Annotated in this window: 48 protein-coding genes, 1 tRNA gene and 2 riboswitches; of the genes, 30 read left to right on the top strand and 19 right to left on the bottom strand. The window is 46.9% G+C overall.

Features of this window, described 5'->3' with window-relative positions; genetic code table 11:
* The 6 genes from FC20_RS03100 to FC20_RS03075 all read left to right on the top strand — a co-directional run.
* A partial coding sequence (locus tag FC20_RS03100) for a peptide ABC transporter substrate-binding protein (RefSeq protein WP_056945311.1) occupies nucleotides 1–1,521 on the top strand: 1,521 nt, incomplete at its 5' end.
* A 200-nt stretch (nucleotides 1,522–1,721) separates the two neighbouring features.
* Nucleotides 1,722–3,365 carry a peptide ABC transporter substrate-binding protein gene (locus FC20_RS03095; RefSeq protein WP_008463472.1) on the top strand — a complete coding sequence of 548 codons (1,644 nt, stop codon included), beginning with the start codon at nucleotides 1,722–1,724 and terminating at the stop codon, nucleotides 3,363–3,365.
* A gap of 434 nt (nucleotides 3,366–3,799) precedes the next feature.
* On the top strand, nucleotides 3,800–4,720 hold the full coding sequence (opp3b, locus tag FC20_RS03090) for an oligopeptide ABC transporter permease (protein WP_008463474.1): 921 nt from the start codon (nucleotides 3,800–3,802) through the stop codon (nucleotides 4,718–4,720).
* A 23-nt stretch (nucleotides 4,721–4,743) separates the two neighbouring features.
* Nucleotides 4,744–5,775, top strand: a complete 1,032-nt coding sequence (locus FC20_RS03085; RefSeq protein WP_008463476.1) for an ABC transporter permease — start codon at nucleotides 4,744–4,746, stop codon at nucleotides 5,773–5,775.
* Nucleotides 5,776–5,786: 11 nt separating this feature from the next.
* Entirely contained in the window at nucleotides 5,787–6,830 is a 1,044-nt protein-coding gene (locus FC20_RS03080) for an ABC transporter ATP-binding protein (protein WP_008463477.1), read from the top strand.
* A 14-nt stretch (nucleotides 6,831–6,844) separates the two neighbouring features.
* Nucleotides 6,845–7,798: an ABC transporter ATP-binding protein gene (locus tag FC20_RS03075; RefSeq protein ID WP_008463479.1), complete on the top strand. Its 954-nt coding sequence runs from the start codon at nucleotides 6,845–6,847 to the stop codon at nucleotides 7,796–7,798.
* Nucleotides 7,799–7,943: 145 nt separating this feature from the next.
* Here FC20_RS03075 and FC20_RS03070 read toward each other — a convergent pair whose 3' ends face one another.
* The 7 genes from FC20_RS03070 to FC20_RS03035 all read right to left on the bottom strand — a co-directional run bounded on the left by FC20_RS03070 (nucleotide 7,944) and on the right by FC20_RS03035 (nucleotide 14,171).
* A complete protein-coding gene (locus tag FC20_RS03070) occupies nucleotides 7,944–9,257 on the bottom strand; it encodes a C1 family peptidase (RefSeq protein ID WP_008463482.1) in 1,314 nt (437 codons plus the stop codon).
* Between the two features lie 65 nt (nucleotides 9,258–9,322).
* Nucleotides 9,323–10,633, bottom strand: coding sequence for a C1 family peptidase (locus tag FC20_RS03065; RefSeq protein WP_008463484.1), 1,311 nt, complete (start codon nucleotides 10,631–10,633; stop codon nucleotides 9,323–9,325).
* 142 nt (nucleotides 10,634–10,775) lie between these two features.
* Nucleotides 10,776–11,537 (bottom strand): LytR/AlgR family response regulator transcription factor, encoded by a 762-nt coding sequence (locus tag FC20_RS03060; RefSeq protein WP_008463486.1) that lies wholly within the window; start codon nucleotides 11,535–11,537, stop codon nucleotides 10,776–10,778.
* A gap of 2 nt (nucleotides 11,538–11,539) precedes the next feature.
* Nucleotides 11,540–12,295 (bottom strand): GHKL domain-containing protein, encoded by a 756-nt coding sequence (locus tag FC20_RS03055; RefSeq protein WP_008463487.1) that lies wholly within the window; start codon nucleotides 12,293–12,295, stop codon nucleotides 11,540–11,542.
* 579 nt (nucleotides 12,296–12,874) lie between these two features.
* A complete protein-coding gene (locus FC20_RS03045; RefSeq protein WP_039944440.1) occupies nucleotides 12,875–13,069 on the bottom strand; it encodes a hypothetical protein in 195 nt (64 codons plus the stop codon).
* A gap of 73 nt (nucleotides 13,070–13,142) precedes the next feature.
* Nucleotides 13,143–13,364 carry a hypothetical protein gene (locus FC20_RS03040; RefSeq protein ID WP_008463489.1) on the bottom strand — a complete coding sequence of 74 codons (222 nt, stop codon included), beginning with the start codon at nucleotides 13,362–13,364 and terminating at the stop codon, nucleotides 13,143–13,145.
* A 381-nt stretch (nucleotides 13,365–13,745) separates the two neighbouring features.
* Nucleotides 13,746–14,171: an Hsp20/alpha crystallin family protein gene (locus FC20_RS03035; protein WP_008463491.1), complete on the bottom strand. Its 426-nt coding sequence runs from the start codon at nucleotides 14,169–14,171 to the stop codon at nucleotides 13,746–13,748.
* A gap of 240 nt (nucleotides 14,172–14,411) precedes the next feature.
* Between FC20_RS03035 and greA the strand changes: the two genes are divergently transcribed.
* On the top strand, nucleotides 14,412–14,876 hold the full coding sequence (gene greA / locus FC20_RS03030; protein ID WP_008463493.1) for a transcription elongation factor GreA: 465 nt from the start codon (nucleotides 14,412–14,414) through the stop codon (nucleotides 14,874–14,876).
* A 42-nt stretch (nucleotides 14,877–14,918) separates the two neighbouring features.
* Here greA and FC20_RS03025 read toward each other — a convergent pair whose 3' ends face one another.
* Entirely contained in the window at nucleotides 14,919–15,389 is a 471-nt protein-coding gene (locus FC20_RS03025; RefSeq protein WP_008463495.1) for a hypothetical protein, read from the bottom strand.
* Between the two features lie 136 nt (nucleotides 15,390–15,525).
* Nucleotides 15,526–16,815, bottom strand: a complete 1,290-nt coding sequence (locus FC20_RS03020; protein ID WP_008463497.1) for an adenylosuccinate synthase — start codon at nucleotides 16,813–16,815, stop codon at nucleotides 15,526–15,528.
* Between the two features lie 182 nt (nucleotides 16,816–16,997).
* Between FC20_RS03020 and FC20_RS03015 the strand changes: the two genes are divergently transcribed.
* From FC20_RS03015 to FC20_RS03005, 3 genes are all read left to right on the top strand, one after another.
* Nucleotides 16,998–17,990, top strand: a complete 993-nt coding sequence (locus FC20_RS03015; RefSeq protein ID WP_008463499.1) for a GMP reductase — start codon at nucleotides 16,998–17,000, stop codon at nucleotides 17,988–17,990.
* A 174-nt stretch (nucleotides 17,991–18,164) separates the two neighbouring features.
* The gene (locus FC20_RS03010; RefSeq protein WP_008463501.1) at nucleotides 18,165–19,445 is read left to right on the top strand and encodes a Y-family DNA polymerase; all 1,281 of its coding nucleotides are present in this window, start codon (nucleotides 18,165–18,167) and stop codon (nucleotides 19,443–19,445) included.
* Nucleotides 19,442–19,795, top strand: a complete 354-nt coding sequence (locus tag FC20_RS03005) for a hypothetical protein (protein ID WP_008463504.1) — start codon at nucleotides 19,442–19,444, stop codon at nucleotides 19,793–19,795. The genes FC20_RS03010 and FC20_RS03005 overlap by 4 nt, the downstream gene beginning before the upstream one ends.
* Before the next feature lie 66 nt (nucleotides 19,796–19,861).
* Here FC20_RS03005 and FC20_RS03000 read toward each other — a convergent pair whose 3' ends face one another.
* Nucleotides 19,862–21,151 carry a nucleobase:cation symporter-2 family protein gene (locus tag FC20_RS03000; protein ID WP_008463507.1) on the bottom strand — a complete coding sequence of 430 codons (1,290 nt, stop codon included), beginning with the start codon at nucleotides 21,149–21,151 and terminating at the stop codon, nucleotides 19,862–19,864.
* 27 nt (nucleotides 21,152–21,178) lie between these two features.
* Nucleotides 21,179–21,748, bottom strand: a complete 570-nt coding sequence (locus FC20_RS02995) for a xanthine phosphoribosyltransferase (protein WP_008463509.1) — start codon at nucleotides 21,746–21,748, stop codon at nucleotides 21,179–21,181.
* A gap of 101 nt (nucleotides 21,749–21,849) precedes the next feature.
* A riboswitch (purine riboswitch) is annotated at nucleotides 21,850–21,947 on the bottom strand.
* A gap of 187 nt (nucleotides 21,948–22,134) precedes the next feature.
* Between FC20_RS02995 and guaB the strand changes: the two genes are divergently transcribed.
* The 5 genes from guaB (at nucleotide 22,135) to FC20_RS10820 (ending at nucleotide 26,662) form a co-directional block, all read left to right on the top strand.
* The gene (gene guaB / locus FC20_RS02990) at nucleotides 22,135–23,292 is read left to right on the top strand and encodes an IMP dehydrogenase (protein ID WP_008463512.1); all 1,158 of its coding nucleotides are present in this window, start codon (nucleotides 22,135–22,137) and stop codon (nucleotides 23,290–23,292) included.
* Nucleotides 23,292–24,845, top strand: coding sequence for a glutamine-hydrolyzing GMP synthase (guaA, locus tag FC20_RS02985; RefSeq protein WP_008463514.1), 1,554 nt, complete (start codon nucleotides 23,292–23,294; stop codon nucleotides 24,843–24,845). Before guaB ends, guaA begins: the two co-directional genes overlap by 1 nt.
* A gap of 105 nt (nucleotides 24,846–24,950) precedes the next feature.
* Nucleotides 24,951–25,172 carry a hypothetical protein gene (locus FC20_RS10830; RefSeq protein ID WP_236697629.1) on the top strand — a complete coding sequence of 74 codons (222 nt, stop codon included), beginning with the start codon at nucleotides 24,951–24,953 and terminating at the stop codon, nucleotides 25,170–25,172.
* 583 nt (nucleotides 25,173–25,755) lie between these two features.
* The gene (locus tag FC20_RS10825; RefSeq protein ID WP_008463518.1) at nucleotides 25,756–26,037 is read left to right on the top strand and encodes a hypothetical protein; all 282 of its coding nucleotides are present in this window, start codon (nucleotides 25,756–25,758) and stop codon (nucleotides 26,035–26,037) included.
* Between the two features lie 130 nt (nucleotides 26,038–26,167).
* On the top strand, nucleotides 26,168–26,662 hold the full coding sequence (locus FC20_RS10820) for a CAP domain-containing protein (RefSeq protein WP_008463520.1): 495 nt from the start codon (nucleotides 26,168–26,170) through the stop codon (nucleotides 26,660–26,662).
* Nucleotides 26,663–26,709: 47 nt separating this feature from the next.
* Here FC20_RS10820 and FC20_RS02965 read toward each other — a convergent pair whose 3' ends face one another.
* Complete coding sequence (locus FC20_RS02965) at nucleotides 26,710–27,969, bottom strand: carboxylate--amine ligase (protein WP_056945310.1); 1,260 nt, start codon at nucleotides 27,967–27,969, stop codon at nucleotides 26,710–26,712.
* A gap of 96 nt (nucleotides 27,970–28,065) precedes the next feature.
* A complete protein-coding gene (locus FC20_RS02960) occupies nucleotides 28,066–29,451 on the bottom strand; it encodes an amino acid permease (RefSeq protein ID WP_008462093.1) in 1,386 nt (461 codons plus the stop codon).
* 79 nt (nucleotides 29,452–29,530) lie between these two features.
* Here FC20_RS02960 and mmuM point away from each other — a divergent pair, with 79 nt between their 5' ends.
* The 6 genes from mmuM (at nucleotide 29,531) to FC20_RS02930 (ending at nucleotide 34,424) form a co-directional block, all read left to right on the top strand.
* Nucleotides 29,531–30,469 carry a homocysteine S-methyltransferase gene (gene mmuM / locus FC20_RS02955; protein ID WP_008462095.1) on the top strand — a complete coding sequence of 313 codons (939 nt, stop codon included), beginning with the start codon at nucleotides 29,531–29,533 and terminating at the stop codon, nucleotides 30,467–30,469.
* Between the two features lie 23 nt (nucleotides 30,470–30,492).
* A complete protein-coding gene (locus tag FC20_RS02950; protein ID WP_008462097.1) occupies nucleotides 30,493–30,957 on the top strand; it encodes a YbaK/EbsC family protein in 465 nt (154 codons plus the stop codon).
* A gap of 288 nt (nucleotides 30,958–31,245) precedes the next feature.
* Nucleotides 31,246–31,707 carry a MarR family winged helix-turn-helix transcriptional regulator gene (locus tag FC20_RS02945; RefSeq protein ID WP_008462099.1) on the top strand — a complete coding sequence of 154 codons (462 nt, stop codon included), beginning with the start codon at nucleotides 31,246–31,248 and terminating at the stop codon, nucleotides 31,705–31,707.
* Nucleotides 31,707–32,714, top strand: coding sequence for an asparaginase (locus FC20_RS02940; RefSeq protein WP_008462101.1), 1,008 nt, complete (start codon nucleotides 31,707–31,709; stop codon nucleotides 32,712–32,714). The genes FC20_RS02945 and FC20_RS02940 overlap by 1 nt, the downstream gene beginning before the upstream one ends.
* 48 nt (nucleotides 32,715–32,762) lie before the next feature.
* Entirely contained in the window at nucleotides 32,763–33,227 is a 465-nt protein-coding gene (mscL, locus tag FC20_RS02935) for a large conductance mechanosensitive channel protein MscL (protein WP_008462102.1), read from the top strand.
* A gap of 138 nt (nucleotides 33,228–33,365) precedes the next feature.
* Nucleotides 33,366–34,424 carry a Fic family protein gene (locus FC20_RS02930; protein WP_008462105.1) on the top strand — a complete coding sequence of 353 codons (1,059 nt, stop codon included), beginning with the start codon at nucleotides 33,366–33,368 and terminating at the stop codon, nucleotides 34,422–34,424.
* 295 nt (nucleotides 34,425–34,719) lie between these two features.
* Here the strand turns inward: FC20_RS02930 and FC20_RS02920 are convergent, their stop codons facing one another.
* The 4 genes from FC20_RS02920 to FC20_RS02905 all read right to left on the bottom strand — a co-directional run bounded on the left by FC20_RS02920 (nucleotide 34,720) and on the right by FC20_RS02905 (nucleotide 38,332).
* On the bottom strand, nucleotides 34,720–35,121 hold the full coding sequence (locus FC20_RS02920; RefSeq protein ID WP_008462109.1) for a hypothetical protein: 402 nt from the start codon (nucleotides 35,119–35,121) through the stop codon (nucleotides 34,720–34,722).
* A gap of 332 nt (nucleotides 35,122–35,453) precedes the next feature.
* Entirely contained in the window at nucleotides 35,454–36,896 is a 1,443-nt protein-coding gene (locus tag FC20_RS02915; RefSeq protein ID WP_009557973.1) for a nicotinate phosphoribosyltransferase, read from the bottom strand.
* 44 nt (nucleotides 36,897–36,940) lie between these two features.
* On the bottom strand, nucleotides 36,941–37,495 hold the full coding sequence (locus FC20_RS02910; RefSeq protein WP_008462118.1) for a cysteine hydrolase family protein: 555 nt from the start codon (nucleotides 37,493–37,495) through the stop codon (nucleotides 36,941–36,943).
* Between the two features lie 72 nt (nucleotides 37,496–37,567).
* Entirely contained in the window at nucleotides 37,568–38,332 is a 765-nt protein-coding gene (locus FC20_RS02905) for an NUDIX hydrolase (protein ID WP_008462120.1), read from the bottom strand.
* Between the two features lie 240 nt (nucleotides 38,333–38,572).
* On the opposite strand from FC20_RS02905, the gene FC20_RS02900 reads away from it, so the two are divergent.
* Nucleotides 38,573–39,241: a CPBP family intramembrane glutamic endopeptidase gene (locus FC20_RS02900; protein WP_008462122.1), complete on the top strand. Its 669-nt coding sequence runs from the start codon at nucleotides 38,573–38,575 to the stop codon at nucleotides 39,239–39,241.
* A 57-nt stretch (nucleotides 39,242–39,298) separates the two neighbouring features.
* Here the strand turns inward: FC20_RS02900 and FC20_RS02895 are convergent, their stop codons facing one another.
* Together FC20_RS02895 and FC20_RS02890 are read right to left on the bottom strand one after the other, a co-directional pair.
* Entirely contained in the window at nucleotides 39,299–39,568 is a 270-nt protein-coding gene (locus FC20_RS02895; protein WP_236697627.1) for a bacteriocin immunity protein, read from the bottom strand.
* 172 nt (nucleotides 39,569–39,740) lie between these two features.
* Nucleotides 39,741–39,811: transfer RNA gene (locus FC20_RS02890), tRNA-Gly, on the bottom strand.
* Between the two features lie 183 nt (nucleotides 39,812–39,994).
* On the opposite strand from FC20_RS02890, the gene trpS reads away from it, so the two are divergent.
* The 8 genes from trpS to rsmA all read left to right on the top strand — a co-directional run bounded on the left by trpS (nucleotide 39,995) and on the right by rsmA (nucleotide 49,412).
* Complete coding sequence (gene trpS, locus FC20_RS02885; RefSeq protein ID WP_008462126.1) at nucleotides 39,995–41,020, top strand: tryptophan--tRNA ligase; 1,026 nt, start codon at nucleotides 39,995–39,997, stop codon at nucleotides 41,018–41,020.
* A gap of 3 nt (nucleotides 41,021–41,023) precedes the next feature.
* Nucleotides 41,024–41,506 carry a deoxycytidylate deaminase gene (locus FC20_RS02880; protein WP_008462127.1) on the top strand — a complete coding sequence of 161 codons (483 nt, stop codon included), beginning with the start codon at nucleotides 41,024–41,026 and terminating at the stop codon, nucleotides 41,504–41,506.
* Nucleotides 41,487–42,098: a methanol dehydrogenase gene (locus FC20_RS02875; RefSeq protein WP_008462129.1), complete on the top strand. Its 612-nt coding sequence runs from the start codon at nucleotides 41,487–41,489 to the stop codon at nucleotides 42,096–42,098. The genes FC20_RS02880 and FC20_RS02875 overlap by 20 nt, the downstream gene beginning before the upstream one ends.
* A gap of 87 nt (nucleotides 42,099–42,185) precedes the next feature.
* Nucleotides 42,186–42,349: riboswitch (M-box (ykoK) riboswitch) on the top strand.
* Nucleotides 42,350–42,434: 85 nt separating this feature from the next.
* Entirely contained in the window at nucleotides 42,435–45,125 is a 2,691-nt protein-coding gene (mgtA, locus tag FC20_RS02870) for a magnesium-translocating P-type ATPase (protein ID WP_008462131.1), read from the top strand.
* A gap of 116 nt (nucleotides 45,126–45,241) precedes the next feature.
* Complete coding sequence (metG, locus tag FC20_RS02865) at nucleotides 45,242–47,224, top strand: methionine--tRNA ligase (RefSeq protein ID WP_008462133.1); 1,983 nt, start codon at nucleotides 45,242–45,244, stop codon at nucleotides 47,222–47,224.
* Nucleotides 47,224–48,003: a TatD family hydrolase gene (locus FC20_RS02860; RefSeq protein ID WP_008462135.1), complete on the top strand. Its 780-nt coding sequence runs from the start codon at nucleotides 47,224–47,226 to the stop codon at nucleotides 48,001–48,003. The genes metG and FC20_RS02860 overlap by 1 nt, the downstream gene beginning before the upstream one ends.
* A complete protein-coding gene (gene rnmV / locus FC20_RS02855) occupies nucleotides 47,987–48,556 on the top strand; it encodes a ribonuclease M5 (RefSeq protein ID WP_008462137.1) in 570 nt (189 codons plus the stop codon). The genes FC20_RS02860 and rnmV overlap by 17 nt, the downstream gene beginning before the upstream one ends.
* Nucleotides 48,531–49,412: a 16S rRNA (adenine(1518)-N(6)/adenine(1519)-N(6))-dimethyltransferase RsmA gene (gene rsmA / locus FC20_RS02850; RefSeq protein ID WP_008462139.1), complete on the top strand. Its 882-nt coding sequence runs from the start codon at nucleotides 48,531–48,533 to the stop codon at nucleotides 49,410–49,412. Before rnmV ends, rsmA begins: the two co-directional genes overlap by 26 nt.
* Nucleotides 49,413–49,467: the final 55 nt, after the last annotated feature.

The raw sequence follows: 49,467 nt of genomic DNA, 5'->3' as shown, positions 1-49,467 counted from the left end.
CCATGCCGAATTGACCATGCCGAATTGACCACCATGGATCCATCCAAGGCCACTGACCGTTATGACGCTGACCAATTCAACAACGTCATGGAAGGTTTGATCAGGTTGAGCAACAATGCCAAGGCTACGCCTGGTATGGCAACTTCCTGGAAGGAAAGCAAGGACGGCAAGACCTGGACTTTCAACCTGCGTAAGGGTGCTAAGTGGTCAAACGGCGACGAGGTAACTGCTAACGACTTCGTTTACTCCTGGAGAAGAACCGTTAACCCTAAGACTGCTTCAGAATATGCCTACCTCTTCAGCGGCGTGAAGAACGCTGACCAAATCGTTGCCGGCAAGAAGGCCGTTAACACTTTGGGCGTTAAGGCTGACGGCAAGTACAAGCTGACGGTTACCTTGGAAAGAAGAATCCCATACTTCAAGTTGCTTATGGGCTTCTACATCTTCTTCCCACAAAACCAAAAGTTTGTTGAAAAGTGCGGCTCTAAGTACGGTACGGCAGCTAAGTACGTTCTGTCTAACGGTCCATTCAAGATGACCGGCTGGACTGGCTCCAACTTGACTTGGAAGCTGGTTAAGAACAACACCTACTGGGACAAGAAGAACGTTAAGCTGGACCAAGTCTCAATGAGCGTTCAAAAGACCCAATCAACTAGCTACAACCTCTACCAAAGCGGCAAGCTTGACGAAACCAACCTGGATGCTCAACAAAGCAAGCAATTGAAGGGCACTACTGGCTGGACTGTTAGAAAGTTTGCTTCAACCAAGTACCTGCAATACAACATTGCTAAGGACAAGAACTTGGCAAACGCTAACCTGCGTAAGGCAATCTCTCTTGCCATCAACAAGAAGCAATTGGCAACTACGGTTGGTGCCGCTAACCAAGCAGCCGTTTCCTTCACCGCAGCCGGCATCACTGACTCAAGCACTGGCAAGGACTTCTCAAGCGAAGTTAAGACCTCAGCTACTCAAGCCGTTCAAGGCTACGACAAGGCTAAGGCTAAGGAATACTACAAGAAGGCTTTGAAGGAACTTGGCAAGAAGTCAATCACTATCCAGCTGCTTGGTGACGACACTGACGACGCTAAGAAGGTAACTGAATTCATCCAAAGTGCTTTGGAATCAACTCTGGGCATGAAGGTTGAAGTTACTAACGTTCCATTCAAGACCCGTCTGTCCCGCGTTACAGCTTTGAAGTTCGACGTGGTCGCAACTGGCTGGACTGCTGACTTCTCAGACCCAATCTCCTTCCTTGACCTGCTTTCAAAGGGCAACGCCTACAACTACGGTAAGTGGGAATCAACGACTTACAACAAGAACGTTTCCCTGTCTAAGACTACTGGCTCAACCGCTGCTCGCTGGAAGGCTATGGTTAAGGCTGACCAAGCTTTAGTTGAAGACCAAGGCGTTACTCCGCTGTACTACACTAACGAAGCAACTCTGGTTAAGACTAAGGTTAAGGGCGTTGTCTTCAACGGTGCCGGTGCTCCTTACAACTTCAAGGAAGCTTACATCAAGTAATTTGCTGAAGATTTTTAACAGACCTCCTTTATACACGAAGAAAGCGAAGATTCAGTCTTCGCTTTTTTTATGCACAAAAGCAATTATGAATGAAGGGCTTTAATTTGAAAAAATCTCCCGGGAGGGCTATAATGAGAAAATAATTAATTTCACTGTTTGAGTAAGAATTTCGGGTTGAACAAACAAGAAAGTAGGAAAAAATGAAGAACTTGAAGAAGATCTCAGCTGCAGCGATTGTGGCTGGAGCCTTGTTTACGGTGGCTTGCTCTAAGTCAGAAACCAAGAAGGCTGTCGAGAATTCCTCTAGCGAATATGAAAAGTCCATCAACTGGATGACCACGTCTGAACTGGAAAGCTTGGACCCAGCCAAGGCCGACGACACGGCCAGTGAAGAACAGATTGCCAACACCTATGAAGGCTTGTACCGCTTGGGCAAGAACTCTAAAACTGTTCCTGGCGTTGCCTATAAGAGTGAAACTTCAAAAGATGGCCTGACTTGGACTTTTTATTTGAGAAAAAATGCCAAGTGGTCAAATGGCGACCCCGTAACGGCTAACGACTTTGTTTACGCCTGGAGAAGGCAGGTGGATCCTAAGACTGCTTCTAGCCAAGTCAACAACTACGAAGGCATCAAGAACGCCATTGCCATCTCTGAAGGCAAGAAGAAGGTCAAGACTTTGGGCGTTAAGGCCGATGGTGATTACAAGCTAGTGGTGACTTTTGAAAAGAAGATTCCATACTTTAAGGTTGTGACCGCTATCAGCTTGAAGCCGCTAGACAGCAAGGTTGTTGAAAAGTATGGCAAGAAATACGGCACCAAGTCAGCTTACGCCGTTTATAACGGGCCGTTTACGTCAAGCGGCTGGACTGGGTCCAGCTTGACCTGGAAATTGGTCAAGAACAAGTACTACTGGGACAAGAAGGCAGTTAGACTGTCAGCGGTCAACTACAGCGTGCAAAAGACCCCATCCACGGACTACAACCTCTACCAAACAGGCAAGCTGGATGCAGCTCTGCTCGATACCCAAGCTGCTAAGAGCATGAAGAATAAGCGCGGCTACCGGGTTCTGACCTTGGGCAACACGACTTACCTGTCATACAACTACAAGAAAAAGAAGATCTTTAGAAATGCCAACCTGCGCCGGGCCATTTCCATGGCCATCAACCGCAAGCAGCTCTTGTCCACGATTGGGACCTACAATACCCAAGCTAAGACCTTCTCAGCTACTAATGTCGTTTTAGACGGGCAGAACTTTGTACAGGAAGCGGAAAAGAACAACAGCTCCGTCAACAAGTACGTTGAATACAACTTGTCTGAAGCCAAGAAGTACTTCAAGAAGGCCTTGAAGGAATTAAAGGTGAAGAAGATTTCCTTTACTTTGATGGCTGATGATGACGACAGCTACAAGAAGCAGACTGAATTTATCCAAAGTGCCTTGACCGAAGCCTTTGGCAGCCAGATCAGCGTTTCTGTCAACAACCTGCCAAAGACGACTAGAGTTTCTAGACAAATCGCCGGCAACTACGACGTGGTACTGGGCGGTTTAACCAGTGACTTCCCAGATCCATACCACTTCTTAGCCTACATGCAGTCAGGTCAGACCTACAACTTCGGTAAATGGTCAAATAAGGCCTATGACAAGGCGGTAAAGGCCTCCTTGACCATGAATAAGGCCAAGCGGAAGAAGGAACTCTTAAAGGCGGAAAACATCATTGTCGACCAAGAAGCAATCAGTCCGCTCTACCACATGGGGCAAGCTTGGATGATCCGGCCAACCATCAAGAACCTAGTCTATAACGGTGAATATCCAGACTTCAAGACCACTTATGCAACTAAAAATTAAGATTCTACCGTGATATAATAGAAAATTGAGGTGCTTTCATAACATCCAATTTTCTATTTTTTGTTTAACCAAAAAATAGAAAGAGAAAAAACAAAGTTAGAGTCAAAAGATAAGGAAGGAGCAGAGAAAAAACGGCAAAATTCTAAAGTGAAAATTACTAAAATAAGCTATTTCCCCTGAAAAAATTGTTTTTCTAGCTAAAAACTTATTTAAAAAATAATAATTTAAACTTTGGATAGGCTAAAAAGAGAAAAAAGGCAAATTAAAGTTAGGTGGAAAATTAGCGAAAAAAGGCTCAAATAGTTGGAAATACTTGACTTAAAAGGGTACAGTTTTATATTATCGTATGGTAATTTCCTGATTTTCTGGTATAATAAGAAAAACATTAAAAACAAAGACTTGATTAAAAAGCAAGGATTAAGGGAGCGAAATTTATGGCAAGATACATACTTAAACGTATATTTTACGGAATTTTGACGCTTTTCCTAGTAGCAACCATCACCTTCTTCTTAATGAAGATGATGCCTGGTTCTCCATATGCTAACGAAGCAAAGATGACGGCTACGCAAAAAGCGATCATGAACAAGCAATACGGCTTGGACAAGCCGTATATAGTTCAGTACCTGACTTACTTGGCTGGGGCAGCTCACGGTGACTTTGGGATTTCCTTCCAATACAGTAACCAACCGGTTTCCGCACTGATCGGTGCCCGTCTTGGCGCATCTGCTCAATTGGGGTTGCAAGCCTTGATTGTTGGGGTTATCTTAGGGATTATCCTAGGCTCCTTTGCGGCCATGAACCAAGGGACTTGGATTGACTCCACTTCAACGGTTTTGGCCATCATTGGTAAGTCAGTGCCTAACTTCGTCTTGGCCGTTTTGCTTCAATACTACATCGGTTTGAAGCTCGGCTGGTTCCCAATCGCTGGCTGGGGTGAGGCATCACAAACTGTTTTGCCAACCTTAGCCCTTTGCGTCGGGCCGCTAGCCGAAACTGCCCGGTTTGTCAGAACGGAAATGGTTGATACCTTAAGTTCTGACTACGTTGAATTAGGTAAAGCCAAGGGGCTCAGCCGGGTTGAAGTTATCAGAAAGCACACCTTGCGGAACTCAATGATTCCATTGGTTACCCTGATCGGGCCATACGCAGTTGCCCTGATGACTGGTTCAATGGTTATCGAAAACATCTTCAACATTCCCGGGATCGGTGAACAGTTTACCAAGTCAATCTTGACCAACGACTACCCAACCATCATGGGGGTAAGTATGGTTTACAGCTTCGGCTTGGTTGCCATTTTGCTGATTACTGACCTTGTTTACAGTTTGATCGACCCAAGAATCAGATTGACTGACTAATCAGAAAGTGAGGTTTTAAATCAATGGATCAAGACGCAAGTAATGTAAAAATCACTGCTGAATCTTTTGAACACGTTCAAAAGGGTGATACCCAAAGCGCCGAGCACATTTCTGGCCCATCACTTTCTTTCATGCAAAATGTTTGGATCAGATTTAAGCAAAACAAGGCTGCGGTTATCTCAGCAATTATCGTTATTGTAATGTTCGTAATTGCCTTTGGCTCAACCTTCTGGATCAACAACTCCAGTTTGGTTAAGTCAGCACCGCAATACGCTAACTTGCCTGCCAAGTGGAAGGGCTTTGACTGGCTCAATGGCTTGAACGGTAAGATCAAGCAAAACGGCGTTTGGACTGATGCTTATGCATCAGTGCCAGCCGGCAAGTACTTTGTAGCTGGTACCGACTACCTCGGCCGGTCCTTGGCTCAAAGAATTATCTACGGTACTAAGATCTCCTTGATCGTTGCCGTGGTGGCTGCCTTCTTCGACTTGGCCATCGGGGTTACCTACGGGATCATCTCCGGCTGGAGGGGCGGCATGGTCGACAACATCATGCAACGGATCATCGAAATCATCTCCTCAGTTCCAACCCTGGTTATCGTGGTTTTAATGCTGGTTGTTTTGAAGCCTGGTATTACTTCAATCATCTTGGCTCTGGCCATCTCCTCATGGACGACTATGGCCCGGCAGATCCGTGCCGAGACCTTGTCTTTGAAGAACGAAGAATACGTTTTGGCTGCACGGTCATTAGGTGAATCAACCTTCAAGATTGCCTTGAAGCACTTGATTCCAAACCTTTCAAGTATCATCATCATTCAAACTATGTACACTATCCCAAGTGCCATCTTCTTCGAAGCCTTCCTGAGCTTCATTGGTATTGGTATTTCTGCACCAGAAACTTCATTGGGTGTTCTGCTGAACGAAGGTCAAAAGAACTTCCAATTCCTGCCATACCAAATGTGGTACCCAGCAACGGTTCTGTGTATCTTGATGATTGCCTTTAACTTACTTGGTGACGGTCTGCGTGACGCCTTCGACCCTAAGGGCCAAAGATAAGGGGGAGACATATGGCAAATAGAATTTTAGACGTTAAGAACTTAAAGATTGACTTCCACACTTACGCTGGTGAAGTTAAGGCCATTCGTGATGTGTCCTTCCACCTGGATGAAGGTGAAACCTTAGCCATCGTTGGTGAATCTGGTTCAGGTAAGTCAGTTACTACTAGAAGCATCATCGGTCTTTTGGCTAAGAACTCCCAAATCATGGGCGGCCAAATCCTTTTCCACGGCAAGGACTTGCTGAAGATTTCTGAAAAGGAATGGCAACAAATTCGTGGTAACCAAATCGCCATGATCTTCCAGGACCCAATGACTTCCCTTGACCCAACCATGAAGATCGGTCAGCAAATCGCTGAACCATTGATCAAGCACAAGGGCGCTTCTAAGAAGGAAGCCTGGGCTAAGGCCTTGGATATGATGAAGGCCGTTGGGATTCCAAACGCTGAAGAAAGAATCAACGAATACCCACACCAATTCTCTGGTGGGATGCGGCAGCGGATCGTTATCGCCATTGCCTTGATCTGTGAACCAGAAATCCTTTTGGCCGACGAACCAACTACTGCCTTGGACGTTACTGTTCAAGCCGAAATCTTGGACCTCATGAAGGACCTCCAAAAGCGGGTTAAGACTTCAATCATCTTCATCACTCACGACTTGGGCGTTGTGGCCGGCATGGCTGACCGGGTTAACGTTATGTACGCTGGTGAATTCTTGGAAAAGGGTACGGTTGACGACATCTTCTACAACCCACAACACCCATACACTTGGGGCTTGATCAACTCCATGCCAACCTTGACCAGTGAAAAGCTTGAATCAATTCCAGGTACGCCTCCAGACCTCTTGGACCCACCAAAGGGTGACCCATTTGCGCCAAGAAACAAGTACGCAATGAAGATCGACACCCAAATGAAGCCACCATTCTTCAAGGTTTCAGAAACTCACGAGGCTGCTACTTGGCTTTTGCACCCAGACGCACCAAAGGTTACGCCACCTGCAGAAATCGTTCGTCGCTGGGAACACTACAAAGAATTGCAAGCAGCTGACAAGGATTAAAGGAGACGCAGAATATGGCAGAAGAAAGAAAAAAGATTTTAGAGGTCAAGCACCTGAAGCAATACTTCAAGAATGGCCGTAACATCACCAAGGGTGTTGACGACGTCAGCTTCGACATCTACGAAGGTGAAGTCTTCGGCTTGGTTGGTGAATCTGGTTCAGGTAAGACGACCACGGGCCGGTCAATCTTGCAGCTTTACAAGCCAACTGCGGGCGAAGTCCTCTTTGAAGGCAAGGACGTTACTAAGCTTCATGGCCGGGAAGAAAACTTGGCTTTCCGCCGGGACGCCCAAATGATCTTCCAGGACCCTTACGCTTCCTTGAACCCTAGAATGACTGTTGAAGACATCATTGCTGAAGGCTTGGACATCCACGGCTTGGTTAAGACCAAGGAAGAACGCCGCAAGCGGGTTGAAGACCTTTTGGAAACTGTTGGTTTGAACAGAAACCACGCTTCACGGTTCCCACACGAATTCTCTGGTGGTCAGCGTCAGCGTATCGGGATTGCCCGGGCCTTGGCCGTTGAACCAAAGTTCATCGTTGCCGACGAACCAATTTCCGCTTTGGACGTTTCCATTCAAGCCCAGGTCGTTAACTTGATGATCGACTTGAAGAAGGAAAGAAACTTGACTTACCTCTTCATCGCCCACGACTTGTCCATGGTTAAGTTTATCTCTGACCGGATCGGGGTTATGCACTACGGTAAGCTGCTTGAAGTTGGGGCAGCTGACGAAGTTTACGACCACCCACTTCACGACTACACCAAGAGTTTGATTTCTGCGGTGCCACAACCGGACCCAGAAATCGAACGCAACCGTCACCGGATCGACTACGAATATGGCAAGTTCGAAGGCGACGGCAAGGACGACCAACGGTCAATGCACGAAATTCGCCCAGGTCACTTTGTTAAGTGTACTGATGACGAAGTTGAGTACTACGAAAAGGTCGCTCAAAGCTACGAAAAGTAAAATAGCAAAAGAAAAACGCCTCATTGAGGCGTTTTTTATTATGCTTTATTGTCTTTACGGGGTGAAGTCTAGTCTTGGTGCAAGACGTAGACTAATAAACCCAGCAGGGCCAGGGAAATGATTCCGGCAAAAATTAAAGTAAACATTAGGCTAAGGAGTCCCATGGCTCGAGTTCAACTGGCGTTGAGGCTAACAATGATTGTTGGTCCTTGGTCAAGTACTGCTTGTGGACCACGACTTCGTAGACGTATTCCTTGAACCAGTCTTGGCTCATGACGTAGTAGCCCTTTGATCCGGACTTGTCGCCCCAGGAATTTTCTACTTTCCATTGGCGGATTTCACCTTGGTCTTCGTCCACCCCGACTAAGGTCATAGCGTGGGAAACTTCGCCCACGCCCGTAGCCAGCCGTTCAGCCTTGGTTAGGCTGGTATCGACGTCAAAGAGCTCGTCCAGCTTGTACAGGTCCGTGTCCAGGTAGCCGGTCTTCCGGTCCATTTGCCGGAGAACGTCGTTGCCAAACCATACGGCTTCGCCATCCTTTAACTGGCTGACAGCAGCCCGTTCCAGGTATTCCATCGGCACGTTCAAGAAGAGGATTGGGGAACCGCCTTCCACGTTGTCTTCAGCGCCCAGGTGATAGAGCTTGCCATATTCATGGTCAGGGGCGTTGGTCAAGACCACGTAGTCGTCTAAGTCCACGTCAAAGTACTTGTTGAAGAAGGCAACTGGGGTTAAGTCCTTGTCCAGGTGGTAGCCCTTGTCATCGTCTCTAAATTCCAAATCAAAGGTCTTAGGCGGCTCGCCAACAGCGATGGCGGTCATCCGGTAGACTTCGTTTAAGAACTGCTTACGGGCCTTTTCTAGGCCTTCAGTGTCGCCAGCTTGGGCCAGCTTTCTGAGCACTAAAGCATCTTTTCTTTCTTTGTCGGCCAGGGCCTGGGCAAAGCCGGCAGTGGCAGAGGTGTTGAAGCTTTCAGGCATAGCGTAGCTTGGGACCACGCCGTACTTTTTCACCAAGGAAATAGCCATGTGCCACTGGCCACCGTCATGACCAGCAAAGTCAAAGTAGCTGCGGACTTCCCGGTCATCAAGTGGCTTGTCAGCCGTTTCGATGACCTTTTCGTAAAAGAGGTTGGCTCTTTCCAGCTTGTCCCAGAAGAAGTTGTAGCTTTGGGACAGGGTGAAGTTCTTAGCCTTGTTCTTTTGGCCAAAGTTGTGGCGCAAGACGTTCAAGGTTGAGAAGAGCCAGCAGCGGCCAGACTGCTTTTGGTTGGTAACATTGTCGGTGTCCAGCTCGGTTGAGAAGACCCGGGTCAAGCGGCGGGCAACGCCTTCGTTATAAGAAGCTTCTAAAACGCCGCTGCGGCCAGCAGCTCTGGCGATCACTTGGTTCTTGGGGTTGGCATTAAAATCTTGGCTGAACTCAGCCAGTTCTTGCAGAGTTAATTCATGACTCATTAATTTTTCTCCTTCTTTTAAAAGATAAGCCTATCTTAGCTGAATCTTCGAAAAAGTCAATCTAACTAGATCAAGGAGTCCCATGGGTCCAGTTCGATTGGGGCGGTATCCAGCAGGGCCAAGATATCCTTTGGCACGTACTGCTTTTGGACAGCGACTTCGTAGGTGTATTCTCTGAACCAGTCAGCGCTCATGGTGAAGTAGCCCTTGTTGCCGGACTTGTCACCCCAGGAGTTTTCTACCTTCCACTTGCGGATGTGACCGCCATCAATGTCGGCGCCGACAATGGCCATGTCGTGAGAAGATTCGCCGATCCCGGTCCGCAGGCGGTCAGCCTTGGACAAGTGGGTGTCAATGCCAAGCAAAGCGTCGTATTGGTAAAGCTTTAGGTCCATCATCCCGGTCTTCCGGTCCATTTGCCGGAGGACGTCATTGCCAAACCAGACTGCTTCGCCGCCCTTTAACTGCTCAACCGTGGCCCGTTCCAGGTATTCCATCGGCACATTGATGAAGAGGTTCGGGTAGCCGCCTTGGATGTTGTCTTCAAAGCCCAGGTGGAGGACCCGGTTTAGCGGGTGGTCAGGGGCGTTGGCCAAGACAACGTAGTCATCTAAGTCGGTGTCACAGTATTTTTGGTAAAAGGCAAGGGGAGTGAGGTCCTTGTCTAGGTGGTAATTTTGGTCATCGTCCCGAAATTCCAGGTCAAAGGTCTTAGGAGGCTCTCCCAGGGCCGTAGCCATGATTTGGTAGATATCGCCAAGGAAACGCACCCGGGCAGCTTCTAGGGCCTCCTGGTCGTCTTTTTGGGCTAATTCGCGCAAGGCTAGGGCATCTTTACGTTCCTTGTCAGCCAGGATTTGGTCTAAGACGGCGGAGTGTTCGCTGTTGAAGCTTTCCGGCATGGCGTAAGTTGGGACGACGCCGTACTTTTTAATCAGGGAGGCGGCCATGTGCCACTGGCCACCGTCGGTTTGGCACCAGTCAAAGTAGCCGCGCACTGTCCGGTCGTCTAAGGGGCGGTCAGCGGTCTTGATGATCCGGTCGTAGAAGTAGTTGGCCCGTTCAATCTTATCCCAGAAGAAGTTGTAGCTTTGGGAAAAAGTGAAGTTCTTAGCCTTGTTCTTCTTGCCAAAGTTGTGGCGGACAACATTTAAGGTTGAAAAGAGCCAGCAGCGGCCGGACTGCTTCTGGTTGGTGACATTGTCAGTGTCCAGCTCTAAAGAAAAGGTGTGGTTGTGCTCAGCGGCAGAGTTGTAGGCCGCTTCTTGGAGGCCCGACCGGCTAACTGCCCGGCTGATGACCTGGTTTTTGGGGTCGGCGTTAAATTGCCGGCTAAATTGGTCCAGCAATTCGGAATTTAATTCGTGCTTAGTCATATATTTTCCTTTCTATTTCTTAGTCAATCTTCTTCAATCTTACGGGAAATATTGTGTATTTTCAATGATTGCTAAAATAGTAAAAACGCACTTCAAGACTTGGAGTGCGTTCATTTATACTTAATAGAATTAAATAGACTGATCATTTTGAAAAATATTTTCTAAGCATATGACTGTTTTTTCGTGAATAGTATTGAATATCACCGTTAGGGAAGGTGATTTTGTGCGACTGATAATCAATTTCAGCTTTTTTGGGATTAATTAAGCATGATTGACTGATTTGCAAGAGATAAGGTGCCGTTTCTGCAATTTTGCTGATACTACCGATAAACTGACTAATTCCGTTGGTATGAACAAGTTCTAATTTATGGGAGTTGCCGGTAGTTGAAATATAGTAAATATTATCTGCAGCAATTTTCTTTACTTCATATCCAGCTTTATAAGTAAAGAAGTTTGCAGATTCTGAGCTTGAGTTTTCCAAATAATTAATGGCTGATTTTAAGGTGTCTGAAATACGCGTAGTTAACTCTGCTACATTAGAGCTTTTTACTATATAATCGATAGGCCCCAATCGTCTTTGATAAGTGATGATAGAAAGGTCAGCATGACTTGTAACGAAAATAATCTGAGCTTTTGGATCGTTTTGCTTAATGTATTCTGCTAAGTCAAATCCGTTATCTTTACCAATATTTTTACCAAGCTCAACATCTAGGAAATAGATTCCACCGGTAGGTATTGTCTTCTGTAAAATATTGATAGCACTTTTGTATGTTGTCGCTTGCCCAAATACGTTAAAAGTTACCGAATCGTTATCAGATAATCGAAAAGCAGCGATTAATAGCATGTGCTTAAGCTGAACAATTGTATCTTGATTGTCATCACAAATAAATACTTGATACTTCATAGCTAGTCTGTTACCTCATCTATTGGCAGGATGGTTAGATTGAAAATAAACCAAGTATCCTTGATATGATAGTCAATTATGACATTGTCGTATTTTTGAGAAAATTGCTTAACGTTTGCTAATCCGAGGCCAGGATGTTGCTTTTTAGTCGTATATCCTTTTTCAGTTAACTGACTCAAAGTAATATCAGAATTAGGAATTCGATTTCTGATCATAAACTCAAAGTCGTCATGATCTTGATAATACATGGCTTCAATTCGTAAGTCTTGTTTCTGAAGGAAATTGGAGTTAAAATAATCCGTTTCTGCCTCAATTGCGTTGTCAAAAGTAATACCAATCACTCTCACCAAATCAAGTAAATCGATATTTTGGGGAATTTCATAAATTTCGGATTCACATCCAAAGCTATATAAAATTCCTAAATTGTACATTTGTGTCAGTTTGCTAAATACTATACTTTTAAGTTCCTTTATATGAATATGATTTAAGTCTTTGTACTTTCGTAATGCTTCTTCGTTAAAATGACTATTTGTATATTCACTTAATTTGTCAATAACGCCTTTGACATTGCCTTCTTGAGCGTCAATTTTTAAGCTATTAAGAATGTTTTGATAATCATGCTTAAACCTGCGAAGATCATCCTCGTTTTGATCTAGATAAGATGAGTATTCTTCTAGTTCCTGCTTTTCCTGGAGCAGTTCTTTTTGTTGAGTATGGGAAAGCAACTTCTTTTGTATTTCGACTAAAGAAATATACATGATCAAAATAAAAATCGATTGCAAAAACAATAAAGCTAAAGATACAATGATGACCTCGGTTGGTTTGGTATCGCTTAAAACATACGCGTTAAGAACCGTCGAACTAATATATATATACGCCAAAACACCAATAAAAACTTTTTTATTGGTGCTAGTTAGATTAGTAATGATTTTGGGAATAATTTTAAGGAGTAGTAGGTAACTAATAATAATAATCGCAATATTAGTAAAGAAATCTAAATTACTAGAGTCCAAAATGGGAAAGAGAAAAGAATTAAGTTAGAAAGGATGATAGTAATGGAGTCAAAAATTCCTAGGAGAAGCGCAGCACCTAGAATTAGAAATTTATCTTTTGTGTTTCTTAAACCAAGTAGTGTGAAGAAAAGAATTTCTACAATTGTAATCGAAATATTGACGACTACATTAGACGGGATTAATACGGAGGCTATAAAGCAAAAAATATAAAAAGCAGTGACAAGAATTTTCTGGGATGACGTAAACTTGACCATAGATGTTTTTGTAAAAATAGATAAGTCTACAATCAAACTTAGTATAATATTGGCAAGTATGCTAAATAATTCAAATGTATTGCTCATTGATATTTACTCGTTGCTTTCTAAAAGCTTTAACTAAATTCTTGTATAATTGACTGCTTTTCTTATCAGTATTAAAGCCCCATATGTTAATAAAGTTGGTGGTAATATAAGCAGAAAGCTGAGATTGTGTAGTACCGCCTTTAATTTTTAGAAGCTCTGTTTTATCTAAATTTTTCATAAAAAGATTCCTGACTCTAATAAAAAATAGCGTTACCTAGGTAGTTACCTAAATAATACTATTAATGATTAATTTATAGCATTGAAATTACAGAAACAATAATTAAAATAGCACCAACTAGTGACAAGATGCCTGCTCCAATATATCCACCCCATAGAGCAAATCCCCACCATTGATCATTAGAATAATTGCCACTATTTGTTTTTAACTCAAGATACTTCTTAGTTTGTTTAAAAGCAAAGGCACCACCTACAATAAGTAGCAAGCCAACTACTAACAAAATTACATATTCCATAACCGTGTTCTCCTATTTACAATAGAAAATCTATTTCACTATCTAGTAACTCTTTATACTCTGGATTATCAATATTTTCAACAAGATTTTTGGCGCTAGAATACTCGCCAATGTTAATTAGTAATTTTATTAAAGCGAATTTTAAGGTAGACCAGTAACTTTTCCATAGTTAAACCCTCCCGGTCACAAATTGAATTTGGATGATCTTCTGATCACAATCGTTATTATAATGCGATTAATTGAGAAGAAACCAAATTTGCCTAAGCGGTCAATTTTGATGCTTAAATGGCATCTTTTCACAATTTCACAAGTTTTATACTGAAATTTTTGGCAAAAAAAGAAGCCCATGAGGGCTTCTCTGACTCTACGGACCTAGCAAAATTACTCGATCGTGATGCTGTCTTCGTCTTCAACTGGACTAGCCTTTGGCAAGGTGATGGTCAAAACGCCATTGTCCAATTTAGCGGAGATGTTCTTCTTATCTACGTTTGGCAAGCTAAAGCTTCTTGATACGGAGCCTTCGCTGCGTTCTTGGCGAACCAAGTTCTTCTTCTTGTCACTGTCGTCTTTGAAGGTGCTGCGGTGGCCAGAAATGGTCAAAATGCCATCGCTGTATGCCAGGTGGATGTCATCCTTGTTCATCCCTGGTACGTCAACCTTTACAGTGTATTCTTTGTCATCTTCAACAACGTCTGATTGCAAAATGTTCCTAAAGGCGTGGCTGTCCAAGAAGTCCTTGGAGTTGTCAAGCCAGCCCCCCATGTGGTCGAACAAGTCGTTGTAACGGTTCATCAAATCATTAGCCATAATTTAAAACTTCCCTTCAACAAATTATTCAATTGCTTTTTTTACAAACAGAGAGGGGAGAAAGGATTGCTGCTTTGTTATCGCTTTCCTTTCTCTACACCTAATATTATAGTCCCTTTTTTAAAAAAGTGTGCAATTAGCACTCGACTTTTTCGACTGCTAACAAACTTTTTACAAAAACAGCTTAACAAGCTATACTATAGGCATTGAATTTCACTGGAAGAAGCAAAGGGGATCAAGATGGTATACTTTCAAAAAATGACCAAGGAAGGCTACAAGCAGATTGAAGACGAGATCGCTGCGCTAAAGGCCGATCGGCCAAGACGGGTGCAGAACTTAAAGGAGGCCAGGGCCCTGGGCGACTTGTCGGAAAATACAGAATATTCAACGGCCAAAAGGGAATTGCGGCACTTGGACAGCCGGGTACGCTATCTCAACAAGCAGCTCAAGTATGCAGAAATTATTGAGATCAAGAATGACGGCAAGGTCAACCTGGGAAAAAATGTTACCATCCGCTATGAAGACGATGGGGAAGAGGAAAGCTACAAGATCGTGGGCCGGATGGAAGAGGCTGTAGGCGATGGCAAGCTGCCCTTTGACAGTCCTTTGGGCCACGCCCTGATGCACCACAAGGTCGGGGATGTGGTAACGGTTGAAGCGCCGATGGGAGACTACCAAGTCACCATCCTCAGTGTGGATAATTAAAGTGGAAAACCGTCTAGCTCTAAGCTAGACGGTTTTTGCGTGTTATTTTTTGTTGAGCTTGTAGAATTCTTCAATTGAAAAGCCAAAAGAGAAAATGGCGATTATGGCCAATTCAATGGTTGGATCATAATTGCCTGTGCTTCTATTCCAAAAGGCGATAGCCCCAACTGCAAAGCCAGCAAATAAAGAATCAGAAAACGCAATAATGCTCAAACTTCCCTTTCCAGTTAAAATATTCCACAATCTCTCTCTAAATTTATTAGTAGTCAACTTGACTTTTACCTTGTTTAACTTGTAGAGCTTGTATGTGCCATAGATACCATAGAACAAGAGGATAAGTCCGCAGATAATAGCTTCGGCTATGGGGCTGTTATGATAACCGCCCTTGAGCCCTAAGGCAACAGTCGCTGCCGCAAAACCAGCTATGAAGGTAGTAGAAAAGGTAAAGATACTTAGAGCGATTTTACCATTTAGTACATCCTTTACGGATTGAAAAAGATTTTTGCTTTTCATGATAAAAACATCTCCTCCAAATAATATTATTTACGCCTCTATGGTAGCACTTTCTTCAAGTAAAACAAGATAAAACATTTTTTGCCAAAATAAAGAACCCCGTCAAAGACGAGGTTCTTAGTAGGTATCAATTTTTTTACAAAGTCCATGGGTCTTGCAAAACGATGGTTTGCTCCCGGTCAGGACCAACAGAAACAGTCACAACTGGTACGCCAGTTAATTCGCTGATTCTCTTAACAAAGTTTTGCGCGTTTTCTGGAAGATCTTCCCACTTCTTAGCAGAAGTAATGTCTTCTTCCCAAGCTGGCAATTCTTCGTAGATTGGTTGGCAAGCTTCAACTTCCTTCAAGTTGGCTGGGTAGTAGTCGATTTGTTCACCATTCAAGTCGTAAGCGACGCAGACCTTGATCTTGTCAAAGCCGCTGAAGACGTCCAGCAGGTTCAAGCTCAAAGCATTGATGCCGGCTACACGCTTAGCGTGACGCAGGGCAACTGAGTCAAACCAGCCAACCCGGCGTGGACGGCCAGTAACCGTACCGTATTCGTGGGCGATGTCTCTGATCTTGTCGCCAGTTTCGTTATTCAATTCAGTTGGGAATGGACCAGCACCAACTCTAGTGGTGTAAGCTTTGCAGATCCCCAAGACCGTCTTGATTCGGTTAGCACCGATCCCGCTGCCGGAAGCAATCCCGCCGGAAACGGAGTTAGAGGAGCTGACAAATGGGTAGGTACCTTGGTCAATGTCCAACATGATCCCTTGGGCACCTTCAAAGAGGACCTTTTCGTCCTTGTCCAAGGCGTCGTTAACGTAAAGGGAAGTGTCGCAAACGTATTTAGCGATGCGCTTGCCGTATTCAACGTACTTGTTGTAGATTTCGTCAAAGTCCATAGCTGGCTTGCCGTAAACCTTGGTGAACAGCGCGTTCTTGCTTTCCAAGTTGAAGCGCAATTTTTCTGCAAAAGTTTCTGGGTCGATCAAGTCGCAAACCCGGATACCGATTCTTGAAGCCTTGTCCATGTAAGTTGGCCCGATCCCGTTCTTGGTCGTGCCGACCTTCAGGCTGCCCTTAGCTTCTTCTTCATAAGTGTCTTGCATTACGTGGTAAGGCATGATCACATGCGCGCGGTTTGAGATCTTTAAGTTGCTGGTGTCAATGCCGCTCTTTTCCAGGTTGTCTAATTCGCCTAAAAGGACTTCTGGGTTGATAACGACCCCGTTGCCGATTACGGCGCCTAACTTAGCTGCGAAGATCCCGGAAGGGATGAGCCGCATCTTGAATTCCTTGCCATCAAAGTCGATGGTGTGGCCAGCGTTGTTACCACCGTTGGCGCGGACTGATAAGTCAGCGGTCGTTCCTAAAAAGTCAGTAATCTTACCCTTGCCTTCGTCGCCCCATTGGCTGCCGACAACTGCGATTGATGTCATTTTTTCACCTCAAAAAATATTTCGTTAAACTTACGTATGAAAGATTAGCATTTACGAGCCAATTAGTCAATAAAAATCCGAATAATATTTTTTAAACGTTCGTGAATTGTCCGAATAAGTCTTGACTTTTTATAAAAATGTAAGTAAAGTATCAAAGGTAATTTAGAAAAGGAGCTGGAAAAGTGAGTAATTATTTCAGTATGGAAGCCTTTGACTATGATGATATTCAACTGGTTCCCAACAAAGCAATTGTAAAATCCCGTAAGGAATGCGATACTAGCGTTAAGTTTGGAAACCGAACTTTTAAGATTCCAGTCGTTCCAGCCAACATGGCCAGCGTAATCGATGAAAACTTAGCTGTTTGGCTGGCAGAAAATGGCTACTACTATGTGATGCACCGCTTTGCCCCAGAAAAGCGGGCTGGTTTTATCAAGATGATGCACGAAAAGGGCCTTTTTGCCTCAATTTCCGTTGGCATCAAGGATGACGAATACAACTTTATCGACAGTCTGGTTAAGGAAAACTTGATCCCAGAATACACCACTATCGATGTGGCCCACGGTCATTCCGTTTACGTGATCAAGATGATTAAGTACATCAAGGAAAAGATGCCAGATACCTTTTTGACGGTCGGCAACGTGGCTACCCCAGAAGCTGTCCGGGAACTGGAAAATGCCGGTGCTGACGCTACCAAGGTGGGCGTTGGCCCAGGCAAGGCCTGCATCACCAAGCTCAAGACCGGTTTTGGTACGGGCGGCTGGCAGTTAGCAGCTTTAAGAATGTGCAGCAAGGTAGCCAGAAAGCCATTGATCGCTGACGGCGGCATCCGCCACAACGGTGACATCGCCAAGTCGGTCCGCTTCGGCGCCAGCATGGTCATGATCGGCTCCATGCTAGCTGGTCATGAAGAATCTCCTGGCAACATCATCAAGATTGACGGCAAGACCTATAAGCAATATTGGGGCTCAGCCAGTGAAGTGCAAAAGGGTGCTTACCGCAACGTTGAAGGCGAGCAGATGCTGGTGCCATACCGGGGCCACATCGCCGACACTTTGGAAGAGATGAAGGAAGACTTGCAGTCTTCAATTTCTTACGCCGGCGGCAAGGACCTAGAATCAATCAAGCGGGTTGACTACGTGATCGTCAAGAACACGATCATGAACGGCGACTATTAAGCCGAATAACAATGAAAAAGGTAAAACTGAATAAAACGAAAATTGCTTCAAAAATTTTGAAGCAATTTTTTTCTGCGTTCGCTTGTAATTTCGAACTAACGTTCTAAAATAGAGTTATCAAGTTTCGAACAAGTGTTCAAAATTACGAAAATGTCAAGTGAGGGGGCAAAGACGATGTATGATTACCGCTATGAGCCGCACCGGGTTATTTTCATGATTGACAACAAGTCCTTTTTTGCCTCGTGTGAGGCCCTGCGACTGGGGCTGAACCCGATGATGGTACCGCTCGTCGTCTTGTCTCGGCCAGAAGCCGGAAAGAGTGCCTTGGTCATGGCGGCTTCTCCTGTGGCCAAGAGCAAGTACGGCTTAAAGAACGTTATGCGGGCCAAAGACCTGCCCAGCCGGCAAGAAGCACCAGATTTAATGATCGTCCAGCCGCACATGTCGTTATATATTGAAAAGAGCATGGCAGTGCGGGAGATTTTTAGAAAATATGCTGCTGATGAGGATATTTATGTCTACTCGATTGATGAAGCCATGATCGACATGACTGCTTCTTGGAAGCTGTTTGGCGACGATCCATACTTGGTGGCCCGAAAGATTCAAAAGGACATCCATGATGAACTAGGCCTTTATACCACCTGCGGGATTGGGGAAAATCCTTTGCTGGCCAAACTGGCCATGGACCTGTCAGCCAAGCACCGCAAGTCGATGATTGCCTACTGGCACTATATCGACGTTCCTGATACCATCTGGCAGGTCAAGCAGCTGGAAGACGTGTGGAGCATCAATACCCGGACGGCGCGGAGGCTGGAAAGACTGGGTATCCATAACATGTACCAGCTGGCCCACAGCGATCCCGCTGTACTTCACAAGGAATTTGGTATTTTGGGCGACCAGCTTTTTGCCATCAGCTGGGGGGTGGACCGGAGTATCATCAAAGAGCGCCGGCCCCATGGGAAAAGCTGCGGAAACTCACAGATCTTAGACCGGGACTACTTGGACCAGCGGCAGATCGAGATCGTGATCGAGGAATTAGCTGACCAAGTAGCCAGCCGGATCCGGGCTAAGGGACTTTTAGCCGGTCAGGTCCGCCTAGAAGTCGGCTACTCCTATTTAGAAGAAGAGCGCGGCTTTACCAAGCAGGTCAAGATCACGCCCACCGATGTGTCCAAAGATCTGGTGGATTATCTGTGGAGAATTTTTCGCCAAAATTGGCAGGGGCAAGCCGTCCGGCAGTTGGGGGTATCTTGCGGCTACCTGACTCCGGCAGCGGCCATACAGCTGGACTTGTTTATTTCCCCGGAAGCAGCCGAAAAGAAGCGGCGCTTTGACCAGATTGTGGACCAAATCCGGAACAAATACGGCTTTGTCAGCCTGGTCCGGGCCGCCAGCCTCTTGCCGGGCGCAACGGCTATTCGCCGCAGCCGCCTGATTGGTGGCCACCAGGCATGAGTGCCTTTGACAAGCGGGTAGAGGACTTTTTTGCCCACTACCAAGACCGGGGGATGCTGAAGTGGGAAGGCTTTTTCCTAAGCGACCACCGCGAGCAATTGGCTAAGGCCCGCAAAACTAATGCAGCGCCCGCTTTTAAGCCGGAAATGATGAGTCAAGAAGAGGCAGCTAATGCCCTTTACCTAGCCTGCTTTAGCGAAAAGCAGGTCAAGGTCGTTCTCAGCCAAGTCGACAGCGAGGGCCACTTTAAGACGGTAACGGGGCCGGTTTCGACTGACCAGGAAGGCGGAATCTTGATTGGTCAGCAAAAGCTGGATTTAGACGAGATCGTGCAGGTGATCGTGCTGTAGGCAAAAGAAAAAAGCTGCCAAGTGGCAGCTTCGATTTTCGCTAATCAATGAATGTATAGATTTGACTTATTCGTCCAATCCCTTTTTGCCCTTAAAGATCAGGTTCAAGAGAACTGAAGAGATGGAGGCAATAACGATCCCGTTTTCCAGGAAAAGCTGGAGGGATGCAGGCAGGAATTGGAAGATACTTGGGTAAACTGATACGCCCAGGCCCAGCCCCAAGGAGATGGCTACGATCAAGAGGTTGTGGTTGTCGTTAAAGTCAACCTTTAAGAGCATCTTGATCCCTTGCACGGCGATGGAGGAGAACATGACCACCATGGCCCCGCCCAAAACGGCAGTTGGCATGATGGTTACCAGGGCACCGACCTTTGGCAAGAGCCCCATGGCCATCAAAAGGCCAGCTGCCCAGTAGATTGGCCGCTTGGACCGAATACCGGACAATTGGAGCAGACCTACGTTTTGGGAGAAGGTCGTGTATGGGAAGGTGTTGAAGAGGCCGCCGAAGATTTGGGCCAAGCCTTCAGCCCGGTAGCCACGCTTTAAGTCATCTTCCGTAATTTCCTTGCCCAGCAAGTCGCCCAAGGCGAAGAAGACGCCAGTTGATTCCACCATGGAAACCAGGGCGATAATCATCATGGTTAAGCTGGATGACCATTCAAATTTTGGCATCCCGAAGTAGAAGAATTGTGGGAAGTGGAACCAGGCTGCTTGACTAACTGGAGTCAGGCTAACCATGCCCAGGCAGGCTGCTAAGAGGGTGCCGACAATCAGGCCAACCAAAACAGAGATGGAGGACAAGAAGCCCTTAGCAAAGGCTTGTAAGGCCACGATGACCAAGATGGTCACAAAGCTAACGATCAAGTTCTTGGGACTGCCAAAGTCCTTTGCTGTCGCCGTGCCTCCGCCCAGGTTTTGGATACCGACTGGGATCAGGGTTAAACCGATCGTGGTGATCAAAGTCCCGGTAACGACTGGCGGGAAGAGCTTTTTGATCTTGGAGAAGACCCCAGCGATCAAGAAGACGAAGATCCCGGCCACGATGATGGACCCGTACATGGTGCCGACTGAGTACTTTTGCCCGATCATTTCAAGTGGGGCAACGGCTTGGATGGCGCAGCCTAAAACGACTGGTAAGCCAATCCCAAAGTAGCGGTTCCGCATCAATTGGAGCAGAGTAGCCAGCCCGCACATGAAGATGTCGATGGAAACCAGGTAAGTCAATTGTTCTGAGTTAAAGTGCAGGGCGTTCCCAATCAAGATTGGAACTGCAACTGCGCCAGAATACATGGCTAACAGGTGCTGCAGGCCCAGTACAAAAGAACGTCCTTGTGATGGTTCTTGAGTTTGATCCATTTTTTAGTTTTTACTCCCACGTAAATCTTAGTTAAAGATAACCTTGCCGTCTTTGAATTCCTTGATGCTGGCCAAAGCTTCCAAGCGGTAGCCGTGGTCAAGCAGCCAGTCATGGCCGCCTTGGAAGGCTTTTTCAACGACAACGCCCACGCCAACGACTTCAGCGCCGGCTTGTTCAGCCAAAGAGATCAAGCCTTTGGCTGCTTCGCCGTTAGCCAAGAAGTCGTCGATCACCAAGATCTTGTCGTCTTTGTCCAAGAACTTGGCTTCAACAGAGATGGTGTTGGTTACGTGCTTGGTATAAGAGAAGACTTCAGCGGTGTAGACGTTGTCGGTTACCGTAGATGGCTTCTTTTTTCTGGCAAAGACCATCGGTACGCCCAAGCAGTAGGCAGCCATGATCCCGGGAGCGATCCCGCTGGCTTCTGCCGTCAAGACGCGGGTGACGCCGGCGTCTTTAAAGAGGCGGGCAAATTCTTCGCCCAGAGTCATCATTAATTGGGGATCGATTTGGTGGTTGAGGAAGGAATTAACTTTTAAGACATCCCCAGGCAAAACAACGCCATCTTTTTCAATACGTTCTTCTAAAAGCTTCATGTTACTCCTTATGAACAAATAAACGATAAAAGCAAAAAGCCTCTTTTACCAAAACTACGAAAAAGCAGGTAAAAGAAGCTAGGGCAATATCAAATATTGTCGAACAGACTTCTAGTACCTATAGTCCGGGATTTACGGCCCCGGGTAGAGACTGCTGACCATATTACAGCGATATATAGATAAGATAATTTGTTAAGTTATTGCTAAATATTACAGCAAAAACCGAATTAAATCAAATATATTTGTGGAAAAATTGCGAATTTGGGCTGTAAATAAGCAATTGATTAAAAAAATAAGCCAATGATTCGCTTTTTGTTGACCTAAGGCTAAAAAACGTGTAAAGTTGTCTAATTAAAAGTATCAGAGTTTTTTGAAAGGATGAAATCATGTCTTTGTGGGAAACCAAATTTGCTAAAGAAGGTATTACTTTTGACGATGTGCTCTTAATTCCAGCCGAAAGTCACGTTTTACCAAACGAAGTCGATCTGTCAACGCAATTAGCCGACAACCTGAAGTTGAACATTCCGATCGTTTCTGCCGGGATGGACACTGTGACTGAAGGCAAGATGGCTGCTGCCATGGCCAAGATGGGCGGCTTGGGGGTTATCCACAAGAACCTTTCAATCAAGGCACAAGCTGACGAAGTAAGACTGGCTAAGAACACCCCAGTTACTGAAGCTGACACTCACGCAGCCGTTGACAAGGACGGCAAGCTCTTGGTAGCTGCTGCTGTCGGCGTTACTAGCGACACCTTTGAAAGAGCAGAAGCCTTGTTTGAAGCTGGTGCTGATGCGATCGTAATCGACACGGCTCACGGCCACTCAGCTGGCGTTTTGCGCAAGATCAAGGAAATCCGCGACCACTTCCCAAAGAACACCTTGATTGCTGGTAACGTGGCTACTGGCGAAGGCACCCGTGCCTTGTTTGAAGCCGGCGTTGACGTTGTTAAGGTTGGGATTGGGCCAGGCTCAATCTGTACTACTAGAGTCGTTGCCGGTGTCGGCGTACCACAATTGACTGCGATTTACGACGCAGCTGACGTTGCTAAGGAATTTGGCAAGCCAATCATCGCTGATGGTGGGATCAAGTACTCTGGTGACGTAGTTAAGGCTTTGGCAGCCGGCGGCAATGCTGTAATGCTGGGCTCCATGCTGTCAGGTACTGAAGAAGCACCTGGCGACGTGCAACAAGGCGCAGACGGCCGTTTGGTTAAGTCATACCGCGGCATGGGCTCAGTTGGTGCGATGTCACAACAACACGGCTCAAGCGACCGTTACTTCCAAGGCGGCGTTAACGAAGCCAACAAGCTGGTTCCAGAAGGGATCGAAGCTGTTGTTTCTTACAAGGGTTCAGTTAACAACGTTGTTTACCAAATCTTGGGCGGTCTGCGTTCAGGTATGGGCTACTGCGCTGCTGAAAACATCCAAAAGCTGATTGAAACTGCACAATTTGTCCGCATTTCCAACGCTGGTTTGCGTGAATCTCACCCACACGATGTCATGATGAGCAAGGCAGCACCTAACTACGGAGGGATCGACTTCTAATGGCCAAGATTGACTTAAGCAACTTTGACAAAATTATCGTATTGGACTTCGGCAGCCAATACAACCAATTGATCACCCGCCGGATTCGTGACTTTGGCATCTACTCAGAACTTTTGCCACATACTATCACGGCTGACGAAGTGAAGCAGATCGCTCCTAAGGGGATCATCTTCTCTGGTGGTCCAAACTCCGTTTACGACGAAAACGCCTTGGATGTGGACCCAGAAATTTTTGAACTAGGGATTCCAATCTTGGGCATCTGCTACGGGATGCAGCTGATGACCAAGGAACTGGGCGGTAAGGTCGAAAAGGCAGAAGACGCTGAGTACGGCAGTGCTGAAATCGAAATTAAGGACCCAGAAGCCTTGATCTACAAGGGCTTGCCAGCAAAGCAAGTGGTTTGGATGAGTCACGGCGACTTGGTAACTAAAGTACCAGCAGGCTTCAAGGTTTTGGCCTCCAGCCACAACTGTCCAATCGCTTCTATGGCAGACCCAAGCCGCAAGTTCTACGCTATTCAGTTCCACGCTGAAGTGCGCAACTCTGAATACGGCTTGGACATCCTGCGCCGCTTTGCCTTTGACGTTTGCGGGGCTGAAGCCAACTGGACCATGGATGACTTTATTGACTTGTCAGTAGAAAGCATCCGCGAAGAAGTAGGCGACAGCAACGTTATCTTGGGGATCTCCGGCGGGGTTGACTCCAGCGTTACTGCAACGCTTTTGCACAAGGCTATCGGCAGCCAATTGACGGCGATCTTCGTTGATCACGGTCTACTTCGAAAGAACGAAAGCGAAGAAGTTATGGCTGCTTTGAAGGAAGGCTTGGGCGTCAACATCGTTAGAGTTGATGCTAAGGACCGCTTCATGAAGAAGCTGGCCGGTGTTACTGACCCAGAAAAGAAGCGGAAGATCATCGGTAACGAATTCGTACAAGTCTTCAACGATGAAGCTAAGAAGATCAAGAACGCTAAGTTCTTGGCTCAAGGGACCTTGTACACTGACGTTATCGAATCAGGTACCGACACGGCCCACACCATCAAGAGCCACCATAATGTTGGGGGCTTGCCAGAAGACCTGCAATTTAAGCTGATCGAACCACTCCGTCAATTGTTCAAGGACGAAGTCCGCGTCTTAGGCGAAAAGCTGGGCTTGCCACACGACTTGGTATGGCGTCAGCCATTTCCGGGCCCAGGTTTGGCTATCCGGGTGATCGGTGAAATCACTGAAGAAAAGTTGCGGATCGTGCGCGATGCTGACGCAATCTTGCGTGAAGAAATCAAGAACGCTGGTCTGCAAGAAAGCATCTGGCAATACTTCGTTGCCTTGCCAGGGATGCGCAGCGTTGGGGTTATGGGCGACGGCCGGACCTACGACTACGCAGTCTGCATCCGGGCAGTGACGTCCATCGACGGGATGACCGCTGACTTTGCTCAGATTCCATGGGATGTTTTGCAAAAGATCTCAGTTCGGATCGTCAACGAAGTCAAGCAGGTTAACCGCGTACTCTACGATGTGACGAGTAAGCCACCTGCAACGATCGAATACGAATAAATCTAAAAGAACTCGCTTTAGCGAGTTCTTTTTTGCTTGGGCGGGGGAGATTCCCTCAACCGTTGCTAGCCATGGGGATTTTTGGTCGCCAAATTCCCCCAACCTTTGTTAGCCAAAGCGATTTTGGTCGCCAAATTCCCCCAACCTTTGTTAGCCAAGCCGATTTTGGTCGCCCAATTCCCCCAACCCTTGTTAGCCAAGCCGATTTTGGTCGCCCAATTCCCCCAACCCTTGTTAGCCAAAGCTTTTTTGACGCAGGAGGCGGACGAGTACCTGACGACTCTATCAGCAGGTGGGCCGCTTCAACAAGTTTGGCCGCTGGTATGACATGGTTTGGATGTGACTGATTGCCGACCTTTGTGACTCAAAAATAAATAGTAACAAACAGAACAAAGAAAGACTTTTAGCAAAATGCTAGAAGTCTTTTTTGCTTAAGAAAGAAAAACACTATGCTGATAAGTTAAATGTAATCATTCTTATAATCTGACTCTGCTATATCATTGTACACTGATTATATTTAAGTAGAAATAATCTTCACTATTTGTTATAGTCAACTATTAAGCAATTAATAATATTTTACAGGCTGATATTTGGGATTGCAGCTGAATAGTTACTTATAAGTTATTCTATTTCAACAATTTAAAAAGCATTCAAAATTGTCAAATATTAGCCAAAGAACGGCTATATAACAAGCTTTTGCAAAGGCAAAAAGGTGATAGGATTGAAAAGTGTAGTCGTAATTTATAGATGATTATCTATATAGTCTAGAACAGCACTACGACAACGCTATTTGCTGATTCACGCTTTTTATAAGTAAAAAGTAATAGAATTCAGAGGAAATCTATCGACAAACAGCAATAAAGCGTCTATAATCATAAGTGCAAAGATAAGAAGCAAGTAATACGTATCGTTGTGTAGATATAGAGGTGCTATTATAAAAAAGACAATTTTAACGCTGGCAGCATTTGCAGCTTTCCTTGGCTTAGCAGCAACGCCAGCTCCTGTTTCAGCAAAGGCCTCAACTACTAAGACTGTAACCCGGAAAATCAAGGTTTACCGTCCTAGCCACTACACAACTGTTAAGCAAGTCGCTGTTTTAAAGAAGAGAGGCAAGAAGTGGAGCAAGGCTACTTGGAAGGCTTACAAGGCTCCTACTCAATCCGGCTACAAGGGCAAGCACTTCAACTGTTAAGGCTGCTAAGGTAACTTCTAAGACCAAGAACAAGACGGTTAAGATCACCTACAAGGCTGTTAAGAAAACTAAGAAGGCCGCTGTTAAGGCAACTTCAACTGACAACCAACTGCAACTGCGTCAAGCAGCTTTGAGCGTTGTTAACAGCTTCCGTGCTAAGGCAGGCGTTAAGGCCGTACGTCTTAACTCCAAGTACAACGCCGTTTTGGACAAGCGTGCTACTGCTAAGGCAAAGCAATACGTAACTACTGGGACTTACGACCACTCTGGCTACGAAAGCCTCCCAACTTACCTGAACACTTACCCAATCGTTAAAGGCAAGGTTTACTACCACGGCGGTGAAACTCTTCACGCTTGCTACTACGACGCTAATACTGGCAACGCCACTAGCGCAATGGCATCCGCAATCAAGAGCACTTTCACCGAAAACATGCAAGACGAAAAGAATGACTACCAAGCCATCGTTGTTAAGAAGACCAGAAAGAACATCACCAACATCAGCGGGACTTACGAACACTACACCATGATGGTTGATGGTGGCAACCACCAAGCCTACATCGGCGTTGGCCACTACGGCACTGGCGTTAACGCAATGGTCTGCATCGTTATCGAATTCCACAACTAAGATAAAAATAAATGGCACTTCCAACAGGAAGTGCCATTTTTGTCTTTTTACTTGTCAAAGTAAGCTGCTTTGTTGACCTTGAAGTAGCGTTCGTAGTCCTTGTAGTAGTTGTGGTACATGTGCTTCATCAGCAGCCATCTCTTGGGACTGAAGTCCTTCTTATAAAAGACGGTCGTCCCGTAGCGCTTGGCCTTTAAGAGGGCCATGGCTGCCATCTTGGCATCTGAGTCAACAGCGTACTTTTCAAAAATCTTAGGCGGAACCCCCAGCCAGAGGCGATGGGTTTGCGGATTCTTGTTGCCATAGACGGTTTCCTTGTCCTTTAAGGAGTCCTCTACGTAGTCATCGATGTACCACTTGGCCAGGTTGTAGCCGTTCAAGGTGACGTAGAAGGAGGACCGGCCTTGGCGGAGGTTGATCTCAAAGAACTTGTACTGGCCATCACGGCTATCGTACTTGATGTCAAAGTTGGCCATGCCAGTGTAGTTAATTTTTTCCAAAAAAGCCTTAACCGTGTCGTAGAGCCGTTGGTCATAGTCCGGCGTAATCACCATGTAGTTGCCGATGGCAATTGGGTCTGGGTCTTCCAAAAGCGGATGCCCCAGGCACATCATCTTGACCCGGTGATGCTTATCCACATAGGCGTTCAAAACCCGCATGTTAGAGTCGTCGCCTGGGATAAAGTCCTGCAGGATCAGGTCTTCTTTATAGCCATTAGTGTAGATCTTACCCACGATGTCCTTGAATTCAGCTAAGTCTTTGATGACAAAAGCCTTCTTCCGTCCTTCAAATTGAACGTCCAGCCAGGAAACTGGGTCTTCTGGCTTTAAAGCAACTGGGAAGGCGAAAGGTACATCTGCGTAAGACCCATCTTGGTAGTCGGCCATGGTGATGATCTTGGTCTTCGGGTATGGCAAGCCGTATTCTTCGCAGACTTCGTAAAAGCCCTCTTTAGAGATCAGCTTTTTCAAAAGGCTGTAGTCGATATAAGGCACGATAAAGGCCTCTTCCAATTCTTCTTTGTGCTTGGCCAAAAGCTCGGAATAGCCGTCCCCGCAGGAGATCAGGATTACCGGTTCTTCGTGGTTCTTGTATTCCTTGATCTTTTCCCGCATGACCTTGATGAATTCTGGGTCTTCGCTAAAGCCGGGGTGCTGCTCAATATTGACGATCTTGGAGTAGCGGGTGGGAGCCAGGGTACTGGCGGCCAGGGCTGTTACCTTGATGCCGTAAGCTTCGTTAAAAGAGCGCGCCATCCCATACACGTTGATGTCGCTGCCTAACAGGATTGGGGTAAATTTTTGCATTGTTTTGCCAGGTTTCTATCTTAAATTTGAATCTAAAAAAGTCCTTTCCTATAATAGCACCTTTAAAAACAAATGCTATAAGGGAAGGACGATTTTTTAGGCTTTTGCCTGTTTCTTTTTGGCATAAAAGTAGTGGGCAAGATAGCACAGACCCACGAACGGAACTGTGGCGTACAGGGCCACCCGCTGTGAGGGGTCAAACCAGATGAGGAGGCAGGAGGCCAAGCTGGCGATAAAGGCGAACCACGGGGTGAAGGGGTACCAAGGAGTCTTGAACTTCAACTCGCTGACGCTGTGGCCCTCAGCCAGCCACTTTTTTCTAAAGCTGATCTGGCAAAGAGCAATCGCCATCCAGACAAAGACAACGGCCAGGCCGGAAATGGAAACCAGGACTAAGTAGATGGTGTCGGCAGCGTAGACGCTGGTTAAAAGTGAGAAGATCCCGCCCAGCATGCTGACAACGAGGGAGATGGCTGGGATCCCCCGCCTGTTGGTCTTGGCGAAGGTAACCGGGATGGTGCCTTCATTGCCCAGGGACCAGAGCATTCTGGTTGAAGCGTACAGGCCGGAATTGCCAGCAGAGATGATGGCTGTCAAGACGACGAAGTTCATGATGTCGCTGGCGTAGGGGATGCCCATTTGCTTGAAGATGTGGACAAAAGGACTCTCGCTCACGCCGGCTTGCTTGTAAGGAATCAGGCAGGCCATAACGAATATGGAGCCGATGAAGAAGATGATCAAGCGCCACAAGGTGGTGTGGATGGCCTTGGGCAGGGTCTTTTCTGGATTCTTGGCTTCTCCGGCCGTGATCCCGATTAATTCCGTCCCGGAAAAGGCAAAGTTGACCGTGAGCATAGTGGTGAAGACGCCGCCAAAGCCGGTCGGGAACCAGCCATTCTTGGTCAAATTGGCCAGGCCGGGCGCCTGCTGGTAGCCCTTCATGGGGATCAGACCGATAATGGCTAGAGATCCCAGGATGATAAAGGCCACGATGGCTGCTACCTTAATGGCCGCAAACCAGAACTCGCTTTCTGCGAAGACCTTGACTGAGAAGTAGTTGGATAAAAAGATCAAGGTCATGAAGACCAGGCTCCAGACCCAGACCGGGATGCCCGGGAACCACTTTTGCATGATGATCCCGGAAGCCGTAAATTCACTGCCCAGGGCAATGGTCCAGGTCAGCCAGTAAAGGATGGCCACGGTAAAGCCGGTGGCGGGACTGAGCAGGTTTTTAGCATAAACGTGAAAAGAGCCCGTGTAAGGCATCGCCACGGACAATTCGCCAAGACAGAGCATGACCGCGTAGACCAGGATAGCCCCGAAGAAGTAGGCAATAATGGTGCCAATAGGGCCGGCTTGCTTGATGGTGTAGCCTGAGCTAAGGAACAGCCCCGTCCCGATCACGCCCCCTAAGGAGATCATCTGGATGTGGCGGGCCTCCATCTTCCGCTCGAGGTGTTCTATTTTTTCTTTGTTAGCCATGAAATACCTCTTTAAATTTGATTAGTTTTTGATTAAAATAAGGACTATTACAGAATAGCACAAACTAGAGGTAAAAACTATGACAAACTTGCTTGATAAACTAACTAAACCCGTGATTTTGGATGGATCCATGTCAACGCCTCTAGAGGCCATGGGGGAAGAAACCAGTTCCGACTTGTGGACCGCCAAGGCTTTGGTTGACCACCCGGACCGGGTCTACCAGGTCCACTACGACTACTTTAAAGCTGGTGCCCGGATCACCATCACCAACAGCTACCAGGCCAACTTGCCCGCTTTTGCAAAGTATGGCTATAGCGAAGATGAAGCCCGTGACTTGATTAAAAAGTCGGCTGAAATCGCCATTCAGGCCCGAGATGACTATGAACAAGCAACCGGGGTCCACAACTATGTGGCGGGGTCAGTTGGCCCTTACGGGGCTTATTTGGCCGATGGGAATGAATACCGGGGCAACTACCACTTGACTCCTGAAGAATACGTGAACTTCCATGCACCGCGGATTGACGAGCTGGTGCAGGGCGGTGCCGACTGCTTGGCCATTGAAACCCAGCCCAAGCTAGAGGAAGTCTTGGCTATTTTGGACTATGTGCAAAAGACCTATCCAGCATTAGCCGTTTATGTCAGTTTTTCTTTAAAAGATCCCCAGACCATCAGCGAGGGGACATCGCTGACTGAGGCCGCTCAAGCCGTGCAAAAGTATCCTCAAGTTTTTGCGACCGGGGTTAACTGCATGAAGCTGAAGTGGACGGTTGATGCCATCAAGAGCTTAAAGGGAGTGACGGATTCAATCATTGTTTACCCCAATTCTGGCGCTGAATACGACCCCCAGGTGAAAAAGTGGGTCTACCCACCAGATGCGCCTGACTTTGGCCAGGCAGGTCCTGACTGGGTCAAGGCCGGCGCCACCATTGTTGGGGGCTGCTGCACGGTCATGCCAGCTGACATTCAAAAGCTGGCTGAAGCTGTTAAAAAAGAAACTAATCAAGAAGAGAACAACTAGTAACAAATAGAAAGAAGCAGAAGATGGCAGTAGACTTAGTAAAAGATTTTTTTCAAGATACGGATGTCGACGTAATTGAAATTCCTGAATCATCGGCAACGGTAGCTTTGGCGGCTCAAGCCTTAAAGACTGAACCTGACCAGATTGCCAAGACTTTGTCATATTTGGTTAACGACCAGCCAATCTTGATCGTGATGGCCGGGGAAGCCCGGACCGACAACCGCAAGTATAAGGACACCTTCCACAAGAAGGCCAAGATGATTCCCTTTGACCAGGTAGAAGACTATATCGGCCACGCTCCAGGCGGTGTGTGTCCTTTTGCCGTGAAAGACAATGTTAAAGTTTACCTGGACCAATCCTTGAAGCGGCATGAAACGGTCTTCCCAGCCGCCGGCAGCGAAAACAGTGCGGTCAAATTGACCATTCCGCAGCTGGAAAAGTACTCTGGCTACGAGGCTTGGGTGGACGTGACCAAGACGGCAGAATAAGTGAAAAATAATCTCAGAGAAACAAAAAATGCGAACCGGCCGGTTCGCATTCTCTGTGATGTGAAAAATTACACTTAACAACAATAACAATTTACTGAAGATAAAGTCGAAGGTTTGGTGTGACCCTCAACCTAATCGTAATTTTCTCATATCTATGATAATACTTTCATTTTCTTTCGTAAAGCCCTAAGGCAAGATTTTTCTCGAAGATGGTTTTGCCAACTTTTCTCCGGCAAAAAATGTTAAAATTAAGCGTTAGGCGCAAACAAATTAGTAAAAGGAAGCATGATGCGGATGAGGATGGACTTAGGGCTAAAAATCAAGAAGATCAACGACTTGATGTACAAGTTTGGCAACCAAGAGCTGAAGAAAATCGATCTGACTTTTTCCCAGTTCCACGCCTTGGTCTACCTAGAGCATTGCGAAAATGGCGAAGCCACGCTCAAGCAGCTGGAAGCCCACTTCAAGGTGGCCCAGGCGACCATGGCTGGAATTATTAGCCGTTTGGAATGCAAGGGCTACGTTAAAGGGCGCCTGGCTAAAAATGATAAAAGGGTCAAGGTGGCGGCCTTGACGCCGGAAGGCAAGACTTTTTGCGAAAAGGCGAAAGTGGGCCTGCACCGCTTCCACCACCGGCTAGAAGGATTGTACACGCCAGAAGAGCTGAACCAATTTAATGACTATCTGGACCGCCTGTACCAAGAGCTGCTGGAGGACCAAGATTCGGCTGGCAAGAATGAGGACGAATAATGACTAACAAGAAAATTTTGCTGCTATCAACTGGGGGCACGATTGCTTCTGTCGCTTCTGAAGAGGGCCTCATTCCGGGCCAGTCAGGGGCTGAATTGCTCCACACCCTGGGCGGTTTGCCTTACGATGTGACAGCTAAGGATATTTTGGCCCTGGATTCAACCAACATCCAGCCAGAAGAGTGGGCCTTTATTGCGGAAAAAATCTACGAACTGAGAAAAGGCTTTGACGGCATCGTCGTTTCCCACGGGACCGACACCATGGCTTATACGGCGTCCATGCTGACCTTCATGTTGCAGGGGATCGATCTGCCGGTGGTCTTGACCGGGAGCCAGGTGCCCATACAGGCCATCTTGAGCGATGCTCCAGACAACCTGCGGGTGGCCTTTGCGGCGGCAGCGACTTGCAAGCCTGGGATCTACATTGCCTTTAACCGGCAGATCATGCGGGGATGCCGCTGCGTCAAGATCAGAACGACCGGCTTTGACGCTTTCAAGAGCATCAACGTAGATCCGGTTGCCATGGTAACCAGCGACGGGATCGACATCAAGCACAAGGATTTTGAATACGTGCCAAGTGAGCACGGCATCTGCGTCTTAAATACCAAGGTGGAAAGCCATGTGGCCATGGTCAAGCTTTTCCCAGGCTTTGACCCAGCCATCTTGAAGGCCATGGTCGACAGCGGCGTGAAGGGGATCGTGATTGAGGCTTATGGCCTTGGCGGGATCAACTACATGCGGCGGAACATGGTCAAGGCGATCGGCGAGCTAGTTAAGCGCGGCGTGCCGGTTGTTGCCTGCTCTCAGTGCCTTTACGAGCGGACGGACTTGACCAAGTACGAGGTCGGCCGGGCCGCCATGCTGGAAGGGGCCATCAGCGGCCGGGACATGACCAGTGAAAGTGCCGTGACCAAGCTCATGTGGGCCCTGGGCCAGGGGATGGACTTAGACGAAGTTAAGGCCTTTTTCAACAAGGATATCGCCGGCGAGGTCACGATCAGCAAGTAATTTTTTTAAAAAAGTAACCTATAATCTATCTGGAGGAAGAGGAAAAAGATGGCAAGTAAAGGTAAAGTAAATTTGACGGACAACAAGGCGATCGAATCCACCAAGGGCTTCTTCGGTGAATTCAAGGCCTTCATTTCCAAGGGCAACGTGATGGACATGGCCGTTGGTATCATCATTGGTGGTGCCTTCACCAGCATCGTTCAGTCCTTGGTCAAGGACATCATCAGCCCGCTCTTGGGTTTGATCGGCGGGATGAACTTTGATCAGTTCTCCTTGAAATTCGCTGGGATCAAGCTGGCTTACGGGAAATTTTTGACGGCGACGATCAACTTCTTGCTGATGGCCTTCGTCTTGTTCTTGATCGTGAAGGCTTTTAACAAGGCTAGCTCCATTGTGAAAAAAGACGAAGCAGAAGAAGAGGCAGCTGAAACTAAGACCTGTCCTTTCTGCAAGAGCGAGATCAACATCGAAGCCACTCGTTGCCCAATGTGCACGTCAGAATTGGCTAAGTAAGAAAAATAGCTCTAGCCCAAAAGGGACTAGAGCTATTTTCATATCTACTATTTTGCGTCCAATTAATTGAATTATCGTCCAAAATCGCTTAAAATTGGACGATAAATGATAAATTGGACGATAATTGGACGATAAACAATGAAAACTTTTGACTACACTAAACTTGCTAACCAATCCTGGCCGATGGAAATTGTCAATTTGGTGGCCAAGATTCATGAATATAAAGGGCGACAAGACCTCTTTATTCGGCAAAAGCCAGTGGAACTGACTCGGCTGGTTGAGATTGCCAAAATTCAAAGTACTGAGTCTTCTAACAAAATCGAAGGGATTGTCACAACTAGTACCCGGATGAGGCAACTAATGGACGATAAGACTACTCCGAGAAACCGCGATGAAGATGAAATCATGGGTTACCGGGATGTGTTGAATACGATTCATGAGAGCTACGACTACATTAAAATTACTCCAGCCTACATCCTGCAGCTGCACAAAAATCTTTTCCGCAGATCCGGGGTATCTTATGGTGGTCACTTTAAGAGCGTTCAAAATTACATCAATGAAACTCTGCCGAATGGCGAAAATGTAACGCTATTTACGCCGATTCCGCCATATGATACGCCGCAAGCCATCGATAATCTGTGCCAGGCTTATGAACAGGCCCTGGCACAGGAAAAAGTTGATCCCTTAATCTTAATCCCCGTATTCATCTGTGACTTTCTCTGCATCCACCCCTTTAATGATGGCAATGGTCGGATGAGCCGGCTTTTGACCTTGCTTTTGCTCTATCAAAACGGCTATAATGTTGGGAAGTATATCAGTATTGAAAAGAAGATTGAAGAAACCAAGGATGTCTATTATGAGGTCTTGCAGAGAATCGATCTAGGCTGGTATGAAGGCAAAAATGATCCAGTTCCGTTTATCAAGTACTTACTACAGGTAATTTTGGCCTGCTACACCGACTTTGAAGACCGGGTCGGACTGATGAGTGAAGATGCGCCAAGCAATGCATACGAAATTGTCAAAGTATATGCGGCTGAACAACTGGGCAAATTCACAAGCAGAGATGCCTTGATCCACTGTCCAAGTCTCAGTCGGTCCTCAATTGCGACCGCTTTGCGTAAGTTAACCGAAGAAGGTTACTTAGTTAAAAAGGGTGCCGGACGGGGAACCTACTATCTGAGAAATGATGGTGAATAATAAAAAAGCTTAGTCAATGACTAAGCTTTTTACTTGCCAGAAATGAAAAATACCAAAATATCAAGAATAACCGAAATTACATAGAAAATAACGGTAAAAGTACATTTTAATGTCTTACGATCAGATAAGAAAGACAGGCTGTCTAAATAGGCATAGAAGATTGCTGCGCCGAGCCAGTCGATGAAGAAGACCGAGGATCCTGAGATCCATAAGAGACTAACGGCAGTGAGGATGCTAGCAAGGATCGAAAACCAAAATAGACAAATCGATTTTTTTGTTGGAAAGTATCTGTTCATTATTGATATCTCCACCCTTTAAATTTCCATGATCTGAAAATGAACTTTCTTCCATAAGAAAATCCTTTTTCTGTGTGTTTGATATAGTTGGTGATAATAAATTTCGCCATCTGTTTTTCTTCAATCGAAGCTTCATAGGGCCAGACTTTAGACAATAATGTATACATGATAGTGTAACCAGCTGTAATAGATACGCCTCTAAGCGCATTTAACATTCTTTTGCTGAGATAGATATCTACATTGCCGTATCGAGCTTTACCATGCCAAATAATCTTAGTAACTCCTTGATGATGTTTAGCTGCTTGTACTTGATCAAGTTGCTGGGGTGTTAGAATGTTACTTAAAATATCGATCAGATCATCATCGGTTAGTGTAGCTGTGGATTCGTTATCACTAGACACTACACTAACCTTTTCTTGAATTTGAGAATCGATATTGTTTATTTGCTCAGAATCTAACTTGAGTGAACCAGATGTAGTATTAGTGTCATCTAAAACTTGCTCAATTTGATTAGGAGAAACAGCATTGTCTGCTTTGGCAAAAGAAATGAATAGGTTGCTTGATGATACAAAAAGTACTGCTGCAATAAAAGAGATTATTATTTTTTAGACTTCATATTTTACTCCTTTACCATTTTTGTTATATCGCTTCCGTTTGAACTTGTCAAATTGCCCAGCAAAAAAGGCTTAACCTCGATATTAGGGTTAAGCCTTTTTGTAATTCAGTATTTATTTTAATACTTCTTTTCCTTGTGATCCTTGATCATCTTTTGTTGCAGATCAGCCAAGGCTGGAGTCAGGTAAACTGGGTAACGGTCTGGGTTAAGCAATCTTTGCGTTTCTTCAGGAAGTTCAGCCAGCTTTTCGTACATGTGCTTTTGAATCTTAAAGGTGTCAGTTTCAATTGACTGAGCTCTTGGCCCAACTACGACTTGCGTCAGCAATTCAGCATCGAAGTCCTTTAAGTCAGCTTCGGTTTCAGTCATCATTGGGTCCATGTTGATCCCAACAAATTCTTCAGGCAATTCTTCGTCGGCCAGGGCGATTACGTCCGCAAAGGCGTTTCTCGTGCCCTTGTGGTAGAGACGGTAAGCCTTCTTTTCCCCTGGCAGGGTGATCTTTTCCTTGGAGTTGGACAGCTTGATCTTTGGTTCCCAGTCGCCGCCGTCAACCTTCAAGGCTGCCAGCTTGAAGACCCCGCTCAAAACTGGAGAGCTAGAGCTAGTGATGAGTTGTTCACCAACGCCAAAGCTGTCAAGTGGAGCCCCTTCTTGCAAGAGGGAGTGAATCACGTTTTCGTTCAAGGCGTTTGAAGCAGTGATGGTTGCTTCTGGGAAGCCGGCGTCGTCCATCAGCTTCCGGGCCTTGCGTGACAACTTGGCGATGTCGCCGGAGTCGATCCGGATCCCGAACTTTTTGTAGCCTTTTTCGCGGAGTTCCTTGAAGACCTTGATGGCGTTTGGCACACCAGAGTTCAAAACGTCGTAGGTGTCAACCAAGAGCAGGGCATTGTCTGGGTAAACTTGTGCCCACTTTTCAAAGGCATCCAGTTCAGTTGGGAAGCTTTGGACCCAGGCGTGAGCCATGGTACCGGCAACTGGAATGTTGTACTTGGCAGCAGACAAGACGTTGCTGGTTGACCCGCAGCCGCCGATCACAGCAGCTCTAGCGCCCAAAACAGAAGCGTCTGGGCCTTGGGCCCGGCGAGCACCGAATTCCATGACTGGGCGGCCAGCGGCAGCCAGGTTGATCCGGCGGGACTTAGTGGCGATCAGGGATTGGTGGTTGATTAAGTTCAAAACAAAGGTTTCGAGCAATTGGCATTGAATTAAAGGCCCCTTAACCGTTAAGATTGGGACTCTTGGAAAGACTGGGGTACCTTCTGGAATAGCGTAAACCACGCAGTCGAAGGTCATCGTTTCCAAGTAGGAGATGAATTCATCGCTAAACAGCTTGAGGGACTTTAAGTAGTCGATGTCTTCCTTGGTGTAGTGGAAGCCTCTCAGTTGTTCAACGACTTGTTCCAAACCCGCTGAGATAACGAAGGAGCCGTTGTCTGGAACGGTCCGGTAGAAGACGTCAAAAACGGCTTCAGTATCTCTTGGCAGGGTTTCAAAGTAGCCATTGGCCATGGAGAATTCATACAGGTCAGTAATTAATGCGTGTGATAAAGACATAGTAATAAAAATCTACTTTCTCAATATATAACTACAAAATAAAATTAATCGACAACTTCCGCGCCCAGGCAGGACTTGAAGTGGTTCAAGGCCCAGTTTTGCCCAGCGTCGTTCAAAGCGGCAACCGCCTTTTCGTGAACGGTGATGTCATAGCCGTGATTGTAGGCATCCATCGCCGTGTGCAAAACGCAGATGTCGGTGCAAACGCCGGTTAAGTGGACGCGTGAGACCTTTCTTTCTCTTAAAAAGAGGTCCAGCTCCGTCCCGCAGAAAGCGGAGTAGCGTGACTTATCCAAGACCACTACGCGGTCATTGTCTTTGTGTTCATTATACCAAGTTTGCAAGGGACCATAAAACTCTCTGCCCCAAGTATTTGGCAGGTTGTGAGGCGGGAAGAGCTTGGTTTCTGGGTGATAAGGATTCCCCTTATAGTGCTTGTCGGTTGGCAAGATAACCCACTTGCCACTTGTTAAAAATTGATCAGCTAACTTCACGATTTGGTCAGCCAGGACTTGGGCAGGCTTGCCGCAGGTCAAGGCCCCCTTGTCGTCAACAAAGTCGTTGGTGTAGTCAATAATTAATAGAGCTTCGTCTTCCATTATTCCTAATCCTTTGTTAAAAGTATAATTTACCTAAAAACCAGTAAAAATAAAAGTAAAATAAACTTTTACTTACTTGACGTCAACTTTACTCCATAAAATGTTATTTTGCAAGTTTTTCAGACAATATAGTTTGGGTGGCCGGCCACTTTTATGAAAATTCTTCTGCACGCCGAGTTCCGTAAAGAGGAATCCATGGGTCTTGCGGAAGTTGGAATTGTCGATCTTGTCTACGCTGGTTTGGAAGAAGGGAGCGTAGACTTCCCGGGCCTGGCGCAGGGTGAAGCTGGGCCCCAGGATTTGCAAGATAGTTGGCTGGTAGTCTAACTTGTTGCGGATCCGCTGGATGGCCACGGCCACGATTTCGTCGTGGTCAAAGGCTAGGGCGCGCGAATCTTGGGCCAGGATAAAGGTCAAGCCTTCATTGCCAGAAGTCAGCTCATACTTGTGGCCAAAATTTTCAAAGCTAAACCAGTCAACGGCGCTGGCTCCGTAGCCAGGCCGCAGGGCCGGCATGGCGGGCAGGTAGGTCATGTAGGTCAGGGCTAGCGCCCGCTCGCCTGGAGCCCGGTCAGGGGAAGTGAAGGTGGCCAGTTGCTCAGTGGACGATTCAGGCAGGTCCAACCCGATCTTGTCCTTGATCAAGCGGACAGCCGCTTGGTCGGCACTTTCTTTTTCCCGGAGCAGGGTTTCGGGCAGGGCCCACTGACCAGCGAAGGGTTCGTCCTTGCGGCGGATAAGCAGGAGCTGGACCTTGCTGGTTTCTTTGTTGAAGCTCCAGATTAAGTTGGTAATGGTAATTAAGGGCCGGGCCACAATCTTCTCTAAATCAGCCATGGTATCACGTCACTTTCCAATAGTGCTTTTTTCTATTTCTACATTATAGCAAATTAGTTTGGATTTTATTTGACCAAGCCTTTTTGGCAAAAAGTATGAAAAGAGAAAAACGAGAAAAGGAACGTATTTCTTAAAAACATTGCACTGCCTGTAGCTTTTTTGTCAAAAGAAAGACATAAAACTAGGCCTAATCTTTGGTATAATTAATTATTCATAAGCATTACGTAGGAGGGTAGGAGTATGAATACGCCGAGATCTAGAGAAGGGAACATGATTCGCTATCTGGTCTATTTGATCTTTTTTATCATGGTGGCCTTGACCGATAACCTGGCTTTGAGGAGCAGTGCCATCAGCATCTGGCATGTCATCTTGTTCCTCATTGTGGCTGCCATGTGCAGCCTTTTCTACGTTTACCGTTTTAAAAGAGAGCAGCGCTTCTTTGACTTAAGCTATAATTTAGCCTGGACCAGCTGCTACAAGCAGACCCTGATCTTAAGCGTCGCGGTGGCCTTGATCCGGATCGGGGTTTCCTATTTGCAGCTCTACCAAGGAGCACCGGCATCGGGCCTGCAGATGGCCTACATGCAGCACTCGTCAAACCTCCTTTACTGGTTTGTGATGCTGGCTAACGGGATCGTCTTGCCGGTTTTAGAAGAGTACCTGTGCAGCGGCTTTTTGTTCAACTATTGGTTTAGAAATGAGAAAAAGGCTGTCGCTTACTTTGGAATTCTCTGCTCAGGCCTTTTGTACGCGGTTTTGACCTTCCAGTTTGTGCCGATCATCTTTACGGCTAACCTGCTGCTGGGGATGATTTTTGCCTGGAGCTACCTGAGCACCCAAACCTTGTGGCTGCCGCTTTACCTGGTGGTATTAAACGGCGTTTTAACCGTGATTACCATTACAATTTAGATGTAAAAAAGGAGCCGAATCTGTGATTCGACTCCTTTTTGCTTGGGAAAATATTTTTTACTTCAAAACAACGCCATTTGCGCCAAAAGCAGTGTACTTGGCTAAGTCAAGTTGCAAAGCCTTAACGCTCTTTGGCAATTCATTTTCGGCAAAGTGACTTCTGATTTGTAAGTCCAGGCTAGAAGCGATGGAACGAATAGATTCGTTTTTTTCGCACTTCTTGACCGCGCCTGAAAGCAATTCGCTCAAAGCAGAATTGCTCTTGACTGCAGGATCGCTGATTAATTCTTCCAGCTTCTCTTTAAATTGTTCATTTTCTTTAGACATTGATTTATTGAAAAACATGATATGCCTCCAAATATTACTCTTGTTTTTCAACCGTAATTGTAGCGCTAAAAGTAAAAAAATAAAGGCTTTTCAGAAAACATTACAAAAAACTACACAAAAAAGCTGATCCCGTAGGATCAGCTTTTCTTAGCTATTGAATTTTTGATAATAAAGCGGATAGAGTGAATCGAACCCTCATCTCCAGCTTGGGAAGCTAGCGTTCTACCATTAAACTATACCCGCAAGATGTTTTTATTGTATCATGTAAATTTGATTTCGCCAAGCCCGTTTTTTAAAAAAGTTGAAAATCACTCCTTTTTTCGCGGTGGTTTAATCTATTTGTTATTTTTGTTAAAATAGTGATAATAGTGATAATAGTACCTGCTTTCGGGCAGCTAAGTGAAAAAGTGAAAAGGACAAAAAATTATGGCTAAAGATATTATTTTAACTGGGGACCGGCCAACCGGTAACTTGCACATTGGCCACTACGTTGGCTCTTTGAAAAACCGGGTTGTATTGCAAAACACCGGCAAGTATGACCCATATATTATGATCGCGGACACGCAAGCCTTGACCGACAATGCCCGCAACCCGGAAAAAATTCGCAACTCCTTGATCGAAGTTGCCCTGGACTACCTGGCAGTGGGCCTTGACCCTGAAAAGTCAACCATCTTTGTTCAGTCCCAAATTCCGGCCCTGTTTGAACTGACTTCTGACTACGCCGACCTGGTAACCTTGGCGCGTCTGGAAAGAAACCCAACCGTTAAGGCCGAAATCAAGCAAAAGGGCTTTGGCGACTCCATTCCAGTTGGCTTCTTGACCTACCCAATTTCCCAAGCAGCAGACATTACTGCCTTTAAGGCTAACTTGGTGCCAGTTGGCGATGACCAAGAACCAATGCTGGAACAAACCCGGGAAATCGTTAGAACCTTTAACCGGACTTATGGCGTTGACGTCTTGGTTGAGCCAAAGGGCTACTTCCCGCCTAAGGGCCAAGGCCGCCTGCCGGGCCTTGACGGCAATGCTAAGATGTCCAAGTCCCTGGGCAACTGCATCTACTTGTCAGATGATGCTGAAACAGTTAAAAAGAAGGTCATGTCCATGTACACTGACCCTAACCACATCCATGTGGAAGACCCAGGCCAAATCGAAGGCAACGTGGTCTTCACTTACCTGGACGTCTTTGATCCAGACAAGGAAACCGTTGCTCAGCTTAAGGAAGACTACCAAAAGGGTGGCCTTGGCGACGTTAAGATCAAGCGCTACTTGAACAAGGTTTTGGAAGCAGAACTGGCTCCAATCAGAGAACGCCGGGAAAAGTACGCCCAAAACATCGATGCCGTTTACGACATGCTGATCGCTGGGTCCAAGAAGGCTAACGAAGTTGCCAACCAGACTCTCGACGAAGTCCGCGACGCTATCGGCTTTAACTACTTTAAGAACCGGGGCTAAAAGATGACCCGGAAACGTATCCCTTGGAAGCAATACTTTATGATGCAGGCCCTGGTTATCGCCCAGCGGTCGACCTGCGACCGGGCCCTGGTCGGCAGCGTCTTGGTCAAAGACAAGCGCATCCTCAGCACCGGCTATAACGGCTCCGTGTCCGGCCAGCCCCACTGCGATGACGTGGGCCACCAGCTGGTTGACGGCCATTGCGTCAGAACCATTCACTCGGAAATGAACAGCTTGATTTCCTGTGCCAAAAATGGGGTTTCAACTGACGGTACCGAAATCTACGTTACCCATTTTCCTTGCTACAACTGCACCAAGCACCTGGTGCAAGCGGGCATCAAGAAGATCAACTATTACTATGATTATCATGACAGTCCTTTAGCGATCGAATTGCTGCGTGATAGTGGAGTACCTTATGAACAGATTAAGCTTGACCGCCAATTCGTCGAGGAGTTGGCACACAAACTTGAAGACGATAGCGAATAGGCTTTTAGCAAGCCTGGCTTTGCTATTGGCATTTTTCACCTTGACCGGGGCCAGCAGCTTTTTTGTCCAAGACAATGCCCACCTGATCAACACGGACACCAAGCAAATCGTTGAAAAGAAAAACGCCAAGTACCAAAAGACGACGGCACACCCCATTATCATCGTTGAGACCTTAAAGCATGCCAAAAAGATCCAGCCAGATGGCTTAAACAAGGCGACCAGAACGGTCTACATCGTCATCAACATCGGCAAAGACGGCAATAAACGGGCTTATCTCTATTCTAGCCGGGACCTGCACAGCCAGTTTACTGCGCAGGTAAGACGGAACATCTTGAGCTACACGGCCGGCAACATCAGCTCAGATGACAGTTTGGCCTTCAACCAGGGTGTCCAAGACCTCTTTCAGATCTGCACGACCCTGGTCGACCAAGGCCTTGACCTGAAAAAAGACTCACAAGATCTGACCAATGAAGAATTGAACCACATCATCAAGCCTGCCGACTTGCGGATTCCGATCATGGTTGCCTTGGGCGTAGTGGTGTTGGCCCTGATCATCTTTTTGCGTCACATCGCCAAGCAACAGGGCCGGTAATCACTAAATCTTCACTTTTTTTGCAAAAAGTGGTTTACAAGTCGGCCAAGAGCGAGTATAGTTTTCTTTGGTAAAAATAAATAAGAGCAAATGAACTGTTAGGTGAGACTCCTACGTGAACACACGCTATCGCCCAGAAACATCCAGAGATGCCAACGGGTTAAATAGAAATTGTCGAAATAAGGCACTTTCCAGGTAGCTAGCATGTGCTTACGTCACGTAGTGTTAAAGCTGAGCGATTAGTCAATAAAGTGGCCTTGTTTGGCAAGCCTCCCATACGATTCGTAAAGGGGGCTTTTTTGTTCGTTTGCAGTGTTGTCATAAGGAGGAAAAACCATGCTCAACAAGTCAATGAACAAAATAGCTAGCAAAGATGCAAAGCGGGTACCAAGAATCGCTTTGGAAAAGAGAAGCGTTACTCTGGCCCAGCTCCACACCAACAGCAATGGCTTAAGCACGGAAGAAGCGGAAGCTGTTAGAGAAAAGACTGGTGCTAACGAAATTGCGAGCAGCAACAAGGATAGCAAGCTAAAGTTTTTAGCAGAAGCCTTTTTAACGCCTTTTACCCTGGTCTTGCTGATTTTAGCCACGATGTCCCTGTTTACCAACTACATCCTGGTGCCCGATGACCAAAAAGATCTCAGTACCGTGATCATCATGGTGGTCATGGTTCTGGTTTCCGGGATTACCTCTTTTGTCCAAAACGTCCGGACCTCTAATGCGGTGCAGTCCCTTTTAAAGATGGTTTCCGTAACCACCAACGTGCGCCGGGACGGCAAGGACCAAGAAATCCCAACCAAGGACGTGGTTGTCGGCGACATCATCAATATTTCCGCCGGCGACATGGTGCCAGCCGATATGAAGCTCTTGTCCAGCACCGACCTTTTCTGCTCATCCAGTTCTTTGAACGGGGAATCAACGCCAGTAGAAAAGAACGCCAACTTTGTCCCAACTCCAGACAAGATGGACAACTACCTGGACTACCCGAACATCTTGTTTGAAGGGACCACGATCGTTTCTGGGTCTGGCAGAGGCGTGGTCTTTGCCACTGGCAGCCACACCATGTTTGGTAAGATGGCTGCTGAAATTGCCAATACCCAGATGAAGGAGACCGCTTTTGACACCGGGATCAAGGACATTTCCAAGCTCCTCTTGACCATGACGGCCATTATCGCTCCTTTAGTCTTCATCATCAACGGCTTGACCAAGGGCAACTGGAGCGACGCCTTGATCTTTGCTATTGCCACGGCAGTTGGCTTGACCCCAGAAATGCTGCCAGTTATCGTGACCACCAACCTGGTTCGGGGCAGCGTGGAAATGGGCAAGCACCAAACCATCGTTAAGAAGATGAACTCCATCCAAAACTTTGGTTCAGCTGACATCCTTTGCACTGACAAGACCGGGACCTTGACCCAAGGGCAGGTCATCTTGGAAAAGCACTACAACCTGGAGATGAGGGAAACTGACCGGGTCTTGAAGATGGCCTACCTCAACTCTTACTACCAAACGGGGATGAAGGACCTGATCGACCGGGCCGTGATCGACGTGGCTGACGATGAATTAGATACTAGCGAAATCCAGCGTGACTACCACAAGATCGACGAAATTCCTTTTGACTTCCAAAGAAGACGGATGAGCGTCGTTGTGGCAAACTCTGATAAAAAGCACGGCGAGCACCTCCTGGTCACCAAGGGGGCAGCCGAAGAAATGCTGGCCGTTTCTTCCCGGGTTGAAATTAATGGTGAAACCCTTCCTTTAACTGAGGAACGGAAAAAGCAGATTTTTAAAGATATCGAAGACTTAAACGACGACGGGATGCGGGTTATCGTCTTGGCCTACAAGGTGGACCCATCCCCAGTTGGCGAATTCACCGTCAACGATGAAAACGACCTGATCGTGATTGGCTTCTTGACCTTCCTGGATCCACCAAAGGAGAGCGCCAAGCACGCTTTGGACAGCCTGCACCGAGACGGCATTACCGTCAAGATCCTGACCGGGGACAACGAAGCCGTTACCCGGAACGTGGCCTTGAAGGTGGGCCTCAACATTGATATGGTCTTCAGTGAAAAAGACTTAGTTGGCAAGAGCGATGAAGAGCTGGCCGACATGGTGGAAAAATGTGACATCTTTGTCAAGCTGTCACCAGAATGGAAGACCAAGATCATTGCCACCCTGCAAAAGAACGGCCACACGGTCGGCTACATGGGCGACGGGATCAACGATGCCCCAGCCATGAAACAAGCAGACGTGTCGATCTCCGTTGACTCCGCCGTTGACGTGGCTAAGGAATCAGCCGACATTATCCTGCTCCAAAAAGACCTCGGCGTTTTGGAACATGCGGTTCGGATCGGTCGCAAGACCCTGACCAATACCATGAAGTATATCAAGATTACCTTATCATCCAACTTTGGGAACATCTTGTCCATCATGGTGGCCTCAATCTTCTTGCCCTTCCTGCCAATGCTGCCACTGCAGCTCTTGATCCTGGACCTGCTCTATGGGACCAGCTGCCTGGCTTTGCCATTTGACAAGGTTTCAGAAGACTACTTACAGGTGCCAAGAGAATGGTCAACCAAGAACATGCCAAAATTCATGTTCTACTTTGGACCAGCTTCATCTATCTTTGACGTCATCACCTTTGCAGTTTTGTTCTTCTTAGTATGTCCAGCCTTAACGGGTGGCTCTTACGCTAGTTTAGATGCCGGTGGAAAAATGCTCTTCATGACCATCTTCCACACTGGCTGGTTTGTGGAATCCCTGTGGACCCAGGAAATGGTCATCCACGCCCTGCGGGACGAACGCCTGCCCTTTATCCAGCAAAGAGCTTCCTTGCCAGTCATGGTTGCCACCTTTGGCGCGGCTATCTTCGGGACCTTCCTGCCATTCTCCAGCGTTGCTAACGCCATGAAGTTTGGCCCGTTAAACGGAGAATTCCTATGGATCGTGGCCGCTTTGTTGCTTTGCTACCTGGTCTTGACCACGATCGTTAAGCACTTCTACATGAAGAAGGAAAAATTCTTGATTTAATTTTAAAAAAGGCTCTTTTGAGCCTTTTTTTGCTGGGGAAATGTTGTGGACGGCTTTATTTACCAGGCTTTTTTGTTGTATGATAGAGAGTAAAGATTTTTTAGGAGACGACGACGATGGCAGAAAACAAGAAAACTTTTTATATCACTACGCCAATTTACTACCCATCCGGCCGCTTGACGATCGGCAATGCTTACACGACGATTGCTGCCGACACCATGACCCGCTACAAGAAGGCGCGCGGCTACGACACCTTCTTCTTGACTGGGACTGATGAACACGGCTTGAAGATTGAGCAAAAGGCTGAACAACTGGGCATGAAGCCTAAGGAATACCTTGACGGCATGGTCAAGGACATCAAGGCCTTGTGGAAAAAGCTGGACATCAACTACGACAAGTTCATTCGGACCACCGACGAAGAACACGTTAAGGCTGTTCAGAAGATTTTTGAAAAATTAAAGGCCTCAGGCGATATCTACCTGGGCGAATATACTGGCTGGTACTCAGTGGAAGACGAAGAATACTTCACTGAAAGCCAATTAAAGGAAGTCTTCCGCGATGACCAAGGCAACGTGACTGGCGGGATTGCTCCATCTGGCCACGAAGTGCAGCTGGTTAAGGAACCTTCTTACTTCTTCAGAATGAGCAAGTATGCAGACCGCCTTTTGCAATACTACAAGGACCACCCAGAATTCATCCAGCCAAATTCCCGGGAAAAGGAAATGGTGAACAACTTCATCAAGCCAGGCTTGGAAGACTTGTCTGTGACCAGAACCACGGTTGACTGGGGGATTCCAGTGCCAAGTGATCCTAAGCATGTCGTTTACGTGTGGATCGATGCCTTGGCCAACTATATCACGGCTTTGGGCTACGGCTCAGACGATGATTCCCTCTTTAAGAAGTACTGGCCAGCTGACGTTCACCTGGTTGGTAAGGAAATTGTGCGCTTCCACACCATTTACTGGCCAATCATGCTGATGGCACTGGACTTGCCGCTGCCTAAGCAAGTCTTTGGCCACGGCTGGGTTTTGATCTACAAGGACAAGATGTCTAAGTCAAAGGGCAACGCCGTTTACCCAGAATCCTTGATTTCCCGCTACGGCCTGGACCCAGTCCGCTACTATTTGATGCGGGCCATTCCATTTGGTGCTGATGGTTCCTTTACCCCAGAAGACTTTGTGGAAAAGACCAACTTTGACTTGGCTAACGACCTGGGCAACCTGCTCAACCGGACCGTTTCCATGATCAACCAGTACCAAGACGGCTTGGTAGCTCCAGTTGCCAAGGAACAAGACAAGTACGGCAAGGACCTGGCAGCCGTTGCCGCTAAGACGGTTCAAGACTACTACGAAAACATGGACCACATGCACTTCTCCAACGCCTTGGAAAATGTCTGGCAACTAATTTCCCGTTCCAACAAGTACATCGACGAAACCACGCCATGGGTTTTGAACAAGGAAGGCAAGACTGAAGAATTGTCCCGCGTCATGAGCAACCTGGCTGAAAGCCTGCGTTTGGTTGCCTTGCTGATTGCGCCAGTGATGACCGAAACCCCAGCTAAGATGTTTACTCAACTTGGCCTTGACTGGAATAACGAAGATCAAAAGACGGCTGAATTTGGCGCCTTTGGCTGGAACCTGCACGTGATTGCCAAGCCAACCCCAATCTTCCCACGTCTTAAGCAAGACGAAGAAGTGGCCTACATCAAGGAAGAAATGAAGAAGGCTAAGCCAAAGAAGCAATCTAGAAGAGAACAAAAGCAAGACGAAAAGCTGATCACCATCGACGACTTTGACAAGGTCAAGATCCAAGTCGGCAAGATCTTGTCAGTTGAACCAGTGCAAGGGTCAAGCAAGCTCTTGATGTTCAAGCTGGACTTTGGTCAAGGAAACGAACGCCAAATCCTGAGCGGGATCCGCAAGTTCTACCCAGACGAAAGCATTCTGCTTGGCAAGAAGGTTTTGGCAGTCACTAACCTTAAGCCGCGCAAGATGCTGGGCCACGAAAGCCAAGGCATGCTCTTGTCTAGCGAAAAAGATGGCGAAGTCAAGCTGGCCATTGTTGGCGATGACCAGCCAGTAGGGGCAGAACTGGGCTAATGAAGATTTTTGACAATCATACCCACTTAAATGACGCGCCTTTTAAGGGCAAGGAAGCTGAATACGTGAAAAGAGCCGCGGACTTAGACGTGGTGGGGATGAACTGCGCTGGGCAAGACCCGCAGATGAACCTGGATGCCTTGAAACTGGCAAGCGAGTTTGCCAATGTCAAGGCCATCATCGGCTACTGCCCAGATGTGGCCAAGGACTACGACCAAAAAGCTGAAGACTTGCTGGTTGAGCAATGCCAAAATGACCAAGTAGTGGCGATCGGCGAAATCGGCCTGGACTATTACTGGGACGAATCGCCAAGAGACGTCCAGCAGGACGTTTTTCGCCGGCAGATTGAAGTTGCGCATGATCTGAAATTGCCAGTCAACGTCCACACCCGGGATGCCTTTGCGGACTGCTACCAGATCCTGAAAGAGGCTAACTTGGAATATGGGGCAGTCTTGCACAGCTACAACGGCGGGCCAGAATGGACGGAAAAGTTTGCGGACTTAAACGTGACTTTTTCCTTCTCAGGGGTCGTTTCCTTTAAAAAAGCGCTCGAGGTGCAGGAATCAGCCAAGATGCTGCCCCTTGACCGCTTCATGGTGGAAACCGATGCGCCATTTTTAACGCCAGTTCCTTACCGGGGCCGGCAGAATGAGCCAGGGTACGTCCGCTACGTGGCTGAGGCCATCGCCAAGTTAAGAGGCGTGGACTTAGAAGTGATCGCGGACGCCACCTTTGCCAATGCAATGAGGGTATATGGATTAAATGCAGAAGAATTTTAATGCTGTCGTCGTTGTCGAGGGCAAGGACGATACGATTCGCTTAAAGCAGTTTTTTCCAGGAATTGAAACGGTCGAGACGAATGGCTCGGCCGTTTCTGATGCCGTTTTAGCCAAGCTGAAAAAGCTGGCCCAAAATAGAGAAATCATCGTGTTAACCGATCCTGACGTTAACGGCGAGCGGATCAGGCGGCTGGTTACAAAAGCCGTGCCTAGCGCCAAACAGGCCTTTATCACTAGGGATGAAGGCCGTCCGGAAAAAGCCGGCAGCTTAGGCGTCGAGCATGCGTCAAAGGCGGCTCTTGAGCGGGCCTTGAGCGACTTGCATGAAGTGGCTCCTAAGCCAGGCATCGACTACGATGACTACCTGGACTTAGGGCTGGCCCTTGGCGGCCATTCTCGGAAGCTGCGCGAAGCAGTTGGAATTAAGTTAGGGATCGGCTATGCCAACTCCAAGCGCTTTTATGAGCGCCTACGGACTTTTGGCATTAGTTTAGAAGAATTAGAAAAAGCAGTTAAGGAGGCAGAAAATGGTCAAGCAGATTCCCATCGCTAGTCCGGTTCGGACCCAGGCGATTGTCAACCGTTACTTTGTGAGAGCCAAGAAGAACTTAGGGCAGAACTTCTTGGTTGATTTAAATGCCGTCCAAGGCATCGCTGAAGCCGCCGGCATTCAAGAAGGCGACCAGGTGATTGAAATTGGGCCAGGGATTGGGTCTTTGACCGAGCAGCTCCTTTTATATGGGGGCAAGGTTTTTGCTTACGAAGTCGATGACTCTTTGCCAGAAATCCTAGAAACGGAATTGCCGCAAAGAATCGACGGTGAGCCACTTTCTAGCCGCTTCAAGTTAGTGCTAAAAGACGTATTGAAGGCTAACTTTGCAGAAGACTTAGCTGGCTTTTTCGACCTGACCAAGCCCGTTAAAGTTGTGGCTAACCTGCCATACTACATCACAACGCCGATCATTTTCAGCCTGCTGGAATCAGGTTTAAACTTCACCAGCTTGACCTTGATGATGCAAAAAGAAGTTGCAGACCGCTTGGCGGCTGGCCCTGGCAACAAGGACTATGGTCCTTTGACCATCGCCGTTCAAACCCGGATGGCGGTTGATTTGGCCCTTAATGTCGGCCATGCCTCCTTCATGCCCCAGCCAAAGGTTGATTCAGCAGTGGTGGTTTTAACGCCGCTCAAGACGCCAGTTGACGTGGGAGACCCGGAAAAGTTTAACCGCCTGGTTAAGCTCTGCTTTGCTCAGCGCCGCAAGACTCTTTCTAACAACCTGAAGACCCTGGTGCCGGACAAGGCAGAGCGAGAAAGTTTGCTGACTAATCTTAAGTTAGACCCGCGGGTGCGGCCAGAGCAGCTAGCGATCAGCGACTATATCGCCTTAAACCAGGCTTTGAATGCTTGACAAATAAAAGAATAAATAGGTAAAACTGTCAATAACTTGGGATAATGTCCCGAAA

This window comes from Lactobacillus equicursoris DSM 19284 = JCM 14600 = CIP 110162 (assembly GCF_001434815.1).
GTDB classification, from domain to species: Bacteria; Bacillota; Bacilli; order Lactobacillales; family Lactobacillaceae; genus Lactobacillus; species Lactobacillus equicursoris.
The sequence above is the reverse complement of the archived record's forward strand: the minus strand, read 5'-3'. Positions and strand labels throughout refer to the sequence as shown.

What these genes read in the sequence shown, in the direction of transcription:
- FC20_RS03095 (WP_008463472.1), top strand. Translation starts at nt 1,722, where the DNA reads ATGAAGAACTTGAAGAAGATCTCAGCTGCAGCGATTGTGGCTGGAGCC.
- opp3b (WP_008463474.1), top strand. Translation starts at nt 3,800, where the DNA reads ATGGCAAGATACATACTTAAACGTATATTTTACGGAATTTTGACGCTT.
- FC20_RS03085 (WP_008463476.1), top strand. Translation starts at nt 4,744, where the DNA reads ATGGATCAAGACGCAAGTAATGTAAAAATCACTGCTGAATCTTTTGAA.
- FC20_RS03080 (WP_008463477.1), top strand. Translation starts at nt 5,787, where the DNA reads ATGGCAAATAGAATTTTAGACGTTAAGAACTTAAAGATTGACTTCCAC.
- FC20_RS03075 (WP_008463479.1), top strand. Translation starts at nt 6,845, where the DNA reads ATGGCAGAAGAAAGAAAAAAGATTTTAGAGGTCAAGCACCTGAAGCAA.
- FC20_RS03070 (WP_008463482.1), bottom strand. Translation starts at nt 9,257, where the DNA reads ATGAGTCATGAATTAACTCTGCAAGAACTGGCTGAGTTCAGCCAAGAT.
- FC20_RS03065 (WP_008463484.1), bottom strand. Translation starts at nt 10,633, where the DNA reads ATGACTAAGCACGAATTAAATTCCGAATTGCTGGACCAATTTAGCCGG.
- FC20_RS03060 (WP_008463486.1), bottom strand. Translation starts at nt 11,537, where the DNA reads ATGAAGTATCAAGTATTTATTTGTGATGACAATCAAGATACAATTGTT.
- FC20_RS03055 (WP_008463487.1), bottom strand. Translation starts at nt 12,295, where the DNA reads ATGTATATTTCTTTAGTCGAAATACAAAAGAAGTTGCTTTCCCATACT.
- FC20_RS03045 (WP_039944440.1), bottom strand. Translation starts at nt 13,069, where the DNA reads ATGAAAAATTTAGATAAAACAGAGCTTCTAAAAATTAAAGGCGGTACT.
- FC20_RS03040 (WP_008463489.1), bottom strand. Translation starts at nt 13,364, where the DNA reads ATGGAATATGTAATTTTGTTAGTAGTTGGCTTGCTACTTATTGTAGGT.
- FC20_RS03035 (WP_008463491.1), bottom strand. Translation starts at nt 14,171, where the DNA reads ATGGCTAATGATTTGATGAACCGTTACAACGACTTGTTCGACCACATG.
- greA (WP_008463493.1), top strand. Translation starts at nt 14,412, where the DNA reads ATGGTATACTTTCAAAAAATGACCAAGGAAGGCTACAAGCAGATTGAA.
- FC20_RS03025 (WP_008463495.1), bottom strand. Translation starts at nt 15,389, where the DNA reads ATGAAAAGCAAAAATCTTTTTCAATCCGTAAAGGATGTACTAAATGGT.
- FC20_RS03020 (WP_008463497.1), bottom strand. Translation starts at nt 16,815, where the DNA reads ATGACATCAATCGCAGTTGTCGGCAGCCAATGGGGCGACGAAGGCAAG.
- FC20_RS03010 (WP_008463501.1), top strand. Translation starts at nt 18,165, where the DNA reads ATGTATGATTACCGCTATGAGCCGCACCGGGTTATTTTCATGATTGAC.
- FC20_RS03005 (WP_008463504.1), top strand. Translation starts at nt 19,442, where the DNA reads ATGAGTGCCTTTGACAAGCGGGTAGAGGACTTTTTTGCCCACTACCAA.
- FC20_RS03000 (WP_008463507.1), bottom strand. Translation starts at nt 21,151, where the DNA reads ATGGATCAAACTCAAGAACCATCACAAGGACGTTCTTTTGTACTGGGC.
- FC20_RS02995 (WP_008463509.1), bottom strand. Translation starts at nt 21,748, where the DNA reads ATGAAGCTTTTAGAAGAACGTATTGAAAAAGATGGCGTTGTTTTGCCT.
- guaB (WP_008463512.1), top strand. Translation starts at nt 22,135, where the DNA reads ATGTCTTTGTGGGAAACCAAATTTGCTAAAGAAGGTATTACTTTTGAC.
- guaA (WP_008463514.1), top strand. Translation starts at nt 23,292, where the DNA reads ATGGCCAAGATTGACTTAAGCAACTTTGACAAAATTATCGTATTGGAC.
- FC20_RS02965 (WP_056945310.1), bottom strand. Translation starts at nt 27,969, where the DNA reads ATGCAAAAATTTACCCCAATCCTGTTAGGCAGCGACATCAACGTGTAT.
- FC20_RS02960 (WP_008462093.1), bottom strand. Translation starts at nt 29,451, where the DNA reads ATGGCTAACAAAGAAAAAATAGAACACCTCGAGCGGAAGATGGAGGCC.
- mmuM (WP_008462095.1), top strand. Translation starts at nt 29,531, where the DNA reads ATGACAAACTTGCTTGATAAACTAACTAAACCCGTGATTTTGGATGGA.
- FC20_RS02950 (WP_008462097.1), top strand. Translation starts at nt 30,493, where the DNA reads ATGGCAGTAGACTTAGTAAAAGATTTTTTTCAAGATACGGATGTCGAC.
- FC20_RS02945 (WP_008462099.1), top strand. Translation starts at nt 31,246, where the DNA reads ATGCGGATGAGGATGGACTTAGGGCTAAAAATCAAGAAGATCAACGAC.
- FC20_RS02940 (WP_008462101.1), top strand. Translation starts at nt 31,707, where the DNA reads ATGACTAACAAGAAAATTTTGCTGCTATCAACTGGGGGCACGATTGCT.
- mscL (WP_008462102.1), top strand. Translation starts at nt 32,763, where the DNA reads ATGGCAAGTAAAGGTAAAGTAAATTTGACGGACAACAAGGCGATCGAA.
- FC20_RS02930 (WP_008462105.1), top strand. Translation starts at nt 33,366, where the DNA reads ATGAAAACTTTTGACTACACTAAACTTGCTAACCAATCCTGGCCGATG.
- FC20_RS02915 (WP_009557973.1), bottom strand. Translation starts at nt 36,896, where the DNA reads ATGTCTTTATCACACGCATTAATTACTGACCTGTATGAATTCTCCATG.
- FC20_RS02910 (WP_008462118.1), bottom strand. Translation starts at nt 37,495, where the DNA reads ATGGAAGACGAAGCTCTATTAATTATTGACTACACCAACGACTTTGTT.
- FC20_RS02905 (WP_008462120.1), bottom strand. Translation starts at nt 38,332, where the DNA reads ATGGCTGATTTAGAGAAGATTGTGGCCCGGCCCTTAATTACCATTACC.
- FC20_RS02900 (WP_008462122.1), top strand. Translation starts at nt 38,573, where the DNA reads ATGAATACGCCGAGATCTAGAGAAGGGAACATGATTCGCTATCTGGTC.
- FC20_RS02895 (WP_236697627.1), bottom strand. Translation starts at nt 39,568, where the DNA reads ATGTCTAAAGAAAATGAACAATTTAAAGAGAAGCTGGAAGAATTAATC.
- trpS (WP_008462126.1), top strand. Translation starts at nt 39,995, where the DNA reads ATGGCTAAAGATATTATTTTAACTGGGGACCGGCCAACCGGTAACTTG.
- FC20_RS02880 (WP_008462127.1), top strand. Translation starts at nt 41,024, where the DNA reads ATGACCCGGAAACGTATCCCTTGGAAGCAATACTTTATGATGCAGGCC.
- mgtA (WP_008462131.1), top strand. Translation starts at nt 42,435, where the DNA reads ATGCTCAACAAGTCAATGAACAAAATAGCTAGCAAAGATGCAAAGCGG.
- metG (WP_008462133.1), top strand. Translation starts at nt 45,242, where the DNA reads ATGGCAGAAAACAAGAAAACTTTTTATATCACTACGCCAATTTACTAC.
- FC20_RS02860 (WP_008462135.1), top strand. Translation starts at nt 47,224, where the DNA reads ATGAAGATTTTTGACAATCATACCCACTTAAATGACGCGCCTTTTAAG.
- rnmV (WP_008462137.1), top strand. Translation starts at nt 47,987, where the DNA reads ATGCAGAAGAATTTTAATGCTGTCGTCGTTGTCGAGGGCAAGGACGAT.
- rsmA (WP_008462139.1), top strand. Translation starts at nt 48,531, where the DNA reads ATGGTCAAGCAGATTCCCATCGCTAGTCCGGTTCGGACCCAGGCGATT.